Annotated in this window: 46 protein-coding genes, 2 tRNA genes and 1 pseudogene; 29 read left to right on the forward strand and 20 right to left on the reverse strand. The window is 61.3% G+C overall.

Annotated elements, in window-relative coordinates; all coding sequences use genetic code 11:
• Nucleotides 1-200: 200 nt before the first annotated feature.
• Together aroC and ribB are read left to right on the forward strand one after the other, a co-directional pair.
• On the forward strand, nucleotides 201-1,316 hold the full coding sequence (aroC, locus tag JAO75_RS20590; protein ID WP_199051022.1) for a chorismate synthase: 1,116 nt from the start codon (nucleotides 201-203) through the stop codon (nucleotides 1,314-1,316).
• A gap of 93 nt (nucleotides 1,317-1,409) precedes the next feature.
• Nucleotides 1,410-2,699: a 3,4-dihydroxy-2-butanone-4-phosphate synthase gene (gene ribB / locus JAO75_RS20595; RefSeq protein WP_199051023.1), complete on the forward strand. Its 1,290-nt coding sequence runs from the start codon at nucleotides 1,410-1,412 to the stop codon at nucleotides 2,697-2,699.
• Between the two features lie 188 nt (nucleotides 2,700-2,887).
• On the opposite strand, the gene JAO75_RS20600 is transcribed toward ribB, so the two are convergent.
• Complete coding sequence (locus JAO75_RS20600) at nucleotides 2,888-3,829, reverse strand: histone deacetylase family protein (protein WP_199051024.1); 942 nt, start codon at nucleotides 3,827-3,829, stop codon at nucleotides 2,888-2,890.
• A gap of 230 nt (nucleotides 3,830-4,059) precedes the next feature.
• Here JAO75_RS20600 and JAO75_RS20605 point away from each other — a divergent pair, with 230 nt between their 5' ends.
• Nucleotides 4,060-4,611 (forward strand): L,D-transpeptidase, encoded by a 552-nt coding sequence (locus JAO75_RS20605; RefSeq protein WP_425523210.1) that lies wholly within the window; start codon nucleotides 4,060-4,062, stop codon nucleotides 4,609-4,611.
• 64 nt (nucleotides 4,612-4,675) lie between these two features.
• Here the strand turns inward: JAO75_RS20605 and JAO75_RS20610 are convergent, their stop codons facing one another.
• From JAO75_RS20610 to JAO75_RS20620, 3 genes are all read right to left on the reverse strand, one after another.
• Entirely contained in the window at nucleotides 4,676-4,867 is a 192-nt protein-coding gene (locus JAO75_RS20610; protein ID WP_199051026.1) for a hypothetical protein, read from the reverse strand.
• A gap of 222 nt (nucleotides 4,868-5,089) precedes the next feature.
• Nucleotides 5,090-5,935, reverse strand: a complete 846-nt coding sequence (locus JAO75_RS20615; protein ID WP_199051027.1) for a patatin-like phospholipase family protein — start codon at nucleotides 5,933-5,935, stop codon at nucleotides 5,090-5,092.
• A 7-nt stretch (nucleotides 5,936-5,942) separates the two neighbouring features.
• The gene (locus JAO75_RS20620) at nucleotides 5,943-6,431 is read right to left on the reverse strand and encodes a MarR family winged helix-turn-helix transcriptional regulator (protein WP_199051028.1); all 489 of its coding nucleotides are present in this window, start codon (nucleotides 6,429-6,431) and stop codon (nucleotides 5,943-5,945) included.
• A 188-nt stretch (nucleotides 6,432-6,619) separates the two neighbouring features.
• Here JAO75_RS20620 and JAO75_RS20625 point away from each other — a divergent pair, with 188 nt between their 5' ends.
• From JAO75_RS20625 to JAO75_RS20635, 3 genes are read left to right on the forward strand one after another with little or no spacing between them, the layout of a single operon-like run.
• A complete protein-coding gene (locus tag JAO75_RS20625; protein ID WP_199051029.1) occupies nucleotides 6,620-7,843 on the forward strand; it encodes a YjgN family protein in 1,224 nt (407 codons plus the stop codon).
• A gap of 8 nt (nucleotides 7,844-7,851) precedes the next feature.
• A complete protein-coding gene (locus JAO75_RS20630) occupies nucleotides 7,852-8,931 on the forward strand; it encodes a M48 family metallopeptidase (RefSeq protein ID WP_199051030.1) in 1,080 nt (359 codons plus the stop codon).
• Nucleotides 8,931-9,710 carry a DUF1499 domain-containing protein gene (locus tag JAO75_RS20635; protein WP_199051031.1) on the forward strand — a complete coding sequence of 260 codons (780 nt, stop codon included), beginning with the start codon at nucleotides 8,931-8,933 and terminating at the stop codon, nucleotides 9,708-9,710. Before JAO75_RS20630 ends, JAO75_RS20635 begins: the two co-directional genes overlap by 1 nt.
• A gap of 8 nt (nucleotides 9,711-9,718) precedes the next feature.
• On the opposite strand, the gene JAO75_RS20640 is transcribed toward JAO75_RS20635, so the two are convergent.
• Nucleotides 9,719-10,630: an MBL fold metallo-hydrolase gene (locus tag JAO75_RS20640; RefSeq protein WP_199051032.1), complete on the reverse strand. Its 912-nt coding sequence runs from the start codon at nucleotides 10,628-10,630 to the stop codon at nucleotides 9,719-9,721.
• Between the two features lie 212 nt (nucleotides 10,631-10,842).
• Between JAO75_RS20640 and JAO75_RS20645 the strand changes: the two genes are divergently transcribed.
• Complete coding sequence (locus tag JAO75_RS20645) at nucleotides 10,843-11,460, forward strand: biotin transporter BioY (protein WP_199051033.1); 618 nt, start codon at nucleotides 10,843-10,845, stop codon at nucleotides 11,458-11,460.
• A gap of 85 nt (nucleotides 11,461-11,545) precedes the next feature.
• Here JAO75_RS20645 and JAO75_RS20650 read toward each other — a convergent pair whose 3' ends face one another.
• Nucleotides 11,546-11,836: a hypothetical protein gene (locus JAO75_RS20650; RefSeq protein WP_199051034.1), complete on the reverse strand. Its 291-nt coding sequence runs from the start codon at nucleotides 11,834-11,836 to the stop codon at nucleotides 11,546-11,548.
• Nucleotides 11,837-11,984: 148 nt separating this feature from the next.
• On the opposite strand from JAO75_RS20650, the gene JAO75_RS20655 reads away from it, so the two are divergent.
• Nucleotides 11,985-12,680, forward strand: a complete 696-nt coding sequence (locus JAO75_RS20655) for a hypothetical protein (protein WP_199051035.1) — start codon at nucleotides 11,985-11,987, stop codon at nucleotides 12,678-12,680.
• A 38-nt stretch (nucleotides 12,681-12,718) separates the two neighbouring features.
• Here the strand turns inward: JAO75_RS20655 and JAO75_RS20660 are convergent, their stop codons facing one another.
• A complete protein-coding gene (locus tag JAO75_RS20660; RefSeq protein WP_199051036.1) occupies nucleotides 12,719-13,117 on the reverse strand; it encodes a DoxX family protein in 399 nt (132 codons plus the stop codon).
• Between the two features lie 602 nt (nucleotides 13,118-13,719).
• Between JAO75_RS20660 and JAO75_RS20665 the strand changes: the two genes are divergently transcribed.
• Nucleotides 13,720-14,043 (forward strand): hypothetical protein, encoded by a 324-nt coding sequence (locus tag JAO75_RS20665; RefSeq protein WP_199051037.1) that lies wholly within the window; start codon nucleotides 13,720-13,722, stop codon nucleotides 14,041-14,043.
• Nucleotides 14,044-14,155: 112 nt separating this feature from the next.
• Here the strand turns inward: JAO75_RS20665 and JAO75_RS20670 are convergent, their stop codons facing one another.
• The 3 genes from JAO75_RS20670 to JAO75_RS20680 form a co-directional block, all read right to left on the reverse strand.
• The gene (locus JAO75_RS20670) at nucleotides 14,156-14,917 is read right to left on the reverse strand and encodes a M10 family metallopeptidase C-terminal domain-containing protein (RefSeq protein WP_199051038.1); all 762 of its coding nucleotides are present in this window, start codon (nucleotides 14,915-14,917) and stop codon (nucleotides 14,156-14,158) included.
• A 26-nt stretch (nucleotides 14,918-14,943) separates the two neighbouring features.
• Entirely contained in the window at nucleotides 14,944-15,156 is a 213-nt protein-coding gene (locus tag JAO75_RS20675) for a hypothetical protein (protein ID WP_199051039.1), read from the reverse strand.
• A gap of 118 nt (nucleotides 15,157-15,274) precedes the next feature.
• Nucleotides 15,275-15,351: transfer RNA gene (locus JAO75_RS20680), tRNA-Pro, on the reverse strand.
• A gap of 148 nt (nucleotides 15,352-15,499) precedes the next feature.
• Between JAO75_RS20680 and JAO75_RS20685 the strand changes: the two genes are divergently transcribed.
• A tRNA-Gln gene (locus JAO75_RS20685) sits at nucleotides 15,500-15,574 on the forward strand.
• 152 nt (nucleotides 15,575-15,726) lie between these two features.
• A complete protein-coding gene (locus tag JAO75_RS20690; protein ID WP_199051040.1) occupies nucleotides 15,727-18,840 on the forward strand; it encodes a PAS domain-containing protein in 3,114 nt (1,037 codons plus the stop codon).
• Nucleotides 18,841-18,851: 11 nt separating this feature from the next.
• Here JAO75_RS20690 and JAO75_RS20695 read toward each other — a convergent pair whose 3' ends face one another.
• From JAO75_RS20695 to JAO75_RS20725, 7 genes are all read right to left on the reverse strand, one after another.
• Nucleotides 18,852-19,496, reverse strand: a complete 645-nt coding sequence (locus JAO75_RS20695; RefSeq protein WP_199051041.1) for a ThuA domain-containing protein — start codon at nucleotides 19,494-19,496, stop codon at nucleotides 18,852-18,854.
• Between the two features lie 30 nt (nucleotides 19,497-19,526).
• On the reverse strand, nucleotides 19,527-20,702 hold the full coding sequence (locus JAO75_RS20700) for a Gfo/Idh/MocA family protein (RefSeq protein WP_199051042.1): 1,176 nt from the start codon (nucleotides 20,700-20,702) through the stop codon (nucleotides 19,527-19,529).
• A 5-nt stretch (nucleotides 20,703-20,707) separates the two neighbouring features.
• Entirely contained in the window at nucleotides 20,708-21,475 is a 768-nt protein-coding gene (locus tag JAO75_RS20705; protein ID WP_199051043.1) for a sugar phosphate isomerase/epimerase family protein, read from the reverse strand.
• Between the two features lie 69 nt (nucleotides 21,476-21,544).
• Nucleotides 21,545-22,624, reverse strand: coding sequence for an ABC transporter ATP-binding protein (locus JAO75_RS20710; RefSeq protein WP_199051044.1), 1,080 nt, complete (start codon nucleotides 22,622-22,624; stop codon nucleotides 21,545-21,547).
• A gap of 3 nt (nucleotides 22,625-22,627) precedes the next feature.
• Nucleotides 22,628-23,512 carry a carbohydrate ABC transporter permease gene (locus tag JAO75_RS20715; RefSeq protein ID WP_199051045.1) on the reverse strand — a complete coding sequence of 295 codons (885 nt, stop codon included), beginning with the start codon at nucleotides 23,510-23,512 and terminating at the stop codon, nucleotides 22,628-22,630.
• Complete coding sequence (locus JAO75_RS20720) at nucleotides 23,509-24,444, reverse strand: carbohydrate ABC transporter permease (RefSeq protein WP_199051046.1); 936 nt, start codon at nucleotides 24,442-24,444, stop codon at nucleotides 23,509-23,511. The genes JAO75_RS20715 and JAO75_RS20720 overlap by 4 nt, the downstream gene beginning before the upstream one ends.
• Nucleotides 24,445-24,521: 77 nt before the next feature.
• Complete coding sequence (locus JAO75_RS20725) at nucleotides 24,522-25,760, reverse strand: ABC transporter substrate-binding protein (protein WP_199051047.1); 1,239 nt, start codon at nucleotides 25,758-25,760, stop codon at nucleotides 24,522-24,524.
• Between the two features lie 158 nt (nucleotides 25,761-25,918).
• Here JAO75_RS20725 and JAO75_RS20730 point away from each other — a divergent pair, with 158 nt between their 5' ends.
• From JAO75_RS20730 to JAO75_RS20740, 3 genes are all read left to right on the forward strand, one after another.
• On the forward strand, nucleotides 25,919-26,989 hold the full coding sequence (locus JAO75_RS20730) for a LacI family DNA-binding transcriptional regulator (RefSeq protein WP_246742634.1): 1,071 nt from the start codon (nucleotides 25,919-25,921) through the stop codon (nucleotides 26,987-26,989).
• A 44-nt stretch (nucleotides 26,990-27,033) separates the two neighbouring features.
• Nucleotides 27,034-28,047 (forward strand): Gfo/Idh/MocA family protein, encoded by a 1,014-nt coding sequence (locus tag JAO75_RS20735; protein WP_199051049.1) that lies wholly within the window; start codon nucleotides 27,034-27,036, stop codon nucleotides 28,045-28,047.
• Nucleotides 28,048-28,297: 250 nt separating this feature from the next.
• A complete protein-coding gene (locus tag JAO75_RS20740; RefSeq protein WP_199051050.1) occupies nucleotides 28,298-29,755 on the forward strand; it encodes a phosphomannomutase in 1,458 nt (485 codons plus the stop codon).
• A 10-nt stretch (nucleotides 29,756-29,765) separates the two neighbouring features.
• Here the strand turns inward: JAO75_RS20740 and JAO75_RS20745 are convergent, their stop codons facing one another.
• A complete protein-coding gene (locus JAO75_RS20745) occupies nucleotides 29,766-30,659 on the reverse strand; it encodes a glycosyltransferase family 2 protein (RefSeq protein ID WP_199051051.1) in 894 nt (297 codons plus the stop codon).
• Between the two features lie 328 nt (nucleotides 30,660-30,987).
• Between JAO75_RS20745 and JAO75_RS20750 the strand changes: the two genes are divergently transcribed.
• The 13 genes from JAO75_RS20750 to JAO75_RS20810 all read left to right on the forward strand — a co-directional run bounded on the left by JAO75_RS20750 (nucleotide 30,988) and on the right by JAO75_RS20810 (nucleotide 46,467).
• Entirely contained in the window at nucleotides 30,988-32,295 is a 1,308-nt protein-coding gene (locus JAO75_RS20750) for a nucleotide sugar dehydrogenase (RefSeq protein ID WP_199051052.1), read from the forward strand.
• Nucleotides 32,296-32,425: 130 nt separating this feature from the next.
• Nucleotides 32,426-33,229: an ABC transporter permease gene (locus JAO75_RS20755; protein ID WP_199051053.1), complete on the forward strand. Its 804-nt coding sequence runs from the start codon at nucleotides 32,426-32,428 to the stop codon at nucleotides 33,227-33,229.
• 9 nt (nucleotides 33,230-33,238) lie between these two features.
• Nucleotides 33,239-33,997, forward strand: coding sequence for an ABC transporter ATP-binding protein (locus JAO75_RS20760; RefSeq protein WP_199051054.1), 759 nt, complete (start codon nucleotides 33,239-33,241; stop codon nucleotides 33,995-33,997).
• 363 nt (nucleotides 33,998-34,360) lie between these two features.
• Nucleotides 34,361-36,145 (forward strand): glycosyltransferase domain-containing protein, encoded by a 1,785-nt coding sequence (locus JAO75_RS20765; RefSeq protein ID WP_210340347.1) that lies wholly within the window; start codon nucleotides 34,361-34,363, stop codon nucleotides 36,143-36,145.
• 191 nt (nucleotides 36,146-36,336) lie between these two features.
• Entirely contained in the window at nucleotides 36,337-37,398 is a 1,062-nt protein-coding gene (gene rfbB / locus JAO75_RS20770) for a dTDP-glucose 4,6-dehydratase (RefSeq protein ID WP_199051056.1), read from the forward strand.
• Nucleotides 37,399-37,473: 75 nt separating this feature from the next.
• Entirely contained in the window at nucleotides 37,474-38,031 is a 558-nt protein-coding gene (gene rfbC / locus JAO75_RS20775) for a dTDP-4-dehydrorhamnose 3,5-epimerase (RefSeq protein ID WP_199051057.1), read from the forward strand.
• Between the two features lie 60 nt (nucleotides 38,032-38,091).
• The gene (gene rfbA / locus JAO75_RS20780) at nucleotides 38,092-38,964 is read left to right on the forward strand and encodes a glucose-1-phosphate thymidylyltransferase RfbA (protein WP_199051058.1); all 873 of its coding nucleotides are present in this window, start codon (nucleotides 38,092-38,094) and stop codon (nucleotides 38,962-38,964) included.
• Nucleotides 38,965-39,041: 77 nt separating this feature from the next.
• Nucleotides 39,042-40,184 carry a DegT/DnrJ/EryC1/StrS family aminotransferase gene (locus JAO75_RS20785; protein WP_199051059.1) on the forward strand — a complete coding sequence of 381 codons (1,143 nt, stop codon included), beginning with the start codon at nucleotides 39,042-39,044 and terminating at the stop codon, nucleotides 40,182-40,184.
• Nucleotides 40,185-40,204: 20 nt separating this feature from the next.
• A complete protein-coding gene (locus JAO75_RS20790; RefSeq protein WP_199051060.1) occupies nucleotides 40,205-41,233 on the forward strand; it encodes a glycosyltransferase family 2 protein in 1,029 nt (342 codons plus the stop codon).
• A gap of 96 nt (nucleotides 41,234-41,329) precedes the next feature.
• Complete coding sequence (locus tag JAO75_RS25260) at nucleotides 41,330-42,307, forward strand: WxcM-like domain-containing protein (protein WP_199051061.1); 978 nt, start codon at nucleotides 41,330-41,332, stop codon at nucleotides 42,305-42,307.
• Between the two features lie 44 nt (nucleotides 42,308-42,351).
• Nucleotides 42,352-42,717, forward strand: coding sequence for a GtrA family protein (locus JAO75_RS20800; protein ID WP_199051062.1), 366 nt, complete (start codon nucleotides 42,352-42,354; stop codon nucleotides 42,715-42,717).
• 236 nt (nucleotides 42,718-42,953) lie between these two features.
• Nucleotides 42,954-44,894: a glucosyltransferase domain-containing protein gene (locus JAO75_RS20805; RefSeq protein WP_199051063.1), complete on the forward strand. Its 1,941-nt coding sequence runs from the start codon at nucleotides 42,954-42,956 to the stop codon at nucleotides 44,892-44,894.
• A gap of 478 nt (nucleotides 44,895-45,372) precedes the next feature.
• On the forward strand, nucleotides 45,373-46,467 hold the full coding sequence (locus JAO75_RS20810; RefSeq protein WP_199051064.1) for an acyltransferase family protein: 1,095 nt from the start codon (nucleotides 45,373-45,375) through the stop codon (nucleotides 46,465-46,467).
• Between the two features lie 79 nt (nucleotides 46,468-46,546).
• Here the strand turns inward: JAO75_RS20810 and JAO75_RS20815 are convergent, their stop codons facing one another.
• Nucleotides 46,547-47,299 (reverse strand): hypothetical protein, encoded by a 753-nt coding sequence (locus JAO75_RS20815; protein ID WP_199051065.1) that lies wholly within the window; start codon nucleotides 47,297-47,299, stop codon nucleotides 46,547-46,549.
• Nucleotides 47,300-47,698: 399 nt separating this feature from the next.
• Here JAO75_RS20815 and JAO75_RS20820 point away from each other — a divergent pair, with 399 nt between their 5' ends.
• Nucleotides 47,699-48,667, forward strand: a complete 969-nt coding sequence (locus JAO75_RS20820) for a class I SAM-dependent methyltransferase (protein ID WP_199051066.1) — start codon at nucleotides 47,699-47,701, stop codon at nucleotides 48,665-48,667.
• Nucleotides 48,668-48,947: 280 nt separating this feature from the next.
• Here the strand turns inward: JAO75_RS20820 and JAO75_RS20825 are convergent.
• A pseudogene (locus JAO75_RS20825) lies at nucleotides 48,948-49,244 on the reverse strand (integrase core domain-containing protein); the annotation flags it as partial.
• 127 nt (nucleotides 49,245-49,371) lie between these two features.
• On the opposite strand from JAO75_RS20825, the gene JAO75_RS20830 reads away from it, so the two are divergent.
• A partial coding sequence (locus tag JAO75_RS20830; RefSeq protein WP_199051068.1) for an IS110 family transposase occupies nucleotides 49,372-49,787 on the forward strand: 416 nt, incomplete at its 3' end.

Consider the following 49,787-nt stretch of genomic DNA (forward strand, 5'->3'; position numbering starts at 1 on the left):
CGAAGAGGCAGTCTGGCTCTTCCATTCACCATCACACAGCGAGCCGGGCTGCCCGACGCGCCACCCTCGACCAACCCTTCAGGCTCGCAGCGCAAGCTGCGGGCCCACAGGTGCTGGCTCTTTGACATCGATCCACCTCATGGCCGGCGTGACACCCGCGCGCTTTGGTCTTATGACGCCCTGAACCTCGAAGAAGCGCCATGTCCCACAACACCTTCGGTCACCTGTTCCGCGTCACCACCTTCGGCGAAAGCCACGGGCCGGCCCTCGGCTGCGTGGTCGATGGCTGCCCGCCGATGATCCCGCTGGAGGCCGCCGAGATCCAGGCGGAGCTCGACCGGCGCCGGCCGGGGCAGTCGCGGTTCACGACGCAGCGCCAGGAGCCGGATCAGGTGAAGATCCTCTCGGGTGTCTTCACCGACGAGCGCACTGGCCGGCAGGTTACCACCGGCACGCCCATCGCGCTGATAATCGAGAACGTGGACCAGCGCTCCAAGGACTACTCCGAGATCAAGAACGCCTACCGTCCGGGCCACGCGGATTTCACCTACGATGTGAAATACGGCATCCGCGATTATCGCGGCGGCGGCCGCTCCTCGGCCCGCGAGACGGCAGCACGCGTCGCCGCCGGCGCCATCGCCCGCAAGGTGCTGGCCGGGATCACCATCCGCGGCGCCCTGGTGCAGATGGGCCCGCATGCCATCGACCGGGGCAACTGGGACTGGGACGAGATCGCCCGCAACCCGTTCTTCTGCCCCGACGCCAAGGCGGCCCAGTTCTACGAAGGGTATCTCGACGGCCTGCGCAAGGCCGGCTCCTCCATCGGGGCCGTCATCGAGATCGTCGCCGAGGGCGTGCCGCCGGGTCTCGGTGCTCCGATTTACGGCAAGCTCGATTCCGACCTCGCCTCCGCGCTCATGTCGATCAATGCGGTCAAGGGCGTGGAGATCGGCGACGGCTTTGCCGCAGCAGCCCTGCGCGGCGAGGACAATGCGGACGAGATGCGCCCCGGCAACGGCGGCGTGCCGACATTTCTGTCGAACCACGCCGGCGGCGTGCTCGGGGGCATCTCCACGGGCCAGCCGGTGGTCTGCCGCTTTGCCGTGAAGCCCACCTCCTCGATTCTCACGCCCCGCGCCAGCGTCACCCGCTCCGGCGCCGAGGCCGAGGTGATGACCAAGGGCCGCCACGACCCCTGCGTCGGAATCCGGGCCGTGCCCGTGGGTGAGGCCATGGTCGCCTGCGTCCTGGCCGACCACGTCCTGCGTCATCGGGGGCAGGTGGGGCAGAATGCGGCCTGGCCGTTCGAGGTCTGACCACCTCATAGGCCGACCCGCCCTACGGTGTTGCAAGGGCAGACATGCAGATTTTAGTTTTACTAAAATCTGGCCATCGGCTAAGCCATCGGCATGAAACTGGCTGATTGGCTCACCCGCAACGGCGTCTCGCGCGTGGAATTCGCGCGGCGGATCGGCGTCACGCCCGGCGCCATCACCCAGATGTGCAATTCCGAACAGGCTTGGCTCTCGCGGGACACGGCGGATCTGATCGCCCGTGAAACCCGTGGCGCCGTCACCCCCAACGACTTCCTGCCCCCGGCCGCCAAGGAGGCCCTGATGCCCAATTCCGTCACCGACGCCATCGAGGCGTTCGCCCGCGGTGAAATCGTCATCGTCACGGACGACGACGACCGCGAGAACGAGGGCGACCTCATCGTCGCCGCCTCCCTCTGCACGCCGGAGAAGATGGCCTTCATCATCCGCAACACCTGCGGCATCGTCTGCGCGCCGCTCACCGCCTCGGAAGCCCGCCGCCTGCGCCTCGATCCGATGGTCGCCTCGAACGACGCGCCGCTCGGCACCGCCTTCACGGTCACTGTCGACGTGAAGCACGGGCTGACCACCGGCATCTCGGCCGAGCAGCGCTCGAACACGGTGCGGGCGCTGGCCAACAACAACATGGGGGCGGCCGATTTCGTGCGCCCCGGCCACGTGTTCCCGCTGATCGCCAAGGATGGCGGCGTGCTCATGCGCTCGGGCCACACGGAAGCCGCCGTCGACCTGTGCAAGCTCGCGAACCTGCCGCCGGTGGGCGTGATCTGCGAGCTGGCGAACGACGACGGCACGGTGATGAAGGGCCGGCAGATCGATGCCTTCGCCGAAACCCACAACCTGAAGCGCATCTCGGTCGCGGACCTGATTGCCTATCGCCAGGCGCGGGAAAAGCTCGTGGAGCGCATCGCCACGTTCCCGGTGGAGACGCAATGGGGCTCGTTCACGGGCTACGCCTATTCGACGCCCTTCGACAGCGTGCAGCACATCGCTCTCGTGCATGGGCGCATCGGCGACGGCACCAACATCCCCGTGCGCCTGCACAGGGCCAATGCGCTCACCGATGTGTTCGAGGGCGGCAAGGCGGTGAACGCCTCCCTGCAGCGCTTCGTGAAGGAGGGCAGGGGCGTTCTCGTCTACCTGCGAGACGGAACGGCGGGCGTACCGACCACGTCTTTTGCCGAAACCGAGGAGACGGAATCGGAGGCCATACGCTCGAGCCAGTGGCGCGAGATCGGCCTCGGGGCGCAGATCCTCAGGGATCTCGGCGTCATGTCGATCCGCAACCTCGCGACCTCGAGCCGCTCCTACGTGGGCCTCTCCGGCTTCGGCATCGAGCTTCTGGGTCAGGAGCCGATCGAGGGGTGAGGGGCTGCCTCCCAGTGTCATTCCCGGCGAGCGGAGCGAGGGAAGGGGATCCATAGTGCTGAGCCTGCGAGTGGATTCCCTTCCCCTCCGATGGCTGCGCCATCTCCGGCCGGGAATGACACTTGGCGTTTATGGATTCCGGGCTCGGCCTCTGGCCACCCCGGAATGACAGTGACTAAACTTTAAGATCAGGCCCCCGTCTCGCGCCCCATGAGCGCGTCGAGGTGGAAGGCCGTCGATTTCGCCAAGCCTTCGAGGTCGTAGCCGCCCTCCAGAACCGACACGATCCGCTGGCCGCAATGGCGGTCGGCCAGGTCCATCAGCTTCTGCGTCGCCCAGGCGAAATCCGACTCGGTCAGGTTGAGGCTGGCGAGCGGATCGCGCCAATGGGCATCGAAGCCTGCCGAGATGATGATGAGATCGGGGGCGAAGTCGTGAATGCGCGGCGCTATGACGGTGTCCACAGCCTCGCGGAAGGCCTCAGACCCTTCGCCGGCGCTCAGGGGCGCATTGACGATGGTGCCGTGCTCGCCCGTCTCGGACAGGGCGCCCGTGCCGGGATAGAGCGGCGCCTCGTGGGTCGAGCAGTAGAGAACGGTCTCGTCCGACCAGAAGATGTCCTGCGTGCCGTTGCCGTGATGCACGTCCCAGTCGAAGATCGCCACCCGCTCGGCGCCGTGCTTGCGCTGCGCATGACGGGCCGCGATCGCCGCGTTGTTGAAGAAGCAGAAGCCCATGGCCCGGACGTGCTCGGCGTGATGACCCGGCGGGCGCATGGCCACGAAGGCGTTCCTCGCCTTGCCGGTCATCACCTCGTCGACGGCGAGCACCGCGCCGCCGGCGCCACGCAGGGCCGCCTCGTAGGTGCCGGGGGACATCACCGTGTCCTCGTCGATCCGGACGAGCCCCTCACGAGGACTCATGTCGCGCAGGCGGCGGATGTAGTCCTCCGGATGGGCGAGGGCGAGGCTGTCCGTCTCGGCCATCGGCGCCTGCTCGCGGATGAGCGATGTGAACCGCTCCTTCTCAAGGGCGCGCTCGATGGCGCGGATGCGGTCAGGGCGCTCCGGGTGGCCGAAGGGCGTCTGATGATCGAGGCAGGCCGGGTGGGCGATATAAAGCGTGGTCATGAATTTTCTTGGGTGAGGAACCGCCGCCACTGTCGCAGCGTCAGATGGGTCTGTCCATGTTGTTGCAATGCAACACCTTCCGGCGCGGAGCCGTGCCATGGTGCGTTTCGATTCGCCTAAGGACCTCCCGGTCTATAAACCCGCCTGAAACCATCCTTCACCTCAGTTCCGCTGAGTCTTCAGAGCTTCGCACGATGCGTTTTTTGAGTCTGCCCCTTCTTTTGGCAATAATGACGGCGCTGGCCGGCTGCAGTTACAAGGGTGTTCCCGACCCGCAGGTTTCATCGCGGGATGCCGAATGGCTGGCGCAGATTCCGAAGGCCGAGGAAGACCCGCGCTTCGGCCGCTACCTCATCGACGATCCGACCGGCGAGGCGCCGGGCACAATCGTGGTCGATACGAAGGAGCGCCAGCTCTATCTCGTGCAGCCCAACAGGAAGGCGATCCGCTACGGCGTGGCGGTCGGCGACGAAGCCTATGGCTGGACCGGCACGGCCACCATCGCCCGCAAGGCCGAGTGGCCGAACTGGAGCCCGCCGCCCGAGATGAAGGCGCGCTGGCCGCATGTCCAATACACCAAGGGCGGCCCGGAAAACCCGCTCGGGGCTCGCGCGCTCTATCTCTACGAGGGCAACAAGGACACCCTCTACCGCATCCACGGCACCAACGAGCCGGAGAAGATCGGCTTCGCCGTGTCCTCGGGCTGCATCCGGATGCGCAACATCGACGTGATCGACCTCTACAACCGCGTGCCGGTGAACACGAAGGTCATCGTCCGGTAAGGCCACAGGGCAGACGGAACGCCGACATGAAAAGAGCGCCCCTCGGGCGCTCTCTTGCTTTGAGCTACTGGCCCAGTACGGCTTCCTTGCGCAGGAAGGCGGGAAGCTCGGAGACTTTCGGGCGGTTCGGCTGCCGCTTGGCGGCCTGAACGGCGGCCGCGAGAGCCGGCAGGGCGACGTCCTTGAAGGCCGGAATGGACTGGGCGGCCTTCTCTCGGTCTGAACTGGCGTCTCGGCTTGGAGCGTGCTGGGTCATGGATCCTCTCTGGAAATCACGGGCCGTCTCTGCAACCTGCCTTCATGATCTCCAGGGCTGTGACCGCTTTGCGGCAGACCGGTGGTCATGTGTTGGCTTGGCTGCAGATGCAGGTCGCAAGGTGAATCAACGCTTAACGGTGCAGTATTCCTGCTGGCTCGGGCATGAATACTTCCTGTCTTGTCGTTGCGGCACCTGGGCGTGTTCTACAGAGACGCTTCTTCAGAAGCTGTGCGCAGCCACACCTTTTGCAAAGCTCTCGCCGTCGCGTAATCCCATCTCGTAAGCCCTGCGGATCCCGGCCGGGTTGGTGATGTCGAACTGTCCGATAGGGACCGGCTGGGAGGGCTGGATGTAGGTGCGGCCCTTCACCGTGGGATGAGCCCGGTAGAGCCGGGAGAGGATCACGAGAGTCCTGCCGCCCTGGTCCTCCACCGGGAGCAGCGGCTCCGTCGGCACGTTGTCGACGAGGCCGCCGTCGAGGGCCGCCATGCCGCCGATGCGCCCGACCGGCATGAAGGGCGGCACGCTGGCGCTCGCCATCAGGGCTGCGGAGAGCTCCGCCGGGGAGGCCAGATCCTGCACGCGCACGAATTCCGGGCGAAAGCCGAGGGCGCGGCCGCCTCTCGGGTGGACGGGAGAGCGCCATCTCTTCTCGATCTGGTAGGTGGCGATGCCCAGCGGAACGGCGAGCGACAGGGGCAGGCGCTGCGGCTTGCGGGCAAGACCGATGAGGACGCTGGGACCCTGTTTCAGGCGCTCCAGGGCCGGCTCGTCGATGATGCTCTCGATCAGGCTGCGATACATGAGCGAGACGGGCCAAGGCGAGCCCTCGCTGCGCCAGGCGCGCCATTCGAAATTGCGGCGCCCGAGGCTGCAGCCTTCGGCCACCATTTCGTTGACCTTCCGCCCGAGGCCGAGAAGGCTGTAGCAGGCGGACCATGCGCCTGCGCTCACGCCGACCACCATCTCCGGCTTCAATCCGAGCAGCGGCGCGGCCGCCTCCCAGAAGCCCCCCTGCCAGTAGCACCGGTTGCCGCCGCCCGCGAAGGCCACCGCGTCGAACATCGGAATCCTACCGCGGCTTGGCGGGCGAGGCGTCCTCGTCAGCCCGCGCCCGGTCGCGCCATGCCAGCACGATCCGTTCCAACTCGACGAGGTCCTGCGGCGGCAGCGTTCCGAGGGTTCGCATCACATAGGAGCGCTGGGCCGCAATCCCCTGATTGGCGAGGTCGCGCCCCTTGGGCGTAAGATAAAGGGCATTGGAACGCCGGTCGCCCGGGATCGCGCGCCGCTCCACGAGGCCGGCCTCGACCATGCGGTCGAGCAGACCCGAGACATTGCCCTTGGTTACATACAGCCGTTCCGCCAACTCCTGCTGGCTCAGGCCCTCGCGCTCGGTCAGCGTGGACAGCAGGTCGAACTGGGGGATCGACAGGCCGAGCGCCTTCAACTCCGCCGCCACTGCATTCGTTGCTCGCCGGTTCAGACGGATGATCCGGAACCAGATCCTTAAGGGATCGGCAGCTTCGATCTCGGCAGGGGCAGAGGAGGGGGACGTCAAGGTTTCGGACTCCAGGTACAAGACGGATAGTTTACATCGAGACCATTCCCGCCGTCACCTCTGGCGGCATCGACGAACGGGCTCCTCCGGCGTCTTTCCAGTGGAGCAAAGGAGGAGGTTGCCTGAGTCGCATGTTCTAATGTTCCATATCTGTGGTAGAGCATGACGACCATCAACGAGTTCCCATCATGACCGCCTCCCTGTCCGTCGATCTGCCTCCGGCGCAGCCCAGTCCGCAAAACACGTCCATGTCCTTTTCGGGCAGGGGCGGGGACTTCCTCAGGCTTCTGATCACCGGAAGCCTTTTCCAGATTCCGACCTTCGGCTTCTATCGCTTCTGGTTGATCACGAAGCTGCGGCGGCACCTGTGGGCGAACACGCAGATCGACGGGGAAGCTTTCGAGTATACCGGCACGGCGAAGGAGCTGCTGATCGGCTTCCTCGTTGCGTTGGCGGTTCTCGTCCCCCTCTACATCGCCTATGCCATCCTAGGCATCTTCCTAGAAGAGCAGTACGCGTTCGCCAGCGTGCCGCTCGTGGTCATCATGTATGTGCTGGCTCATTTCGGCGCCTACCGCGCCCGCAAGTACCGGGCAAGCCGGACGATCTTCCGGGGCGTTCGCTTCTGGATGAAGGGCTCCGGCTGGGCCTATGCCGTCCGGGCCATCCTGTGGGATTTCGCGACCCTGCTCACGCTCGGCCTTGCGCTCCCATGGGCCATGGCCTCCCTCGAGCGCTACCGGATGCGCCACACCTATTTCGGCAACATCCAGGGGGATTTCGTCGGAACCGGCTGGTCCCTGTTCAAGCGCGGTTGGTGGGTCTGGGCGTTGGGGCTTGTTCTTCTGGCCTTTAGCTTTTTCATATTCGTCGCTTCAAACATTGCCACAGGGAGCGGCAAGCCCGCCTTGCAGGGCCTAGCGGGTCTCGTCGGACTGCTCGTCCTGGCTCTCGTGCCCGCGGCGATGGCAATCTTCACCCGCTGGCACATCGACGGTCTGCGCTTCGGCGATGTCGCTGCAGCCAGCAGTTTCCGAACCGGAACGTATTATGGCCTGATCTTCAAGCTGATCTTTTCCTCTCTCGGCTTCCTGATCGCGTTCGGCCTTGTGGTAGGACTAGTCGTTTTCGGCTTCGCCTCCTCCTTGGCCAATCTTGCCGCGGAGATGAAGGAGTCTTCATTGACGGCGTTCGGCATTGGCGTCCTGTCTGTCCTCGGCTATCTGGTTGCCCTGCTCGGTCTCGGCGTCCTCCAGCGCTACTTCCTCGGACGGGGCCTGTGGGCTGCGATCGTGACCTCCACGACGGTGACCAACCTGCAGGCGGTGGATGCTGCATTGGCCGCCGGGCAGCCGGCCGGCGTTCTCGGCGAAGGATTGGCCGACGCGCTCGATTTCAGCGTCGGCATATGAGGTGAGCGATGGCGGATGCGGTGTTCTATGACGGCGAGAGCGCCCGTCGCAGAACGGTTTCGGTCAGGATCACCCCATCGTCCATCGATCTTCACGAAGGGCCTGAATGGATCGCCTCCTGGCCTGTCCGCGAGGTCAGAAGGCGCGATGCGCCTGACGGCATTCTGCGGCTGACGCGCGAGGGAGCATCCTCCCTCGTCCGTCTCGACATCGCGGATACGGAAACGCAGGCGGCGATCAGGCAGCATTGCAGGCATCTCGGCGACACCGATCATCGGGAGAGAACGGGCCGGATCCTGTTCTGGTCCGCCGCGGCGGCGGTCTCGATCCTGCTCTGCGTCTTCTTCCTGCTCCCGATCCTGGCCGACCGGCTGACGCCGCTCATTCCGCCGTCGTACGAGCGCCGCCTCGGCACGGCGGTCGACAACCAGATCCGCACGATCTTCAGCGGCAAGATCTGCAAGAATCCGCAGGGCCTCGCGGCCCTCGAAGGGCTCGTCGGCCAGTTGCGGGGAGCACAGGGATCGCAGGTCGATGTCGATGTGCTGGTGCTCGAATCGAAGGTGCCGAACGCCATCGCCCTGCCGGGAGGGCGGATCTATCTGTTCAAGGCGCTTCTCAACGAGGCGGAATCCGTCGACGAGATCGCCGGGGTGCTGGCCCACGAGATCGGCCATGTCGCCCACCGGGACGGGCTGCGCAAGCTGATCCAGGCGGGCGGCACGTCCTACCTCCTCGGCCTGCTGCTGGGCGATGTCACCGGAGGCGGCGCCATCGTGGTGGTGAGCCGCTACCTCGTGGACAGTGCCTATTCCCGGGAGGCGGAGGTGGCTGCCGATCATTTTGCGGGGCGCACCATGACGGCACTCGGGCGTCCTGCCCATCCCATGGCCCTGCTGCTCAAGCGGATCGAGGGTGAAGACGATGAGGACGGGAACGATTCCGGCATCCCGGCTTTTCTCTCCACCCATCCCGTCACCGATCAACGGCTGAAAGCTTTGGAAAAACAGGTGCCGCAACGGCAAGGCGCGCCGCTTCTCGATCAGGAGCAGTGGCGCGCGCTCAAAGAGATTTGTAAGACCACCTGATGCGCCGTCTCATCATCGAAGAACCTTACTCGCGTCCGGCGAAGTGGTCGCCCACACTGGCCTGGTTCGCGCTCGCCGTGACCATCCTGGCGGTGCTGCTGATCCGCTTCGGCCGGATCGATTACCAATCCGGCTTCATCGCCCTGGGCGCAGGCATCGCGATTGCGCTGGTAGCGGTTCTGTGCGCCCTGGCCGGGTTCATCCGGATCTGGCAGGAGGGACGACGGGGACTGGGAAGCGCCATCAAGGGATTGATCGTCGCCTTGCTGGTTCTGGCCTATCCCGGATTCATGGCGCTCAAGGCCATGACCCTGCCGGCGATCGCCGACGTGACCACCGACACGGACGACCCGCCGGGCTTCTCCCGCTCCCGGGCTGCGCTCGAGGCTCGTGACGGGCGCGTCCCTCCTGATGTGCCGCCGGAGGCGCGGGAGATGCAGCGGGCGTCCTATGTTCAGATCGCGCCTCTCACCCTCGACATCGGCCCGGACGAGGCCTTTGCCATCGTGCGCAAGGCGGCCGACAATCTCGGTTGGCGCGTGGTCGAAGCCGTGCCGCCGGGTGGGCGTGCCGGCCTTGGGCGCCTGGAGGCGGTCGAGCGGTCGCTGATCCTCAGGGTGCCCTACGACATCACGGTTCGGGTCCGCCCGCGTGTCGACGGGACGCGCATCGATATCCGCTCGGCCTCCCGCGTCGGCCATCACGATCTGGGCGCCAACGCGGACCATATCCGCGACTTCCTCGAAGAGGCTTCCGATCTGGCGATAGCGGTGCGCTGATCGCCCTTTCAGACAGGGCGATATTCGCTGTCGAGGGCAGGAAGGCCGTCGACTGCTGCCTGCCCCTTCGCGACCAGGTCCTCCAGGTGGGCAAAGACGGACAGCCCCGCGGCGCCGACAAGGGCCGGGTTCAGGCCCTGGTAGATGGCGGCGACGATCTGAGGAATCGTCCGGTCGCCGGCTCTCAGCCGGTTGAGGATCGAAGCCTCCCGCTGGCGGCGATGGTGGAGAAGGGCGCGCACGAAGCGCTGCGGCTCCTGCACCGGCCCGCCATGGCCCGGCCAGTAGAGATTCTCCTCGCGGCCCCTGAGCTTGTCGAGGGAGGCCATGAACTCGCTCATGGAGCCGTCGGGTGGGGCAACCACCGTGGTTGACCAGGCCATCACGTGATCGCCGGAGAACAACGCCTTCTCCTCCGGCAGCACGAAGGCGAGGTGGTTGGCCATGTGGCCCGGCGTGGCGAGCGCCTCGAGCGTCCAGCCGGGGCCTTCCACGGCATCGCCTTCACCCATCTCCCGATCGGGCGCGTAATCCTTGTCGGAGCTCGCCTCCAGCGTGTTGACCTCGCCGGAGAACAGGGGGCGGGCGCTGCGATGGGGAGCACAGCCCACGATGGCAGCACCCGTGGCGGCCTTGAGGGCGGCTGCCGCAGGAGAATGGTCCTTGTGGGTGTGGGTGACGAGGATATGGGTGACCGTCTCGCCGCGAACGGCGTCGAGGAGCGCCTCGATATGTCCGGCGATGTCGGGGCCTGGGTCGATGATGGCGACATTCCCGGTGCCGACGATGTAGCTGCAGGTGCCCGTGAAGGTGATGGGGCCGGGATTGCCGGCGACGATCCGGCGGACGAGCGGGCTCACGCGCACGCATTCCTCAGCCCGGGCCGGAGGGCGGGTGTCGAAGGTGAGGTCGTCTGCCATCGGAGGTCCTTGCAGCTGCCGTCAGGCCATCTCCCGTTTCCTAGCGCATCGGGCGGAAAAGGGGACCTGACTTTTCCGCGCCCTGTCTTGAACTAAAGGGTGTCCACAGTCCCGGCGAATGCTCGATACGCGGCTTGAGGCACGGGCCGGACCCTCCTATAAGGCTTCATGAGCCGCCGCGCGCATGGCGGAATGACCTGGAGATTGCCCGTATGACGACCAGCGCCCCTTCGCTGTCTTCTCCCTCGACCCTCGTCGGCCTCCTCTGGCCGTCGCGGGATGATGCCCGCTTCGTTGCGCTTCGCGCCCTCGTCCTGATGGTCGTCGGCACGGCGCTTCTCACCATCTCGGCGAAGGTCCAGGTGCCGCTGCCTTACGTTCCGATGACGCTGCAGACCCTGGTCGTGCTGATGATCGGCGCGTCCTATGGCTGGCGCCTCGGCGGCGCGACCGTTGCTCTTTATCTGGCTGAGGGCGCCATGGGCATGCCGGTTTTCGCCAACACGCCTCCCTTGGCAGCTGGCATCGGATACTTCATGAGCCCCACCGGCGGCTTCCTGTTCGGCTTCGTGGCTGCTGCTCTCGTGATGGGCTTCATGGCCGAGCGCGGCTGGGACCGTTCGCTCCTGCGCGTCATCGTGATGATGACCATCGGCCACGCGGTGATCTTCGCCTTCGGCCTCGCTCAGCTGTCCCTGGTGATGCCGTTCGCGAAGGCCTGGACGGTCGGCGCCGCTCCATTCGTGGCCGCCACCCTCGTCAAGACCGCCCTGGCCGTGGCCCTCATGCAGGCCGCTTGGTCCGTGACCCGTCGTGGCAGCAAGGCTTGATCTGCCTTCAAGCAACAGCCTTCTGAAGCCGCCTCCGGGCGGCTTCTTCTTTTTCGGGATTGAGAAGGGAGTGCGCTGGCGGCGTTCAGCCGGCCGAATGCACCAGCCTGAGCTTCGGCTTAGCCTTGACCGTGCCGTCGAGGAAGGTGACGTCCACCCATTCCTCGTCCCCGCCGCCTTCCTCGATGCGGTAGCCCATCTGCTTGGCGATGGCCTGAACCTGGCTGAGGTTGGTGCGGGCGATCCAGCGCGAGAACTCAGGGCAACCCTGGTCCATCAGCACAGCGATCATGCCGATCTCGACGCCCTGGTCGAAATCCTCGCTGCGGCCGGGAAAGCGCAGCCGCAAGCCATCGTCGAGGTGGATATGTCTCATGACGGGAAGCCCCCAAACGCCCTTTTCGGGCACCTTTTGCTTGAACCTACCAGGGAGTTGAGGCCGGCGGAAGGTGTCATGGCCGCGCAGGGAACCGCACCGGGAGCCGCTCATTAGCCTCCAGGAAGCAAACGACCCGAGGGCCGCCATGACCGAGCGCAAAATCACCGCCTTCTTCGACACCTACGATGAGGCCGCAAGGGCGGTGCAGCGGCTCGAGGCAGCCCGCCTTCCGGATTTCGAGATCAGCCTCGTGTCCAACAACTTCAATGATGCCTATACGCATCATGCATCACGGTCGTTCGAACCGGACGGATCCGCGCATTCCTTTGCCGGCGCCACGGCGGCGGCCGGATCGGTCGCGGGAGCCGGCGCGGGCCTTCTGGCCGGGCTCGGCACGGTCGCCGTTCCGGGCTTCGGGCCGGTGATCGCTGCCGGGTGGATCGTCTCGACCCTGGTCGGTGCCGGTGCCGGCGCCGCGGTGGGCGGTCTTGCGGGCGCATTGGCCGATGCCGGCCTCACGGACGAGGAAGCTCGCAATTATGCGGAAGGGGTGCGCCGCGGCGGAGCGCTCGTGACCGTCAAGGTCGACGAGGCGCAGGCGGACAGAGTGGTGAGCATCCTGGACGACGAAGGCGAGATCGAGCCCAGCGGGGAGCGGACGCGTCGCGACGATGCCCCGGCTCCTCCCATCGGAGCCGCAGCCTCGACGACCACGGGGCTCATGACGGATCTCATGCCGGTTCCGCTCGACGACAGCGGCGAGAACGACAGCGACGGCACGCTCCATGTCGAAGTGGAGGACGAGCGCCTGCGCCGACCCACGGGCACGAAGTCGGAGTAGGTGAGAGGCTTATCGCCTCTCACCCAGTGCTGGAGGCATCAAGCTTTGCGCATGGCGCGATCCAGGCTCCACACACCGCCGCCGGCGGCTGCGAGGAACAGGAACACGAAGCAATAGAGGATCGCGGCGTCGCCCCCGTTCAGCACCGGGTAGGGGCTGCGCGGCGCATGGGCGAGCCAATAGGCGAAGGCCATCAGTCCGGAGAGGATGAAGGCCACCGGGCGCACGAAGAGACCGGGGATCAGCAGCGCTCCGCCGAAGAGTTCGAGCACGCCGGCAATCCAGGGCAGGCTGAAGGCTTCAGGGCCGGGATTGGGAGAGGCAGGAAAGCCGAGCAGCTTCTGCGTGCCATGCGCCATGAAGATGAGCGCTGCGACGATGCGCAGGATGCTGAGAAGGCGCGGCGCCCAAACGGTCTCGAGATGAGCTGTGTTCATCGGTCAGTCTCCGGATTGTGGGGAGGGCGATCGGCGCAGCCGACCGGCCGGGGAGGGAGCCATTCCGATACAAGTTCGGGCACGATGCGCCCAGTCTCCAAAGTCAAGCTTGCAGTAACGACTTGCTTACCACGTTCACAAGACGGTTTGATCCGTCGCGGTCCTGCGGCGTTTCTCCTGTGCCAACACAACAGGAGGCCTTCATGACCATCCTTGATCCCAAGACCGGGCAACTCGTCACCATCGACCTCACGTCCAAGCCGCGGCGGGGTTGAATTTTTCGGAAAGTATTCCCTCTCTCGAAGGGCTTTCAAAACACGGGATGCTGGCTCTCTCCTAAAGGTCGACCGTCCCACCTCCTGAATTCTTGTATTTCCCGTCTCAATACTTTCTCAGAATGCCGCCCGTGCCCTGCCGCACATCGTGGGTGCGACATTGATGGTTGATGGGTATCTGTGCCGGAACCCTTGGTTCGCAAAGGCATTGGCTAAAGGAATGGATTCAACCGAGCGCCGGAGTCGCGGATTTTAGACGCGAAAGCTTAAGCAGCCGCAGCTTCGGCGCTCAGATTTTGAAGTGATTGAAAGAGTTGGGAGCGTGAAATGGCTCTGACGGGACGGTTTAATCTGCGCAAGACTTGGACCGGGCGCATTGTGCTGCAGGTCGAGGAGGAGGTGGCTGGCCTCTGGGGCCGGATGACGGGCAAGACCAAGCTGCACCGCCGCTGGCGGGACGCCAATGTGCTGGATCTCGCAGCACCCGAGTTGCGCAGCCTCGTCGACCTGCGCTTCCGCCCCCGCTACATGCCACAAACCAGTGAGGCCGTGCAGGATTGGCCGAGGGCGCCGCGTCAGCTCGAGGCGATCCCGGCTCAGACCCTGCATTACGAGGCTTATCAGGAAGACGGGCGCTTCTCGACGCATTGAGGCTGCCGTAAGCAAGACCGCCCTCGGGCGGTCTTTTCTTTGCCTGTCGACGCGCCCCTCCTGAACGCCAGGGCGTTCAGGAGGGGCGCCTTCAAGCGCCCTCCGCCCCGCCCTAGAGAATGAAATAGCTCTTTGTAACAACGGCGACGTTGGCGAGGGTCAGCTCAAAATCAGCCACTGCATCCCCGTTCACATCTGCTTCGATATAGGCGTCACCGCCATACTCATCGTAGCGCAACTCGCCTTTGTTGCTTGAGAACTCGGCCATGCCGATAAACGTGAAGGCCTGATTGCCTGAAATTCCCGCCTTGGCGTCGATTTTCGAGAGATCGATCTTGTCGCGTTGAGAACGCGAGAAGTCGGTGATGTAGTCGTTGTTGTAGCCTTTGGATTCCGACACTGTCCTGAAGACGAAGCGATCGGCTCCCTTGCCGCCGGAGAGCCAGTCCCCGCCACCTCCGCCGGTCAACGTATCGTTCCCACCGAACCCGCTCAGATGATCGTCGTAGCGACCCCCTGTGATCTGGTCGCGCCCCGACAAAGCTGACCTCAGGATGCTGAGATCGTCACTGGTCGAGTATGTCGAAGCGGCATCGACCAGCTTTGTCACCGAGAGTTTGACGCCGGTCAGCGAGGAGGTTTTGCGGCCGCCTTCAACGCCCGTATAGCTGGTGACGGTTCCGCCGGTTGGAATGCCATCGGCATCATAGGTGAAGCCATAGCCCTCAAACTTGTCCCAGGAGCGCTTGAGCGGACCATATATCGCCTTGAAGCTTGTCGAAGAACGCGCGTAGCTATCCGCTTCGCCGAGCCAGCTCAGATTGAAGTCATAAAGGTGAAACCCGCTGGTTCCAGACCACGTAAACTTAGCCATCCAAGCCCCCATTACCTAACGTTAGGTTATGGCTTCGACCCATAAGCTGAAATCTTCAGAGGAGCAATGACGCCTCGTCGAGGCATCTTTTCACACGTCATCAGGGTGCTATGGCCGCCGAGACGCTTGGGCGAGCGCTGTTGCATGGCCTCGGGCGGCTCCAGCATGGCCCGCAGGACGGCTCGGACCGCCGCCTGCTCGGCAATCCTCGTCAGCACGTCGAGATAGGTGTCACTCATTCCGTGCCCTCCCAAGGTTGGAGGGGGGGTCGAACCCGTGACCAGAACGGAGGCGGAACGCCAGACCGTGTCTATCGCGGAAACTGGCGGGGAGGGGTCTTGAATTTCTGCTAAGTGTTGGTCGGAGTGGCAGGATTTGAACCTGCGACCCCCACGTCCCGAACGTGGTGCGCTACCAGACTGCGCTACACTCCGACACCGAGAAATTCCCGGGAGGCCGGTCTTATAGCCGTGAGGTGGGGCGGCCGCAAGGGGAGATTTGCGCCTTTCCTGTACGATTGGACCATCTGCAAAACGGTGTTGCCAGCCGCGTTTGGGCCGATTATGTACACGCCACACCTAATGGGGCGTCGCCAAGTGGTAAGGCAGCGGTTTTTGGTACCGCCATTCCCAGGTTCGAATCCTGGCGCCCCAGCCATCCTCATCTCACCAGTGCTAATACTTCTCTGCTTCGAAGCTGTAGAGGCGGGCTCGGCCATCTTCATTGGCCGTCAACCATCTGCAGGCTCGACCCGATAGGCCTCTTGCCTTAAGCCTTGGACTATAAGTGCAACAAATCTAGGGGCGGGCGTGGTTCACAGGCAGGATTGGGCGCCGCAGGTCGGGTTGCATGGGAGCAAGCCCCGGCTGCCGTCCTTGAGGGTGCGCCTGCTCCTGATCGTCTTTGCCCTGCTGCTGCCGACTTTCGCCGCGGCGGCTCTTGCCCTCTACACCGGGTACTACCGGGACCGTGAGGAAATCCGGAAGCATATGCTCGAAACCGGGCGTGCCCTGTCGCTGGTCCTGGATCGGCAGTTCGGGCAGGCGGAGGCGCTTTTGTGGGCCTTGGCCGCTTCGCCCGTCCTCCAGAGCAAGGACCATGCGGCCTTCGATGCCCTCGCGCGCCGGGCGACGCGCCTGCCGGAGGCCTGGGTCGTGGTCGAAGAACCGGGGCGGCAGGTGGTCAACACCCGCTTGACGCCCGGCGCAGCCCTGCCTGAACTGCCGGTGCAGGATCACTGGAAGGGCATCACGCCCGGGCAGGTGAGGGTCAGCAACCTCTTCACGGGAGTGGTTGCGAAGCAGCCGACCGTCGGCGTCGATACCCTGGTCATTCTCGACGATGGCTCGCCACGTTACATCTCGGTCATCGTGCCGGCGACAGTCGTCGGACGAATTCTCTCCGATCAGCGCCTGCCGCCAACCTGGATCGGTGCGATCCTGGACCGGAACGGCACGATCGTGGCTCGCTCCCGAAACCCGGAGCCATTCGTCGGCAGGCCCGCGACACAGGATAATGTGCAGCGTATCCAGTCGGGACTGGAGCAGGGGGTCTTCGAAGGCATATCCCTCGACAGGGAGGCCATGATCCTGGCCCTGTCCCGATCCCCGTCCTCGGGGTGGTCGACAATCGTGGCCCTTCCGAATTCGGAGTTTGATGCCGGGGGGCACGATCTTGCCCTTGCCCTGGCGGCTGCAGGGAGCGTGCTTCTTGCCCTGGGGGCCGCCCTGGCGTTTCACGTCACCCGGCGCATCACCCGCCCGGTCGAGGCCCTGGCAAGGGATGCCCTGGCGCTGCAGGATGGGCGCTTCGAGGCGCCTCTCCGTTCGACCGGCGTAGAATTCAGGGAAACCGCGGTGCTGCGACATGCCCTCGAGAGCACGCGCGAGGTCCTGCGCCAGCAGACCGCCGAGCGCGATGAGGCCTATGGCAGTCTCAGAGAGGTCAAGGAAAGCCTGGCGCTTCGCGTCGAGGAGCGGACGCGGGAGCTCGAAGCGGTCAACGCGAGCCTGCGGGAAAGCCAAGTGGCTCTTGCCGAGCGCGAGGCGCTCTATGCCGGCGTCTTCCGGGTCAGTGCGAATGGCGTCTTTGTCTTCAAGCTGCTGTCCCATGGGAGGATCGTGATCGAGGCATGCAACCCAGTGGTGGAGCAGCTCATCGGCAAGGCGTCTGCCGAGATCGTCGGCCGGGACCTGAGGGACATTCTGCCGTCCGATCAATGGCCCGTCATCGAAGCGCGCGTGCGCGAGTGCCTAACATCCGGGCACCTGACGGTCTACGAGCAGAATTACACGTTCCCTGTGCGCCGGGGCATATGGATGACGACCCTCGCTCCCATTCTCGAAGGGGACGAACCGGCCATGCGGGTGCTCGGCTCCCTGCGGGACATTACGCACGAGAAGGAGACCGAAGCCGAGCTACGACAGAGTCGGGACAGGTACAGCACGCTCTTCGAGCATTCGCCGTTCAATCTCGCGGTCATCGGAGTCTATCCAAACAATCGCTTCGTTTATGAAGATGCCAATTCGGCATTGCTCACGTCTCTGGGATTCGCCCGGGATGAGTTCGTCGGGAAAATGCCCAGGGAGATCTTTGCGCCCGAGACGGCCGAATACGTCTCCGGGCATTACCGCACCTGTGTCGCCACGAAGACGATCGTCGATTTCGAGGTGACCGGAAAGGTGCCGGTTGGGGAAGTCGTCCGCCGGACCGTCCTCGTCCCCCTGCTCGACGAACAGGGGCAGGTCACGAAGATCTTCGTGACGTCCATCGATCTCTCAGAACAGCGGCGCATGGAAGAGCAACTGCGCCAGGTGCAGCGCCTTGAGGCTGTCGGGCAGCTCACCGGAGGCATCGCCCATGACTTCAACAACCTGCTGACGGTGGTGATGGGCAACCTCGACATGTTGAGGCGCGCGAAGCCCGATCGCGCTCCGCGACTGATCGACAACGCCACCAATGCGGTCGAGCATGGGCGCAGGCTGACCTCGCAACTGCTTGCCTTCTCACGGCGCCAGCCGCTGAAGCCCGAGGTTGTCGACCTGAAGGACCTGATCGGCGGCATGGGAGACATGCTGGCGCAGTCCCTGCGGGGGGACATCACGCTCGAGATGGATTTCGCGGAGGGCCTGTGGGCCGTCGAGGTCGACCCCGCGCAGCTGCAGGCGGTTCTCATCAATCTGGCAGCCAATGCGCGCGACGCGATGCCAAAGGGCGGCAAGCTCACATTGTGCGTCCGGAACACCGTCTCTCACAACGACGGGCCGGTCGAGTTCGTGTCCGTTGAGGTGAGCGACACGGGAACAGGCATCGCGCCGGACGTCCTGCAGAAGGTCTTCGAGCCGTTCTTCACGACGAAGCCCATCGGGCGGGGGACAGGTCTGGGGCTGGCCCAAGTCTACGGCTTCGTTCAGCAATCCGGCGGAGCGGTCGACATCAAGAGCGAGGTCGGCCGTGGAACGACCGTCACCCTCCTGCTCAAGCGAACGGACAAGGAGCCCCTTCCGGCAAGCCCCCTTCAGGCCTCACGCATCCTGCTGGTTGAGGACAACTCACAGGTCGCCGAATTCGCCATCGCCTTGCTGCGCGAGCAGGGACATCAGGTGGAGCATTGCGCGACCGCTCAGGAAGCGTTCCAGTTCCTGGAGCGGGATGCGCGGTTCGACGCCATCTTCTCCGATCTCGTCATGCCGGGAGGAATGGACGGCTTGGATCTGGCCCGGATCGCCCGGCAGCGCTGGCCTGGTATTCCGATCCTGCTGGCGACGGGCTACAGCGACTCGGTCGAGCGCGCGGCGCAGGAGGGCTTTCCGATCCTGAGCAAGCCTTATCATCCTGCGGAGCTCGAGCGGGAACTGCGTCTGCTGATCTCCCATTCGGGCGGCGGATCGAACGTGCTGCCATTGCGGCCCCGTCAGGCCTGAGGGCAGGCCGTTCAGTCCCGAGCCGCCCAGACCATGCCGCGCCTCAGGATCGTGCGCATCTCCGGCACCTCGAATTCCTTCGCTACATGGCCGAGGGAGCTGTAGAACACGCGTCCCTGGCCGTGACGGCGCTTCCAGACAACCGGCATCACCACGCCGTCGATCCAAGACGCATGCTCGCCGGAGAAGGTGGTGGTCGCGAGAACCTCGTTCGACGGGTCCACATGCATGTAGTACTGCTCGGACCGGTAGTCGAAGTCGCCGATGCCCTCCATGATCGGGTCGTCGGGCCGGGTGATGTTGACCCGGTAATCGATGATGTTGCCCGGATGAGCCACCCACTGGCCGCCGCACATGAACTGGTACTCGACCGCCTCCCGGAACGCATCGCCCATGCCGCCGTGGAAACCGGCGAGGCCGGTGCCTTCGCGGACAGCCTGCGAGAGATTGGCGACTTCATCCTTCTCGATCTTCGACATGGTGAAGATCGGCACGATGAGGCTCATCGTGGAAAGTTGAGGGCTGGCGAAGGCGCGGGTCGAGGTCTCCAGGTGCACCCTGAAGCCCTCTTCCTGCAGCATACCGGCGACGATCCCGGCGCATTGCTCCGGCTCATGCCCATGCCACCCGCCCCACACGATGAGTGCTTCCCGCATCGTTCTATCTTCCCGTAATCGCCGGATGTCTCAGGCGGCGGTTGCCGTCTGAGGAAGGCCTTTCCAGAGGATCGAGGCGTCCGCGTCCTCCAGAGGCGCCGGACGTTCGAGGGTAGTGGTGATCGCCCTGGGCTGACCGGTTGCGGCGCCTTCGAGAATGCTGTGCATGACCTCGAGAACGTGCAGGCCCAGGCGCCCGCTGGAGCGATGCGGCGTGCCGTTCAGGACCGCGCTGGCAAGATCGGCGAGACCGAGTGCCCGGTAATTGGCTTTGTTCGGCACATCGGGCGCCCAGTTGGGCGAGCGCCAGTTGGGAACGCCTAGCGGCATCTCGCCCGAATCGACTGCGCGCCAGTCCCCACCGCGCTCAGTGACCTCCACATGACCGCCGAAGAAGTTCGGATCCGGCACGCGCAGCGACCCCTCTGAGCCGTAGATCTCGATGGCCGGATGACTGTGCTTCCATACATCCCAGCTCATGCAGAAGGTGACCTGCGCGCCCGAGGCGAATTCGAGCAGGGCCGTCACATGAGTCGGTGTTTCGACCGTGATGCTGTGGCCCTTGCGGGGCGATTCCGCCGTCACGATGCGTTCAGGGTAACCGATGCTCGACATGGCGAAGACGCGCTGCACCGGGCCGATCAGGTTGATGAGCGTGCTGAGATAATAAGGCGCCATGTCGAGGATAGGGCCGCCGCCGGGCTTGAAGAAGAATTCCGGGTCCGGATGCCAGTGCTCCATGCCGTGCGACATGAGGAAGGCCGCTCCTGACAGGATGCGCCCGATGCCGCCGTCGTCGACGAGCTTGCGGGCGAGCCGCCCGCCGGCGCCGAGGAACGTGTCGGGAGCGCAGCCGAGATGAAGGCCACGGGCCTCCGCCTCGTCCACGAGCCTGCGGCCCTGCTCGAAGTCGACCGCGAGAGGCTTCTCGGAGAACACGTGCTTGCCCGCACTGAGAGCTGCGAGCGAGACACCGAAATGGGCGGCCGGCACGGTGAGGTTGACCACGAGATCGATGTCGTCGCGGGCCAGGAGCTGATCGACCGTCAGGGCCTCAATGCCGTGGCGGCTCGCCTGGGCCTGGGCGACCTCCGGCCTCATGTCCGCGCAGGCACGCAGGGTGAGGCCGCGATAGGCCGGAATGTTCTGCAGATAGATGCCCGAGATGTTGCCGCATCCGATGATGCCGACATTCAGCGAATTCATGATCGTTAACCTTCGATGGAGCGCAGGAAGTCGAAGCTGGCGCGGGCGGTCTTCGCCGGGTCGGATGGCTTGTCGTGCTCGACCACCATCCATTCGGCTCCAGCCTCGCGGCACACGCGCCAGAGGTCGCGCCAGTTCAGAACGCCGGAGCCCACATCGGCCCAGCCATCCTGGTCCTCGTTCTGGCCAGCGGGCGCGATGTCCTTCACATGGGCGGCGGTGACCTTGTTGCGGTAGCGTTCGATCCATTCCTTGGGATCCGCATCACCGCGCACGAGCCAGGCTACGTCGACCTGCCAGGCAAGGGGGCTCGAACCGGCGGCGTCGAATATCAGTTCGAGCGCGGTCTTCGCGCCGTCTTTCGGCTTCAGCTCCCAATGGTGGTTGTGGTAGCCGAGGCGAATGCCTTGTGCCTGAAAGCGCTCCGCAATCTGCCCGAGCTTCTTGCCGAGCGCACGCCAGCCGTCAGCGGCCATGTCACGCTCCTCAGGGGGAACGGCCGGCATGTAGAGGTGCGTGAGGCCCAGGGTGCGGCAGGCCTCGACGATTGCCTCCGGCTTCTCGCGCAGGGCCGCCATGCTGACATGGCTGGAGGATGCTTTCAGGCCGCGCGCATCAAGCTTCGCGCGAACCTCGGCGGCCTTGTCGAGATGCGAACCGACAGTCTCCACGTAGCGATAGCCGGCATCGGCGACCGTATCCAGGATCAGGTCCAGATCCTCCAGGGTTCGCAAGGTGTAGAGTTGGATGGATAGCCTATCCGTGACGCTCATAGGGTCCTCAGGGTTCAGGAAAGCGGGCGCGACAGGCCGTGTGCGAGGCCTGTCGCAAGCTCGGTATCGTCAAAGGCGCTCGCCGGAATCCGCGGCGAACAGCGAGACTTGGGTGGGGTCGACATGGAGTGTCACGCTTTCGCCCGGCGTCGCCCGGCGGGATCCGGAGGTGCGGACCTGAACGGAGCCTGCGCCGTCGCTGCACCAGATCACCGTATCGGCACCCATGGGCTCGACGATGTCGACCGTGAACCCGGGCCAGATCCCGGTGCTTGAAATCTCAAGGTGTTCCGGGCGCACACCGAGCACCACGTCCTGACCGGCGGATGGGGCCGTCATGAACGGGTAGCCGGAGAGCGGCACGCGGCGATCGCCGGCCAGGAAGCTCAGGCCTTCCCCGGTGTTCTCGAGGCGGCCTTTGACGAAATTCATCTGCGGCGAGCCCACGAATCCGGCCACGAACAGGTTGGCCGGGCGGTGATAGATCTCGTCGGGCGTGCCGATCTGCTGGATTTTCTGCTCCTTCATCACCACGATACGGTCGGCCAGCGTCATGGCCTCGATCTGGTCGTGCGTGACGTAGACCATCGTAGTCTTGCCGAGCCGCGCATGCAGCCGCTTGATCTCAACGCGCAGCTCGTTGCGCAGCTTTGCATCGAGGTTGGAGAGAGGTTCGTCGAAGAGGAACACGGCGGCATCGCGCACCAGAGCCCGGCCGATGGCCACGCGCTGGCGCTGACCGCCGGAGAGCTGGTCCGGCCGCCGGTCGAGGAGGGGCGTGATCTGCAGGAGCTCGGCCGCCTTGGCGACGCGCTTCTCGATCTCAGGTCGAGGCGTCTTCGCCATCTTCAGGCCGAACGACATGTTCTCGCGGACGTTCATGCGCGGGTAGAGGGCATAGGACTGGAACACCATGGCGATGCCGCGGTCCTTCGGCTCCTCCCAGGTGACGTTCTTGCCGTTGATCCAGATCTGCCCCTCCGCCACGTCGAGCAGTCCCGCGATGGCGTTGAGCAGGGTGGACTTGCCGCAGCCGGAAGGGCCGAGCAGCACGATGAACTCGCCCTCCTGGATGTCGAGAGACAAGCCGTCGAAGACCTGGACGGCCTCGAAGGCGACGGTCACATCACGAACGGAAACGGTGGACATGGCTTACCCCTTCACAGCGCCGGCGGCGATGCCGCGGACGAACCAGCGTCCGGACACGAAGTAGACGACGAGCGGAACGAGCGCCGCCAGCATGGTGGCTGCCATGTCGACGTTGTAGGCGCGCTCGCCCTGCGTTGAATTGACGATGTTGTTGAGCTGCACGGTCATGGGCAGGTTCTCGCGGCCCGCGAAGGTCAGGCCGAAGATGAAGTCGTTCCAGATGCCCGTGACCTGCAGGATGGTCGCGACCACTAGGATCGGCGTTGACATGGGCAGGATCACCCGGAAGAAAATCGACCAGAACCCGCCGCCGTCAATGCGCGCCGCCTTGAACAGCTCGATGGGCAGTCCCGCATAGTAGTTGCGGAACAGGAGTGTCATGGTCGGCAGGCCGAAGATCACGTGGACCAGCACGATGCAGGTGAGCGAGTTGTAGATGCCCGTCAGCGAGAAGATGCGCACCAGCGGATAGAGAAAGACCTGGTACGGGATGAAGGCGCCGAGCAGCAGCACGCCGAACATGACGTTAGCGCCTTTGACCCGCCAGAACGACAGCGCATAGCCGTTAATGGCGCCGGCGATGATCGAGAGGATCACGGACGGGATCAGGATGCGCACCGAGTTCCAGAACCCGACACTGATGCCGTTGCATTCGAGCCCTGTGCAGGCGGAGGACCAAGCCTTGGACCAGGCCTCGAAGGTCATGGCGGCAGGCAGGGCCAGAATGTTGCCGAGCCGGATCTCCTCCATGGGCTTGAGCGATGTCACGACCATGATCCAGAGCGGCAGCATGAAGAACAGGGCTGCGGTCACCAGAAAGGCATAGACACCGAGGCGGCCGACGGTGAGATGGCGGGGACGGCGGCCTTGCGGCACGGCGGCGCTCATGCGTGCCTCCCTTGCGGACGGACGTAGCGGACGTAGACCCAAGGGGCCAAGACCGCGATGACGGTGATCAGCATGATGGTCGCGGCAGCCGTGCCGAGAGCGATGTTGTTGCGCTCGAAGAGGTGGTCCATGACGAACTTGGCCGGCACCTCGGTGGCGATGCCGGGACCGCCCAGGGTCATGGCGACGACGAGATCGTAGAGCTTCACGACCCCGGTCGTGAGAAGCACGACGGCGGTGACGACCATGGGCCGGAGGAGGGGCAGAACCACGGAGGTGTAGACGCGCCAAGTGGGGATGCCGTCGACCCTTGCGGCTTTCCAGAGATCCTTGTCGACGCCGCGCAGGCCCGCCAGCATGATCGCCATGGTCAGGCCGGCGCCATGCCAGAGGCCAGCGATCACGATGGTGTAGATCGCCATCCTCTGGTTCACGAGCCAGTCGAACGTGAAACTTTCAAACCCCATGTCGCGGACGAGCTTCTGCAGGCCGAGGCCCGGATTGAGGAACCACTGCCAGGCGACACCCGTGACAACGAACGACATGGAATAGGGATAGAGAAAGACCGTGCGGAAAAGGCCTTCGCCGCGCACGTTCTGGTCGATGAAGACGGCGAGCAGAAAGCCGATGATGAGGCAGCCCGAGATGAACAGGGTGCCGAAAATGACGATGTTCGAGGCTGACGTCAGAAAGCGGTCATTGGCGAAGAGGCGGCTGTATTGCGCGAAGCCGACCCAGTCGAGCTTGGGCAGAAGGGTCGAACTCGTGAACGAGAGCCGCACGGTCCACAGCATGCAGCCGATATAGACGACAAGAACGATGAGCGCAGTCGGCAGGAGGGCGATGGCCGCAGGCAAGCGCATTCTAGCACGGCGTCGGGTTTTCGTGCTGCCTGAAGGCATGCTGGGGGCGCGGATCGAAATGGTGTCCATTCGGAAGATCCCGTCGAGAAGATTCAAGCATCGGCGGTGAACGGCTCGCCCCAGCCCCAGGGGCGAGCCGAAGGGTTTTAGCCTGCGTCGCGCATGGCGCTGGTGATCTTCTCGATGAAGGTATCCGCCGTCATGTTCGGGTTATTCCAGTACTGGGTCACGGCATCCTGCATCGCGCCCGAGAAGTTCGGTGGGCTCAGGATCTCCATGCTTTCCACCTGGTTCGCCGGATCTTTCAGGATAGCGTGGGACTTCTGGGCGCAGACATCCATGGAGGACACGTCCACATCCATGCGCACCGGAATCGAACCCTTCTTCTTGTTGAACTCGAGCTGGCTGGCTGGATCGAGGAGAACCTCGACGAGCTTGTCCTGGGTGGCGAGCGTCGCCTTGTCCTTCGTCGCAGGGAAGACGAAGACGTCGCCGCCGATTACGAGCTTGGGCTCCTGTCCAACCACGGTGCAGCCATATTCCTTGCCGGCTGTCTGACCCGCGGCGATGAACTCGCCCTTGGCCCAGTCGCCGTTGAAGTGCATGGCCGCCTTGTCGGTGATGACGAGCGCCGTCGCGTCGTTCCAGTTGCGGCCGGGGCTGCCCGGGTCGACGAGCCCGCGCATCTTGCCGAAGAGTTCCACGGTTTCCTTGAACTTGGGGCTCTTCAGAACGTCTGGCTTGCGGGTGCCGTAGAGCTGGCGGAACATGTCGGCTCCACCGTGGCCGACAACCACGGCCCGGAACAGGTTGTGCTCCCAATTGGGCTGGCCGCCCAGGGCGATCGGGATGATTCCCTTGGCTTTGAGCTTCTCGCCGGCCTCGACCAGCTCGGGGAAAGTCTTCGGGGGCTGAAGCCCTGCATCGGCGAAGATCTTGGTGTTGTAGAACATCCAGTTCTGGCCATGGATGTTGACCGGAACAGCGTAGAACTTGCCGTCGCGCACAGTCGCATCGACAATGGGCTTGGGCATGATCTCGCGCCACTTGCCGGCTTTCGCCTGGGCGTCGACATCGCGCACCAGATCATTGCTGACCAGCTCGTCGAACTGCTTGCCGGTGTTGAACTGCATCATGGTCGGGGGATTGCCGCCCACCATGCGGTTGATGCCGGCCGTGCGGGCATTGGCGCCGCCGGCGATGGCGTTATCGACCCAGGTGCCGCCCGCCTTGTTGAACTGGTCGGCGAACACCTTCACGGAGGCGGATTCGCCGGCGGATGTCCACCAGTGCAGGACCTCGGCCTTCTGCTGGGCAAGGGCTCCGGAACTCCAGATCAGGGCAACAGAAAGGGTATACGCGGAGACGCGTGTCTTCATGCTCATGGCTTCCTCCCAGAAGCGTTTTATCGATTTTTGTAATCGATTACATCTTGTGATATAGGTTGTATGCGCTTTTTAGATTAGTCAAGACGCAAGTTGTGGCAAGTTATTATCCCTGATAGGGGGTGACGTATCTTGCGTAAGGCGCGGAGGTAACCTGCATGAGCCGAAAAAGGTGGCGAGCCGTCAAGGAGATACGCATTGCCGACGTCGCTCGACTTGCGGGGGTGTCTACGGCCACCGTCAGCCGCGTGCTGTCCGATCCGGACAAGGTTCGGCAAAAAACTCACGATCTCGTGATGGAGGCGGTGCGGCGCAGCGGCTACATCCCCAACAGCACGGCACAAAAGCTGCGCACGCGCCGCACCATGAACGTGCTGGTGATCGCCCCCAGGCTGACCAATCCCGTCTTCGCCGAGATCCTCCGCGGGGTCGACGACGAGCTGACCCAGTCGGGATACGGAATCATCATCGGCAATCTGGACAACCGCAGGGAGCGGGAGGCCCGCTATGTCGACTTGGCTCTGTCGCGCCAGGTGGACGGCATTCTCCTGCTGACCGGCTACATCCCGGAGAACGGCGCCCGCAGCATGCGGGACTCAGGCCTGCCCATCGTGGCCATGTGCGCCGCCATTCATGAGGACGGCATCCCCAATATCGTCGTTCAGGATCGTGAGGCTGCCCGGCAGGCTGTGGAGTACCTGGCTCGCCTCGGGCACCGCAAGTTCGGCTACATTTCGGGCACGCTCGGCTCCATCATCGAGGTCGAGCGCTTCGCGGGGTTTCAGGAGGGGATTGCCGCGGCCGGTTTCAGCCAGGACGATGTCGTGCGCTGGGAGGGGCCCTTCGTCTTTTCGACCGGGGTGTCGGCCGCGGAGGCCTTCCTGCAGATGAAGGATCGCCCCACGGGAATTTTCGCGGCCTGCGACGAGAGCGCGATCGGCTTCATCAAGCGTGTTCGCGCCGAACGCATCCGTGTCCCGCAGGACGTCTCGGTGATCGGCTTCGACGGCATCGAATATGCGGATTACACGGAGCCCACCCTCACCACGTTTCGGCAGCCGCTGCATGAATTGGGATGCGTCGGGGCGGATGTTCTCCTGAAGCTGATCCACAATGCGATGAAGCCTGAGGACTGGAGCATCCGGCTGCCTGTGACGCTGCTGGAGCGCGAGACGACCGGGCCCGTTCTGCACAAGGACTACAAATCCCTGCGTCGCTCGGCGGTCTGAAACCCGCATCCCGTTCGATAGCCACAACACCTGAGGAGAACACCATGCAGCCGGTTCGTTGGGGCATTCTGAGCACGGCCAAGATCGGTCGGACGAAGGTCGTGCCCGGCATGATGAAGAGTCCGCTCTGCGATGTTGTCGCTGTCGGCTCGAGAAGCGAGGTTGGCGCGCGTGAGATGGCTGCGGAACTCGGGATCGGAAAAGCATACGGCTCCTACGAGGCGTTGCTGGCCGATCCGGACATCGAGGCGATCTACAATCCGTTGCCCAACCATCTGCATGTGCCGATGACCCTGGCGGCAGCGGCCGCCGGCAAGCACGTTTTGTGCGAGAAGCCGATTGCCATCACGAGGGAGGAGGCGGAGCGGCTAACGCAGGTCTCATCGCAGGTGATGATCGCCGAGGCCTTCATGGTCCGCCACCATCCGCAATGGCAGCGTGCCCGTGAGATCATTCGAGAGGGAGATATTGGAGAGCTACGCTCCATCCAGGTCATCTTCTCGTATTTCAACGTCGATCCCGGCAATATCCGCAACAGGGCCGATATCGGCGGGGGAGGGCTCCTCGACATCGGCTGCTATGCGGTTGTGGCCGGGCGCTACTTCTTCGACGCCGAGCCGATTCGCACGATCGCTCTCGTCGATCGCGATCCGACCTACGGGGTGGATCGCACCACAAGCGCTCTTCTCGACTTCGGCAAGGGCCGGCAATTGACCTTCACCGTCTCGACCCAGGCCGTGCCGTTCCAGCGGATCCAGATGCTCGGAACCAGGGGGCGGGTTGAAATCGAGATCCCCTTCAACGCCCCTCCGGACAGGCCGACCCAGATTTTCCTCGATGACGGAACCGCCCATGGCGGGCTCTCGGCGAAGTCTATCGAGTTCCCGGTCGTCGACCAGTATGAGCAGCAGGGTGCTGCTTTCAGCCGTGCGATCCGGGGGGACACGCCGCTCGACTACGGATTGAACGATGCGCTCGCAAACATGCGGATTCTGGACGCCATCCGGCAATCGGCTGACACCGCCGCATGGGTGTCGATCTCTGAGCGATCAGACTAGGTGGCGGTTATTCCGAATTCCGCATACGGGATGCTGGGCCTGATTGGCTCTTGTGGGGCAGGTTCGCTTAGTCGACAATGCCTTCGTAGTAGTCCAAATTGACCTTCTCTCCATGAGGGTGACCGGCGCGCACCGAGTGGATGCGTTGACTTTGGTCCAGGCAAGTCGAAACTCGTTTCACTCTCATCGTCCTGCAAAAGCTCGCCTGTGAAATGGTCGGGTTATGGAAAAGAACGCAAAGGTATCTGGCATGGATTCCATTCCGACAGCGGTCTCATCTTCCCTCAAGTTCGGGACGAGCGGCCTGCGGGGCCTCGTCGTGGAACTGAATGGCGTGCCCGCCTATGCCTACACCCGAGCCTTCGCCGAAATGCTGAAGGCGGACGGTTCCGCAGCGGCGTCCGAGGGCCGTGTTCTGGTCGGGCGGGACTTGCGGGAAAGCAGCCCCAGCATTGCCCGGCTTTGCTGTGCCGCCCTGAAGGATGCCGGCCTCACGCCGCTCGATTGCGGGGCCCTTCCGACACCCGCGCTTGCCTATCATGGCATGCGTTTCGGCATCCCGGCCATCATGGTGACCGGCAGTCACATTCCTGAGGACCGCAACGGGCTGAAGTTCTACCGGGCTGAAGGCGAGATCGACAAAAGGGACGAGGCCGCCATTCTGGACTGGCACGCCCGGCTGGGCGTTGCGTCTCTTCCAGAGAGCGCCCGCACGTTCCAGGCCGAGGCCCCTGAGGTCGACCTGATCGCCGCCTACCAGGATCGCTATCGGGACTTCTTCGGAGCAGGGGCCCTGTCGGGCCTGACGGTGGGCGTGTATCAGCACTCCTCGGTGGCGCGGGACGTAATCGTCCGGATGATCGAGAGCCTGGGGGCGCGGGCTGTGCCGCTCGGGCGGGCCACGAGCTTCATCCCGGTCGACACCGAAGCTCTGCGCGAGGAGGACGAGGTTCTGGCCCGGCAATGGGCCGGCGAGCAGAAACTCGACGCCATCGTGTCGACCGACGGGGATGCTGACCGGCCCCTGATCTCCGATGCTGCCGGCTCCTTCCTGCGGGGCGACCTGGTCGGCGCCATCACGGCCCGGTATCTGGGAGCGGATGCGATCGTCACGCCTGTGACCTCCAACTCCGCCCTGGAGGCCTGCGGCGCCTTTGCGCAGGTGATTCGCACCAGGGTCGGCTCGCCCTATGTCATCGCCGGCATGGCGGAGGCCATACGCGCCGGGGCGAAGGCCGTCGTCGGGTTCGAGGCCAATGGCGGCGTTCTGCTCGGCTCCGACATCGTGCGGGAGGGCCGGAGCCTTGCCGCCCTTCCGACCCGGGATGCGATGCTGCCGATCCTGTGCGCCCTCGGTGAGGCCAAGGCCCAGGGCAGGTCCCTCGCGGAGGTCGGAGCCGGCTTTGCCTTCAAGGCAGCGGCCAGCAACCGCCTCAAGAACGTGCCGGGCGAAAGGAGCGGCGCCTTCCTGACGCGGTTGCAGCAGGATGAGGCTTTCCGCGAGGACCTCATGGAGCCTCTGGGAGGCGTGGCGGCGCTCGACGGGCAGGACGGCGTCCGCCTGACGGCCAGGAACGGCGAGGTCGTGCATTTCCGTGCCTCAGGGAATGCTCCGGAACTGCGGGTTTATGTCGAGGCGCCAACGCCCGAACGGGCTGAAGGCCTCCTGGAATGGGGGTTGGCTCAAGCCGAACAGCAGGTGGGCTGAAGCCTCGGGCTTATGGATCCAGAGGGCCGAAGCGGCCCGTCAGGCTATCGCGAATGCCGCGGGTCATCAGACGCAGCCGCTGGGCCTTTTTATCGGCAAGGGTCGTGTAGGTTCCAAGAAAGGCCAAGCAACGACTGATGAAGTAAAGCCGCCAGGCCAGAGGCGTATAGGGCTGGCGTGCGAGCCAGAGGGCATTCCTGACCCAGTAATAGTTCCGTATCGGAACATGAACGGCCACCTGGCGCGCGCCGAGCTTGACCGTTCCGCTCCCCAACCGGTGCTCCACCGTCGCGGTGGGTGACAGGAAGCTCCGGTATCCGGCCGCGCGGGCCCGGAAGCACCACTCGACATCGACTAGATCGATGAAAAGGTCTTCCCGGAACCCGCCCACCTTCTCCAGGACCGTCAGCGGGATCAGGGAGCCGGAAGCAATGATGAAGTCGCTGGCCACGGGCCGCTTTTCCCCCTTTAGGGAGATCCGGGACAGGCGAGGGCCGCTGGCCCGGTAGGCTCTGGTCTGCACCCCGCTGTTCAGCTCATAATAAGCCGGTCCGATGGCCGCCACGCCGCCTTGTTCGGCTTCAAGGGACTTCAGGTTCGCTCTCAGATCCGAGACCATCCCAAGTGCGAGAATTGTATCCTGGTCTAGGAGCAGGATGTGAGTGAAGCCGCCATCCCGGGCCACGGCAAGGCCCCGATTCTGTGCCGCGGCTATTCCCAAATTCGATGAACTATCAATAAGTTGCGCATCCGCTGCGGAAGCCAGCCGCCGCACGTCCTCCGCATTGGCCGACCCATTGTCGACCACGACAAGGCCCTGAACTTGCGAGGCAACGGCTTCCAGAACCCGGGCAAGCAAGTCGATGTCCGGATTGTACGTTACCGCAACGGCTAAGACATGCATCCATGGTCTCCGGGATCTCGCCGTCCTAGTAAAGAGATCCCCGAGGCGCGGCAAGCGAGGGCCAAGGCCTGCTGACCGCCTTTGCCGGCAACCCCGGGGTTTTCAACGATGGGTTTGCCGGGATCTGGGCCGGATTGAGGGTAAGGGTTGCTGGGTAAAGTCCAAAGAGGTATAGCGGCGCCGAAGTGCTCCGGTCAGGCTTGCAGGCCGTAAGCATCTTCCCTTACGGCAGGCGCGGCACTATGGCGCTTTCCGAAGGTATGCGGTCTGGACCAATGCGCCTATAGAAGGACCGCGCCACCTTACGCGCTTGAAGCCGAGATTTCCGATGCACAAAGACACGCTGCTGAAAAAACTGAACGATAAGACCGCCGTGATCGGTATCGTCGGGCTGGGCTATGTCGGTCTGCCGCTGTCCCTCCGTTATTCCGAGGTCGGCTACAGGGTTGTGGGCTTCGACATCGACCAGGAAAAGGTCGATGCTCTCATGCGGGGTGAGACCTACATCGAGCATATCGGTTCCGAGGGCATTGCGAAAGCGATTCAAAGCGGCTTTGAACCGACTGCCGATCTTTCGCGCGCCCGCGACGTGGACGCCTTGATCCTGTGTGTTCCGACCCCTTTGAACAAGTATCGCGAGCCCGATCTCAGCTTCGTTCTGAACACGGTGGATGCCCTCGTGCCGCACATGCGAGGCGGTCAGGTCATGTCCCTGGAGAGCACCACCTATCCCGGCACGACCGAGGAGGAGTTGCGTCCGCGGCTCGAGAAGGCCGGGTTCAAGATCGGGGAGGACGCGTTCCTCGTCTTCTCGCCGGAGCGCGAGGATCCCGGCAACGCAAAGTTCACCACCCACACGATCCCGAAGGTCTGCGGCGGCAGCACGCCTTCGTGCCTTGAGGTCGGCCTTGCTCTTTATGGGCAGGTCATCAACACCGTCGTGCCTGTCAGTTCCACCCAGGCTGCGGAGCTGACAAAGCTTCTCGAGAACATCCACCGTGCCGTCAATATCGGCTTGGTCAATGAAATGAAGATCATCGCGGACCGGATGGGCATCGACATCCACGAGGTCATCCGTGCGGCGGCCACCAAGCCATTCGGCTTTGTGCCTTACTATCCGGGCCCGGGGCTCGGCGGCCACTGCATCCCGATCGATCCGTTTTACCTGACTTGGAAGGCGCGTGAATATGGTCTCCATACCCGCTTCATCGAGCTTGCGGGCGAGATCAACAGCACGATGCCGGAATGGGTCATCGAGAAGGTGACCGAGGCTCTGAACGAGCGAGAGAAGCCGGTTCGGGGCAGCAAAATCCTCGTTCTCGGCATCGCCTATAAGAAGAACGTCGACGACATGCGGGAATCGCCCTCGGTCGAGCTGATGACTCTGCTTCAAGCGAAGGGTGCACAGATCGACTACAGCGACCCGCATGTGCCGAGCTTCCCGAAGATGCGCCGCTATTCCTTCGATCTTGAAAGCGTGGAACTTACGCCAGAGACGCTGGCCAGCTACGATCTAGTGCTTTTGGCGACGGATCACGACAGGTTCGACTACGACACCATCGAAAAGCACGCGAAGCTCATCGTCGACACCCGTGGGCGATATCTCGGAAAGCGCAGCAATGTGGTGAAGGCGTAATTGGAGTTATTTGAGGCTATCCGAGGCCCGGTCAGTCTCTTGCAACCCATCGGTATGCACTTCGTCATCAAAGCCGCTCTATGTTTCGGATTGACGGCTCGAAAATTTGAAACGGAATCAAGGAAGCAAAGTGAGAGCCGACGGTTCGAACATTTTGGAAGTACTACGGGAGGTTCGCGACGGTTGGCGCTGGCGTGAACTGTGGATGACCCTCGGATGGCGGGATGTGCAGTCGCGCCACCGTCGTTCACGAATTGGGCCGTTCTGGAACACGCTTAGTTTGGCTTTCGTCGCCACATGTATTGGTAGTCTCTATGGCGGGATCATGGGGCGTCCCATGTCCGAATATGTCCCTCATCTTGTTACCGGCTACATGATATGGGCATTCCTTCAGGCGCTGGTGATTGAAGGCAAGGACTCCTTCGTCAGTAACGCCGCCGCCATCCGGGAGATCGCCGTTCCAAAGACAGTGTATGTCTACAAAGCTCTCTGGAAGAACCTCATCATACTTGCGTTCAACTCACTCGTTTATGTTGCGGCGCTTGCGATCTTCCAGGTGTGGCCATTCCCAGGCATTGTTCTCCTTCTGCCGGCTTTAGCACTTGTGTTGCTCAACGGGATATGGGTTGCCCTTCTGCTTGGGTTGATCAATGTGCGCTACCGAGACTTGGGGCAGTTGGTCCCAAATGCCATGCGGTTAGCCTTCTTCGTGACGCCGATCCTGTGGTTTCCCGAGGATGCCACCGGAATCCGCACGATCTTCGTGGACTTCAATCCCTTCTACTACTTTATCGAGGTGCTGCGTGCGCCGTTGCTGGGGCAGGCGCCGCATTCTTTGATCTGGTTCGTGACCATCGCGATCACGCTGCTCGGTTGGGGCATAGCTGTGCCAATCTATGCTCATTGGCGCCGGCGGATCGCGTTCTGGGTTTGAGGTCGAACGATGGCGCTGATCAAGCTTGAAAACATAACACTGGAATTCCCAGTCCAAGCCTTGAAGTCGGATCGGCGTCGATCATCCGATGAGAGGCCTATCGGTGGTCAACTGTCATCGGGGCAGTCCGGTCACATGATCGTGCGGGCTTTGGATCAGTTGTCGCTCACGCTGGGACCCGGGGATCGCCTTGCATTGTTGGGTCACAATGGTGCAGGCAAAACCACGTTATTGCGAGTCATGGCCAAACTCTACGCGCCGACCCATGGGCGCGTGACCATCCAAGGACGTGTTGCGCCACTGCTGAACCTCGGCTTCGGCATGGACATGGACTCAACCGGCTATGACAATATCTTTATCCGCGGTCTCTTTCTCGGGATGAGCAAGGCCGAGTTGAAAAAGAAGGCGGATGTGATCGCCGAGTTCAGCGAGCTCGGCGACTTCCTTGATCTGCCCATGCGCACCTACTCTTCGGGCATGCGCGCACGGTTGGCGTTTGCCATCTCTACCCATGTTGAGACAGATATCCTGTTGCTGGATGAAGTCGTGGCGACGGGTGATGCCCGCTTCTTTAAGAAGGCGAACGAAAAGCTGGAGAGCTTTGCGCGGGACTCCAAGCTTCTGGTCCTAGCCTCTCACTCAAATAAAGTACTGCGGGAGCTGTGCAATAAGGCCCTTCTCTTGGAGCATGGCCGTGCCAAGGCATTCGGACCCATCGAGGAGGTCATTGAGACATACGCAGCCTCCACGGGGACCGACGGCAAATAGCGAGCGTGCATGTCATTCCAGCAGGAGTGGTTGAAGGAGCGACATGGACATGAGGCAGACATCTACACCCTGGTCACTCGGTTCCGTAGTTCCCTCATGGCGTGCGGGCCCTGAGCGGGGAGACTGTGACCTATGACCCAGGATGCTCGACCCTCGCGTCCCAACGATGCAGATCTCGATGCTGAGCGGGACACAGCCTCTCTCCAGGAGCAGCTTCAGTGCCAAAGGGAGGAGGTTGCTAAACTGCGGGCGACCATTCGGGGGCTGGAGACGGAGATCAGGGGGCTTCGGGGCTCCCTGTCCTGGACGGTAACGCGCCCTTTACGCGCCTTGGCGCGGGCGCTCCCGGGCGTGGCTGGGGGAGTGCAGCGCACCCTCGACCGAACGAAGGATGGACTCGCGACAATGCTGCCGAAGCCGATTGCGCAAGCCTTGTTTGACAACCGGTGGGATGTTCCTAGCGAGCTTGAGGAGCAGATCTCTGCCTACCGCCTCTCTGCTTCCACAGGACGCAAGATCGTCTTCTATACGGCAATATTCGGCGAGTACGACAATCTGCTTCTCCCAGAGCGCATCAATCCGTCCGTTGATTACGTGTGTTTTACGGATCGGCCACGAAACGAATACGGTGTTTGGCAGATGCGCTCGGCTCCGTACTACCATCCTGATCCGACCAGAATTGCGCGGTGGGTCAAAACGCACCCCCACGAACTGTTTCCGGGTCACGAGGTGGCTGTTTGGCTGGATGCCAACATCATCCTAAAGGGCGACATTCATGGCTATATCGAGATGGTTGAGAGCCAAGGTGCCGATCTTGGCCTGATCTCGCATCCGCATCGCGCCTGCTTTTATGACGAGGCTGAGGCTTGCAAGCGACTGAAGAAGGATTCTTCGAAGCTCATTGACAAGCAGGTCGAGGACTATAAGAGGGCTGGCCTGCCTCTGAAACAACCGTTGTTCGAAACCGGCTTCATGATCGTTCCACTGCGGAGCCGGGGCACAGCCAACGCTCTGCACCTCTGGTGGCAGCAGATCGAACGTTTCAGCCGTCGTGATCAGCTTGGTCTTGCATGGGTGAGCTATCGCTGTCCTGGCCTGCATATCGCCTCGCTACTACCACAGGGCGCCTCTGTGAGGGATCATGAGGATTTCCTCTATTTCCGGCACAGCTACGCGCGGGCCTTGGTGATCCCGGAGGCTCTCTTGAGGCTCGGTCGTCGTGCCGGTCCCTCTACAAACTCAAGCTTTGCCGAGGTCAGAAATCGGCACTTAGAGCCCTTAGCTGATGTTGCTATCGATATCGTAGTTTGCGTCCACAATGCCCTAGAGGATGTACGCCTCTGCTTGGAGGCCGCATGGGCGAACTTAGGGCCAAGTCATAAGATCATTGTCGTTAATGATCGTTCTGACGAGGAGACAACCTCTTACCTCCGCCACTTCGCGTCAAATCGAAATCGGGTCACCTTGCTCGAGAACGAGCAGAACCTGGGCTATACGCGTTCAGCGAACCGGGGCCTTGCTGCTGGAACTGCAGCTTTTCGCATTCTTTTGAACAGCGACACGATTGTGAGCGCGGACTGGGCCCTGAAGCTTCTCGATGCGGCAAACCGGAGCGAGCGGATCGGCATCGTCGGGCCCCTCTCGAATGCGGCAGGAGCGCAATCGATTCCCGATATCAAAAGCACCGGCAAGAACACGGCGATCAATGCTCTGCCGAAGGGAGTCACACCTGCAGACCTTGACCGAGCCTGCGAAACATGGAGCGATGTTGATCTCGTGCCCCGTGTGCCACTCGTCCACGGCTTCTGCTTCGGCATCAAGAAGGAGGTGATCGACAGCATCGGCTACTTCGACGAGGAGAACTTCAAGTTCTTCTATGGGGAGGAGAACGACTATTGTTTCAGGGCGGTTGAGGCTGGATTTGAGCTCGCCGTGGCCACGAATACCTTCGTTTATCACCGTAAATCGAGAAGTATCGATGAGGAGAAACGCGTAGTTCACATGGCCGAGGCCTGGAAGCGCTTGCGGGAGCTCTATGGTGCGGACAGAATCTTGGGGGCGTACCGGCAGGTTGAGGAGCATCCGGTCTTAAAGCGAATCCGCAAGGAAGCGATGCACTATTTCCAAAGTGCGGGTCAAGGGAGTTGAGCCTGGAACTCTACCCAGGGTTGAATAACCGGCTTGGTCGGGGCTATTGACCCTCAGATCGACGTAAATCCGGAAGTCGTGGACGATACTACTGTTTTACGCTAGTAGCCTGCCCGGGATATAGGAAGCGGGATGCCCAAGATAAGCGCTAGGGCATGCTCAGCGGTTTGGGATGAAGAAGAGCAGGGGTCATGGCAAAGAGATTTTTGGTCACCGGAGGCGCCGGATTCATTGGATCGGCTGTTGTCCGCAAGCTGATTTCCAGCACGCCGCATCAGGTTCTCGTTGTCGACAAGCTCACCTACGCGGGAAATCTTGATTCTCTCAAATCCGTTGCAGGCAATGACCGCTACCACTTCGTGCGGGCCGATATCGCCGATGCTCGGCAGATGCAGGCGACGATCGACGAGTATCAGCCCGACGTGATCATGCATCTTGCGGCCGAAAGCCATGTTGATCGCTCGATCGACGGCCCTGGGGAGTTCGTGCAGACCAATGTCGTCGGCACCTTCACGCTGCTCCAGGCCGCGTTGGCCTACTGGAACACGCTGGATTCTGTTCGCCGCGATGGCTTCCGCTTTCTTCACATCTCGACCGATGAAGTCTTCGGCTCCCTGGGTGAGGAAGGTTTCTTCCACGAGGAATACCCATATCAGCCCAATTCGCCCTATTCAGCCTCAAAGGCAGCATCGGACCATTTCGTGCGCGCCTGGCACCATACCTATGGCCTGCCGACCCTGATCACCAACTGCTCCAACAACTATGGGCCGTATCATTTCCCCGAGAAGCTCATCCCTCTCATGATCCTGAATGCTCTGGAGGGCAAGCCGCTGCCGGTCTATGGCAAGGGCGAGAACGTGCGCGACTGGCTCTATGTGGAAGACCATGCGGATGCGCTGATCCTCGTGGCTGAACAGGGCAGGGTGGGCGAGAACTATAATATCGGTGGCTGGAACGAACGCACGAACATCGATGTCGTTCGCTCCATCTGTCAGCTCGTCGACGAGATGGCGCCAAGCCAGGCGATCGGACCGCGGGAGAAGCTGATCACCTATGTGACCGATCGGCCCGGCCACGACCTGCGCTATGCCATCGACGCCAGCAAGATTGAGCGCGAACTGGGATGGCGTCCGGCTGAAACCTTCGAGACCGGACTCCGGAAGACTGTTTCTTGGTATCTCGACAATCGGGCGTGGTGGGAGCGTGTCCGCTCGGGCGTGTATCGGGGCGAGCGGCTCGGGGTTGCCGTCTAAACCCAGGCTGCAGGCCCGGAGGGGAAGCCCGCTCGGTGAGCCGTCATAACGACAGCAAAGATGAGGAGTAAAAGGGTGCTGAGAGTGGAGCCAACGGCGTTGCCCGATGTCAAGCTCATCAATCCGCAGCGCATCGGCGACCGGCGAGGCTTCTTTTCCGAGACCTACAACCGTCAGCGCTTTGCCGAAGCGGGGATCAGCGTGGAGTTCGTGCAGGACAACCATTCGCTCTCGGCAGTTGCCGGGACAGTCAGAGGTCTCCACTTCCAGAGCGAGCCGTTTGCGCAGGCCAAGCTCATTCGGGTCGTTCGCGGCCGGATCCTTGATGTCGTGGTCGACATCCGCAAATCATCGCCGACCTTCGGCAGGCATGTCGCCGTCGAGTTGTCTGCCGAGAACGGTTCCCAACTGTTTGTTCCGGTCGGTTTCGCTCACGGCTTCTGCACGCTCGAGCCTGACACGGAGATTGTTTACAAGGTTTCGGCCTATTACTCTGCCGCACATGACCACGGGCTGCGCTGGAACGACACCGCTCTTGGCATCGATTGGCCTGTTGCACCGGCCGATGCGGTTCTGTCAGACAAGGACCGGCGCCAACCTCGGCTCGCCGAACTGCCGGCGTACTTTTCATAAGATGACGATTGGACATGGGGCTTCTTGTGAACAGGTCCCGGTATCCAAGGAGATGATACGATGAAGGGCATCATTCTGGCGGGCGGCAGCGGAACGCGGTTGCACCCAATGACGTATGTGACGTCGAAGCAACTGCTTCCCATCTACGACAAGCCGATGATCTATTATCCGCTGACCACGCTGATGCTGGCTGGCATCCGCGATATTCTCATCATCTCGACGCCTGATGATCTGCCGCGCTTCCGCCAACTGCTCGGGACCGGCGAGCAGTGGGGCATCCGCCTATCCTACGCCGAGCAGCCAAAGCCGGAAGGGCTCGCGCAGGCCTACATCATTGGAGCCGAATTCGTTGCAGGCGGTCCGTCCGTCCTGATCCTGGGCGACAACGTCTATTACGGCCATGGCCTGACAGAGTTGCTGCGCTCCGCGGCGAGCCGCACATCCGGCGCATCGGTCTTTGCGTATCACGTGACCGATCCCGAGCGTTACGGTGTTGTCGAGTTCGACCGTAACGGCCGGGCCGTTTCGATTGAGGAGAAGCCGAAGGTTCCGCGTTCCAACTGGGCGGTGACAGGCCTCTACTTCTACGATCGTCAGGTCGTCGATATCGCGGCAAACCTCAAGCCATCCGCCCGCGGCGAGCTTGAGATTACCGATGTGAACCGCGTCTATCTGGAGATGGGCCAACTCCAGGTCGAGCTGATGGGGCGCGGTTATGCCTGGCTTGATACCGGCACGCCGGACAGCCTCGTCGAGGCAGCCGAGTTCGTGCGCGCCCTGGAGAAGCGCCAGGGCTTCCGGATCGCCTGTCCCGAGGAGATCGCCTTCACGGCAGGCTGGATCGAACGCCAGCAGCTGGTCGCGCTCGGGACAACGCTCGCCAAGAGCACCTATGGGCAGTATCTGCTCCGTATCGCAGAGGGGGCAGTCTAATACAGGATTGCTGAACCGAAGCGCTAATTTTATTACATATATCTCTAGACTCCCTCTTTCGAGTAGCCAAGCGAACGATGACCACTATCCCTCTCAACGACCTGCAGCGGATGTATGCCGCATACGCTGATCGGCTCGATCAAGCAGCCTTGGACGTGCTTCGTTCCGGCTGGTGGCTGAATGGCCCACGGAACAAGGAATTCTGCGAGGCCTTTGCGGGTTATCTCGGTGTGTCGCATTTCGTTGGTCTGGCCAACGGCACCGATGCGCTTGAGATCGTATTGCGTGTGCTGCTCGAAAGAGGCCGCCGGGCAGGAGATCGAGTCTCCGTTGCGCCGGAGGTCGTCACGGTCGCGAATGCAGGGGGATATACGAGCACGGCCTGTTATCTGACCGGTTGCATGCCAGTTTACGCGGATATCGAGCAGGAAAGCCAGTTGCTGTCCATTCCCTCGGCTGTTGCTGCCCTGTCAGACAGGACGGCTGCCGTCGTGGCGACCCATCTCTATGGCGGCCTCATCGACGTTCCAGCCTTGCGCCAGGCCATGAACGATGCCGGCTACACTCATGTTCCGATCCTGGAAGATTGCGCACAGGCGCATGGCCTGAAAGGATGTGGGGCGCAGGCTGGAGCTTTCGGCGATATTTCGACCTTCAGCTTCTATCCGACCAAGAATCTCGGAGCGCTTGGCGACGGCGGTGGCGTGGCGACGAACGATGCGGAACTTGCCGCGTCCGTCCGCCGGCTCCAGCAATATGGATGGGGTGACAAGTACAGGATCGTCGCAGCTGGCGGCCGCAACTCGCGCCTCGACGAACTGCAGGCGGCTTTCCTGTCCGTCTTTCTTCCCGACCTCGATGCTGCCAATGCGCGCCGCCTCGCGATTCTCAATGCTTACGGGAAGGCTGCTCCTGCGGGCCTACATGTCGTCCGAAGCCCAAACGGTGCCGTTGCCCATCTGGCGGTCGTCCTGACAGACCACCGCGAGCCATTGAGAGATCACCTGAAGGCGCATGGGGTTGCCACGGATATCCACTATCCCGTCCTTGATTGCGATCAGCCCGGATGGGCTGACCGTCCCAAGCGGATCGGACCATCCGGGCTTGAGGTGTCGCGCCTCAGCGTCAACAAGATTCTCACCTTGCCCTGCTTCCCGACCATGACCGAAGAGGAGGTGGCGCGGGTCTGTCATGCCTTGTCCACCTTCGCGTTGCGGTAACGCGCTAGATCGGATACGCGATGATCACGTCTTCAGACGAACGCCATCAGGTTTCGGCCGAGCTGAACGCTCTTCCTGCTAAAACGGGTCGGCTGTCGCTTGTCATTCCCGTATACCGCAATGAAGACAACATCCCATCCCTAGTGGCGGCTCTCAACGACATTGACTCTGCTCTCGGCCATCGCCTCGAGGTCGTCTTCGTCATCGATGGTTCGCCCGACCGGTCGGGCGAACGATTGGTGGAGGCCAGCCGGGATATTCGCTTCGCCTCCCAAGTGGTCTTTCACAGCCGGAATTTCGGCGCCTTCACGGCGATACGGACAGGTCTCGAGAGAGCCACCGGCGACCACTTTGCCGTCATGGCAGCTGACCTGCAGGAGCCGCCAGAGCTTATCATACGTTTCTTTGAAGAGCTGGAGGCCGATCGAGCCGACGTGGTGTTCGGCAAGCGGACGGGACGGAACGATTCAGTCCTGCGTGATGCGCTCTCAAATGCTTTCTGGTGGCTGTACCGCAAGCTTGTTATCCGGGATGTTCCGAAAGGCGGCGTTGACATCTTCGCATGCAATCGCCAAGCCCGGGACGTGCTCCTGACGATCCACGAGCCCAACAGCTCCCTTATCGCGCAGTTGTTCTGGATCGGATTTCGACGAGAGTTCGTTCCCTATGGAAGGCGGCAGCGCGAGGTGGGAGAAAGCGCTTGGAAGTTCTCGCGCCGCGTCCGCTATATGATGGACAGTATCTTCTCGTTCTCGGACTTGCCAATCCTTTTAGTGTTGTGGATTGGCATTTTTGGATGCTTGGGAAGTCTACTCTTTGGTGTAGTAATTGCTTTCGCGCGTATCCTTGGATTTATTCATGAGCCTGGATATACGACCCTGGTTTTGCTTATTACGTTCTTCGGATCTTTGACGCTGGCTGTGCAGGGGATTATCGGCTCCTATCTCTGGAGAACTTTCGAGAACACTAAGCAGCGACCGCTCAGTATCGTTAGTCGCGTCGTGAATTGCGAGTCTCAAACAAATCAGCTAGGTACCGGTAAACCTTAAAGATCAAATAGTTGATGTCCGGAATAAACCGGCCACAGGCTTGGGTGTTAGACACAGTTATACCTATGGGAACACGGCAAAGAGGCCAGCATTATCATGACGGAACAAAAACCGGGCGCTTTGCCGTTCGTGCATGAAAAGGGGCTCTGCGAGAGCAAGCAGGTCGGCGCAGGAACCAGGATCTGGGCTTTCGCTCACGTTCTGCCGGGTGCCCGAATTGGGGCGAATTGTAATGTCTGCGACCAAGTCTTCGTCGAGAACGATGTGGTTGTCGGCGATGATGTGACGATCAAGTGCGGCGTGCAACTCTGGGATGGTCTGCGCGTAGGTAACCGGGTCTTCATCGGCCCCAATGCGACGTTCACGAACGACATGAGACCCCGCTCGAAGATCTATCCCGAGGCCTTCCTGCAGACCGTCCTCGAGGATGACGTTTCTATCGGGGCCAATGCGACGATTCTGCCAGGCATCCGCATCGGCCGCGGTGCTATGGTGGGCGCTGGCGCCGTCGTGACGCGGGATGTGCCGCCTTATGCGACGGTTGTCGGTAACCCTGCGGTGATCATCGGCTATCAGGAGACGCGGAGCAGCCAGGCTACACCTATCGAGCGTACGCGCGTGGGCGGAGCGGAAGCTCTTGGAGCCAAGATCGGCTCCCGCCTCGAACTGGGCGTCTCCAATTGCTTCATCGAGCGGTTGCCCAACTTCTCAGACATGCGTGGAAGCCTCACCCCTCTCGAGAACGGAAAGGGGTTGCCCTTCGTGCCGGTCCGGAATTTCTTGGTGTACGACGTCGCGAGCAGTCGGGTTCGTGGCGAGCATGCGCACCGCGAATGCGAGCAGTTTCTAGTGGCTGCACAGGGTGGTGTTTCCGTCGTAGTGGACGACGGTAGGAGCCGTGCCGAAATCCGCTTGTCCGATCCCTCAGTTGGTCTCTACCTTCCGCCAATGGTTTGGGGAATCCAATATAAGTTCGACCGCGAGAGCGTTCTGTTAGTCATGGCATCGCGGCCATACGAGGCAGACGATTACATCCGCGATTATGAAGAGTTTCACCGGTTGGTAGGACAGTGACGGGGAACCCATCGCACGTACGAGAACATAGGCGCGCAAAGCTCGTGAACGATGCGGGGCGCTTCCTCGGAGCAGGCCTTGTTAATACGGCTTTCACTGTCGTCATCTACCAGGTACTGTTGTTCTGGCTGTCCGCAACTTCTGCTTATGCGGGTGCTTGGCTCGTTGGTCTGGTGTTTGTCGCTCTTGTTTACCCTTCCCATGTCTTCAAGGGCGGAAGAACAGGGAGTGGAGCGCGTGTCGCAACGGCAATTGTTTACCTTCTGGGTTTCGCCATCGGCCTTGCAACGGTCAAAATCCTGGATACGACGTTCAGTGCTGAGCACGTTGCCATCTTCGGAGCACTATCGATCACCACGATCTTCAATTTCGTGCTGATGAGGGTCGTTTTACGGGGCTGGGAACGCTAGGGTCTTCGAACTAACCGAAACATGCCGAGCCTCTCCGGAGTTCAGAATCCGGTTGCTGAGGGTAGGAGAGATGAAGCTCAAGCCTGGTGTCCTGCACGGCTGGCCTGTTTCTTGGATACGCTGCGATGAATAAATCTAGTCCTGCCTTGTCGACCAATGTCTCTGATGCCGTGACGAGCGACAGGGGAAGAACCATCTGGGACTCAATTCGATCGACCATAGATCGATATGTTCCAATGGCTTCCAAGCTTATGCTTATCTTTCTCGCACTGTATCTTTCGGAGCTCGGAATATTTCCGCTCTCGATTGATGAAGAGTTTGCCGCCTACCGGACGGATCCCGCCGTGTGGGTGGCCCAAGGACGCTGGGCCGTCTACCTGATTGAATTGTTTCTCTTCCCACAACCAACAATACCATATCTTCCGGTTGTTCTCTTCGGGATCTGTGCTGTCATCGCGTACCTGTTCATGCTGCGATCACACAGGTTTGAGAGGAGCAATCTGTGGGCATATATTCTATTTCCTCTCTTCGCCGCCTTTCCGATATGGTTCTTTATAATCGAGTTTTATACCAACCTCCCCGGCATCGGCGTCGGGTTGCTCGCCTCATGCTGGGCTGTTTATTGTTATGTAGAACTGGTTTCCGTATCTGAGCGCAAACTATTTTCAGTTTTTCGCCAAACCTACAACTTGGGCATGTCGGTTGGTGCGACTGCATTAGCGCTGGCTTGTTACCAGTCTTTTTTGTTCTTTATCGTCTCCGCTGGGCTTGGCGCAATTCTGACAAAACTCCCGACGATCCCACGGGTTTGGGAAACGTTCTGGAAGAGCCTCGCTGTCATGGCACTAGTGATCATTGGGGGCGGGGTTCTTTACTATGTGATTTGGATGGCACTTCTTTACCTGCTTGCGATCCCGATCTCGTATATCCAAGGGTTGGTTGATGTTGGTTCGTTCTTTGAAAATCCAACCCGCATTTTGAATTCAAGCCTTTCTGAATTCTGGAAGATCTATTCGGGGAGCCCGGATGTATATGGCCACCGAAATGTAGTCGGCATTCTCATATTCGGGGGACTCTCTGCCATCTTGGTGCAGTGCTCACGGAGAGGTCTGGCTGCTCTGAGCATAGGGATCGTTCTCGTTTTTGCTATTCTGGCTGCTCCGTTTGCATTGCATCCACTGTCGCGGGGGTTCGCAGCTTACCGGTCGATGGTGGCGGTGCCCTATATCGTCTGGCTTTGCGGAGCGCTCGTGCTCACCTGGCAGATCCAGCTCCTGAGAGCCGTTGGGGTCGTAGTCTCAGTTCTCGTCATTTTCGGAAGTCTGTACAGCCTCTCGCTGTTCCAGGCTGCCAATCACTTGGTAAGGGATCACGATCGTCTGCTTGCCCAGCAAGTGCACACCAGCATTGCAGCAGCACACGGCAAGTTTGATGTAGGCCGACCCTACCTTGTAGACTTCTATGGAGAGAAGAAGTTTCAGACTCCCTATCCGCGAATTCTGTCGTCGACGGTCGGACAGTCATTCTTTGAATGGGATCGGGGCAACCCCTACAGAATCATCTCCTTCATGAACCTGATTGGCTACGGCAATCTCAAGCCTATAGGAACCGACAAGCGCGCTGACTACTTAGCCGAGTTCAACACTATGGCCGTATGGCCAAACGAAGGCTCTGTTAAGGTCGTAGGGGATGTAACGCTTGTGCGGCTTAGCCAGGAGCCTGGGCTTGTCCACCAGAACCTGAACGTACCCTTCCGGTTTGAAGGAGATGATGTTCTTTATCGGTTGAGTGATCAGCAAGTGGGCTCAACTCCTACCTTACAGAAGGGCATGAAGTTCTCCTCGGACGGCTCTCTTGCGGTCGCATCGCAACGTGATCCTCAAGTGATTGTTCCGCTGAATGACGCTGGCGCCCGAACCTGCAGGGTGCTGCAAGTCGCGATTACACAGCAGATCAAGATCGGAGCCGCAGTGCAGGTATTCTATCAGCCGGTCGGAACGGCGATCTTTTCGGAAAAGAACTCGTTCAGCATCTACCAGCCTCCGGGAAACAAAGAGACAACCTTCTTTCTGCAGTCGGATAGCGGGTTTAATCCTGTGTTGAGAGTTGATCCTGTACACAACAGGCAGACAGTTAGGTTGAAAGATATTGCTGTCGGCTGCGCTAGAAGGTTGTGATATCGAGAGTGGCCGCCCATTCGTACTGCCTCGTAGCCGAGCTTTTCAGTGCTCGGTGTGGCCGAAGTAGTGGAGTTATCATCACAGTTCAGGAGGGAAGGGCCACGATCGAAAGCCCAGCTTCATGTCGCTTGGACTTCGTTCTTGCCCTGCCAATTGCATTTTATAAGGCTTCTGTCACTCAGGATCCTGAGGGCACAACACTTGTATTGGCTCGGATCAGGCAGGCGATCAGCTTCGAATTCTTATTTTTAAGTGCAGGAATAGGATCGGACAATGAGGTCTTGGAACTCTGGCCTGGCCTCGTAGCATCCGCTGAGCATGTTGGTCGTCCAACGTGGGCAGCTGTGATCTTGGCGTCTATGCCATCAAGCCAAGATTGGATGCCCATGCGGCGCCTTATCTCAGAAGGGCTGATTGCCTCTCTGGCCCGACATAGGTTAAGTCACGAGACTACTATTTTCAGGGGGGCGACACAGTGAAAACACTGGGCCGTGTGTTCGAGGACCGTACAAACAATTTCAACTTGATTCGTCTGGTGGCGGCGTTCCTTGTGCTGGCCGGGCACAGCTACCCACTGACAGGCAAGCCAAGCACGCTCACCGCGGTCTTCGGATACGACCCGGGTCAACTCGGCGTGGCAATCTTCTTCATCATCAGCGGGTTTCTAATCACACGCTCGGCCGAGAACCGGAGCCTGATCGAGTACACGTTAGCCCGCCTCCTGCGGATCGTGCCTGCCTTGGCCGTTGTTGCCTTCGCAACTGCTTTCATCGTCGGGCCCATCTTCACGACGGTGCCTCTGAAGCAATATTTCGCCTCGGCAGAGACGTACTCGTATCTGACGAACGCGATCCCTTACCGGACACAGTTCACGCTACCTGGGCTTTTCTATGGCCTGCCGATTAGCGGCGGAGTCAATGGTTCTCTGTGGACCCTCCCGCTTGAGGCGGCCTGCTATGTCATCTTGCCAGTGCTACTGCTGGCTGGATTGATGCAGCGCTACTGGGTCCTTGGAGTCACGGCAGCCGCTGCCATCGCGCTGCTAGCTGGAATCAAAGTCTTTGGCCTAAGCTTTGGTAATGCCGGGCCGGTGTTGTTTGGAGTGACACAGCTCTACCAGCTGGCCTACTACGGTATGTACTTCCTGATCGGCGCTGCACTTTGGGTGCATCGGAATGACATACCATTCTCCTGGGTCGGCGCGGTTATCTGCTTGGTGCTGATGGTAGCAGCTCGTCATACCTCGTACGCCACGCTAGCGCTGTATTTGGGGATGCCTTATCTGATCATGTACTTAGCCTTCGCGAGGCCCATTGCACCGGTGCTGACGAAGAAGATAGGGGACCTGTCGTATGGAACTTACTTGATGGCATTCCCGCTGCAACAGAGCTTTGTCAGCCTATCGGGTAAAACAGTCGGTGCGGAGATGCTCACTCTCGTGGTGACGTTGGTCGTCCTGCCATTAGCATGGCTCTCTTGGCGCTATATTGAGAAACCAGCCTTAAACTGGAAGAATGGGTTTAGGCGTCCGGCTGCAACTGGCAGACCAGAGGCCGCAACAGCGCTTTAAACATGAAGACGTGACTGTTCATCAAAAGCCGCCTCTGGGCGGCTTTTTCGCGTCCATCGCTCTTATATGCAAGTGTCTTTTAAGGACGAAGCGACAGCCGTAGGCTCCCAAAGAACCTCTGAGCACGTTGCCTAATCGGCTCGCTTTGGGTTTTCTCAATGAGGGCATAGACACTACCTCGGTCCTCAAGGCGGTCGTTTCCCTCAAGCTCATTGAAGTGCATATCAATGATCTTATAGCCAGTCTGCCGTAGGAGCCTCTCAAAGCCCTGACGACTGTAGCGGGAGCCCCATGTTAGGCCGGGAGCAGGGCTCTCGAAGTAATCTGGCTCTGATCGGGCGAGCGAAACTACGTTCTGCACGATGAGATATCGATTGGCCATCTGGTAGGACTTCGTGAGGATCTCCGCCGGATTGCTGACGTGGTAGAGGCCTCCGACGTTAGCAACAATATCGACGGGCTCTAGCTGGTCAATGTTTTGAACGTCTAGGTCGATAAGACGCACGTTCTTGAAGCCGAGGCGCTCGATGATCTGCGGGGCCTCGTTTGATTGATTGTGCCGGTTATCGTCAATGCCGATGCTGCTGGTGGCACCGAAGAAGCTGGCAGCCATGGCGTAATAGGCATCGGCACAGAACAATTCCGCAAAGGAAACAGGCGTATCTAGATGGGTGCGGCACTTCCCAATAGCCCAATGAACATAGCCCAAGATAATTGGCTCTTTGCACCTCTGGTTGGGCTCATAAATCCCGGGTAACTGCTCATTGTCGACGCCGAAGAGCCTATAGGAGTGATACAGAGGGCCTAGGTCAGCCAAAACCTGCGATTTCATAAACTCATTCCATGCAGTAGGTCACTTCAACAGTGGTACTTCTTTATCTGTTACCTCGTGCAAGGTGGCAAGGCGTAGCCTCGTAGGCTATTTATATCTCTGACATGGGCACTTCATGTCTACCGAGGCATACGGGTGAGCACTGGGCATAAACAGTGTCGCATAAAGTATCGAGCGGACCATGGCGAAGACGGAGCCTACCCATTGGACCTGCGCCAATCGATCATACGGCAACTCTAGGTGATGAACATTGTCGGGAGAGGTCAACTTATGTAATGATCGTCCTCAACAGGATGGGTAAGGTGAGCAATTAGCAATATGCAGAGGGCACAGGACGATCTAACAGCCGGAGACAAGCATTATCGTGCGTTCGTTGGTCCGCCGAGCGGTTATGACATCATGGCTGCGACCCAATTCAATTTGTTAACCGCACTCGGACTGCGGGACAATCATTACCTTCTTGATATCGGCTGTGGATCGCTGAGGGCAGGGCGGCTTTTTATTCCGTATCTTCGTAGCGGCCACTACTGTGGCCTTGAACCTGAGGAATGGCTTGTCCAGCAAGGCATTGACTCTGAACTCGGCCGCGACATCCTGCGGATCAAACAACCGTTGTTCGCCCATAACTGGAAGTATGACTTCAGCTCGTTTGGACGCAAATTTGACTACATGCTCGCACAGTCCATCTTTACGCATGCTTCTGCGAGCCAGATCACCCAGTGCCTGCAAGGAGTAAAGGAGCACCTTTCCCCACTAGGCATCTTCGCTGTAAATTTTATCCTTGGATCCGAGGATTACAAAGGTAATGAATGGGTTTACCCAGGCTGTGTAAATTACACCGAAGCGGGTATGCGGTCTCTTGTTGAGAATGCTGGCCTTGAGATGCGGCTTGTCAATTGGCCAGCACTCCCTACCACATGGATGTTAGTGACCCATCGAGGCGAGGGGCGTGTGCTTCGGGAGCCGACAGGGGCTACAGCAGCTTTGGATGTACGGAACTTGGTCGTAAGCGGCTTCGAGGAGAGTCCCGAAGCTTGGGGCTACGTCGATAGCCAATGGATTGAAGGAGAATGGTTATATGTCGTCGGCTGGTGCCGTAACCCAGCGACGAATATGCCGCATAAGGACGTTCTGGTTGCAAACGAGGATCGAAGGCTTCTTGGATCTGCTGTGACGTGGATCTCTCGCCCTGACGTCGCTGAGGCTTTCAAGGAACCGTTACTGGAGCGATGCGGGTTTAGAGCGCGAATTCCGGCATCCAGTCTCAATGCGGGTAAAAACGAACTGGTCACTTATGCCTTTGACCCTGATACTGGCATCGCGCTTCGGTTGCCAAATAGTCCGACCGTTAAAGACCTTATCATCTAACTAGCTGCCCGTTTCGAGCCAGCGTTCCAGTGTGAAAGGCGGCCCGTCTCATGCCAAACATGACTCAGATACGCAGGATGACTGAGACATGTGGGAGGGCGTTTTCGCGTGTCTGGGTAGGGCCTGACCATTGACCTGCCACTGAAGTTCCATCCGGTGGCGTTTAGAGCCTCGGCGGGTGTTGAACCGATCCCGAAGTTTGGACCACCTGCGGTTAGAGTTTTCCGGCTTCATGGACCTGCCCCGAACGCTGGACCATGGCCGAGCGGAACTTCCGGCCTCATGACCCCATCGGCTGGCTGGGAGCTCCGATGGATTTCATGAACTCGACCGGGGTCTTATGCCCGATCGAGCTGTGCGGTTTTTCACAATCGTACTCGTGTCTGAACGCCTCACATTTTAGCCTGGCATCGGCCAGAGACAAGAACCAGTTCTGATCGATGCATTCGGCCCGGACTTTGCCGTTGAATGCTTCCACGAAGCTGTTGTCGGTGGGCTTGCCGGGGCGCGAGAAGTCCAGAACAACCCCGTGCTGGTAGGCCCACAGATCGAGAGCGCACGAGACGAATTCAGGGCCGTAGTACATGGGGAAGCAGCGCGGCGGGGCTGGTCCGGGTTGCGCAGCCGCGCTGCCCGGGGTGGTCATGGCCAGCCAGCAGGTCTCACAGTGATGTCGCTGAACACACGCTGGAGGCCAGCCGACCATGACCGATCTCAATTCTACACCTGCTCCTGCCACTCTGGTAGCAATCGACATCGCCAAGCACCGCCACGAGGTGCTCATCGAGGCTCCCGGTCAGGCCCGACGCCGGCGGCTCACCATCCTGAGCACCAAGGCGGATTACGATCGCCTCGTCGAGGCTTTGGGTGCCTATGGTGGCCCGGTGCTCATCGGCTTCGAGGCCACAGGCGATTATCACCGCGGGCTGGCCTACCGCCTGCTCACAGCTGGTTTTGACTTGCGGCTGGTCTCATCCGTGGCGCTCGCCCGCACCCGCGAGGCGCTGCACAACGGCTGGGACAAGAATGATCCCAAGGACGCGCAGGTGATCCTGCATATGCTCCGGATTGGGGCAACCCAGCGCTATGTCGATCCTCTGGCGGCCGGGATCAACGACCT

It is taken from the genome of Microvirga splendida, assembly GCF_016427565.1.
GTDB classification, from domain to species: Bacteria; Pseudomonadota; Alphaproteobacteria; order Rhizobiales; family Beijerinckiaceae; genus Microvirga; species Microvirga splendida.

What these genes read in the sequence shown, in the direction of transcription:
- aroC (WP_199051022.1), top strand. Translation starts at nt 201, where the DNA reads ATGTCCCACAACACCTTCGGTCACCTGTTCCGCGTCACCACCTTCGGC.
- ribB (WP_199051023.1), top strand. Translation starts at nt 1,410, where the DNA reads ATGAAACTGGCTGATTGGCTCACCCGCAACGGCGTCTCGCGCGTGGAA.
- JAO75_RS20600 (WP_199051024.1), bottom strand. Translation starts at nt 3,829, where the DNA reads ATGACCACGCTTTATATCGCCCACCCGGCCTGCCTCGATCATCAGACG.
- JAO75_RS20605 (WP_425523210.1), top strand. Translation starts at nt 4,060, where the DNA reads ATGACGGCGCTGGCCGGCTGCAGTTACAAGGGTGTTCCCGACCCGCAG.
- JAO75_RS20610 (WP_199051026.1), bottom strand. Translation starts at nt 4,867, where the DNA reads ATGACCCAGCACGCTCCAAGCCGAGACGCCAGTTCAGACCGAGAGAAG.
- JAO75_RS20615 (WP_199051027.1), bottom strand. Translation starts at nt 5,935, where the DNA reads ATGTTCGACGCGGTGGCCTTCGCGGGCGGCGGCAACCGGTGCTACTGG.
- JAO75_RS20625 (WP_199051029.1), top strand. Translation starts at nt 6,620, where the DNA reads ATGACCGCCTCCCTGTCCGTCGATCTGCCTCCGGCGCAGCCCAGTCCG.
- JAO75_RS20630 (WP_199051030.1), top strand. Translation starts at nt 7,852, where the DNA reads ATGGCGGATGCGGTGTTCTATGACGGCGAGAGCGCCCGTCGCAGAACG.
- JAO75_RS20635 (WP_199051031.1), top strand. Translation starts at nt 8,931, where the DNA reads ATGCGCCGTCTCATCATCGAAGAACCTTACTCGCGTCCGGCGAAGTGG.
- JAO75_RS20640 (WP_199051032.1), bottom strand. Translation starts at nt 10,630, where the DNA reads ATGGCAGACGACCTCACCTTCGACACCCGCCCTCCGGCCCGGGCTGAG.
- JAO75_RS20645 (WP_199051033.1), top strand. Translation starts at nt 10,843, where the DNA reads ATGACGACCAGCGCCCCTTCGCTGTCTTCTCCCTCGACCCTCGTCGGC.
- JAO75_RS20650 (WP_199051034.1), bottom strand. Translation starts at nt 11,836, where the DNA reads ATGAGACATATCCACCTCGACGATGGCTTGCGGCTGCGCTTTCCCGGC.
- JAO75_RS20655 (WP_199051035.1), top strand. Translation starts at nt 11,985, where the DNA reads ATGACCGAGCGCAAAATCACCGCCTTCTTCGACACCTACGATGAGGCC.
- JAO75_RS20660 (WP_199051036.1), bottom strand. Translation starts at nt 13,117, where the DNA reads ATGAACACAGCTCATCTCGAGACCGTTTGGGCGCCGCGCCTTCTCAGC.
- JAO75_RS20665 (WP_199051037.1), top strand. Translation starts at nt 13,720, where the DNA reads ATGGCTCTGACGGGACGGTTTAATCTGCGCAAGACTTGGACCGGGCGC.
- JAO75_RS20670 (WP_199051038.1), bottom strand. Translation starts at nt 14,917, where the DNA reads ATGGCTAAGTTTACGTGGTCTGGAACCAGCGGGTTTCACCTTTATGAC.
- JAO75_RS20675 (WP_199051039.1), bottom strand. Translation starts at nt 15,156, where the DNA reads ATGAGTGACACCTATCTCGACGTGCTGACGAGGATTGCCGAGCAGGCG.
- JAO75_RS20695 (WP_199051041.1), bottom strand. Translation starts at nt 19,496, where the DNA reads ATGCGGGAAGCACTCATCGTGTGGGGCGGGTGGCATGGGCATGAGCCG.
- JAO75_RS20700 (WP_199051042.1), bottom strand. Translation starts at nt 20,702, where the DNA reads ATGAATTCGCTGAATGTCGGCATCATCGGATGCGGCAACATCTCGGGC.
- JAO75_RS20705 (WP_199051043.1), bottom strand. Translation starts at nt 21,475, where the DNA reads ATGAGCGTCACGGATAGGCTATCCATCCAACTCTACACCTTGCGAACC.
- JAO75_RS20710 (WP_199051044.1), bottom strand. Translation starts at nt 22,624, where the DNA reads ATGTCCACCGTTTCCGTTCGTGATGTGACCGTCGCCTTCGAGGCCGTC.
- JAO75_RS20715 (WP_199051045.1), bottom strand. Translation starts at nt 23,512, where the DNA reads ATGAGCGCCGCCGTGCCGCAAGGCCGCCGTCCCCGCCATCTCACCGTC.
- JAO75_RS20720 (WP_199051046.1), bottom strand. Translation starts at nt 24,444, where the DNA reads ATGGACACCATTTCGATCCGCGCCCCCAGCATGCCTTCAGGCAGCACG.
- JAO75_RS20725 (WP_199051047.1), bottom strand. Translation starts at nt 25,760, where the DNA reads ATGAGCATGAAGACACGCGTCTCCGCGTATACCCTTTCTGTTGCCCTG.
- JAO75_RS20730 (WP_246742634.1), top strand. Translation starts at nt 25,919, where the DNA reads ATGAGCCGAAAAAGGTGGCGAGCCGTCAAGGAGATACGCATTGCCGAC.
- JAO75_RS20735 (WP_199051049.1), top strand. Translation starts at nt 27,034, where the DNA reads ATGCAGCCGGTTCGTTGGGGCATTCTGAGCACGGCCAAGATCGGTCGG.
- JAO75_RS20740 (WP_199051050.1), top strand. Translation starts at nt 28,298, where the DNA reads ATGGATTCCATTCCGACAGCGGTCTCATCTTCCCTCAAGTTCGGGACG.
- JAO75_RS20745 (WP_199051051.1), bottom strand. Translation starts at nt 30,659, where the DNA reads ATGCATGTCTTAGCCGTTGCGGTAACGTACAATCCGGACATCGACTTG.
- JAO75_RS20750 (WP_199051052.1), top strand. Translation starts at nt 30,988, where the DNA reads ATGCACAAAGACACGCTGCTGAAAAAACTGAACGATAAGACCGCCGTG.
- JAO75_RS20760 (WP_199051054.1), top strand. Translation starts at nt 33,239, where the DNA reads ATGGCGCTGATCAAGCTTGAAAACATAACACTGGAATTCCCAGTCCAA.
- rfbB (WP_199051056.1), top strand. Translation starts at nt 36,337, where the DNA reads ATGGCAAAGAGATTTTTGGTCACCGGAGGCGCCGGATTCATTGGATCG.
- rfbA (WP_199051058.1), top strand. Translation starts at nt 38,092, where the DNA reads ATGAAGGGCATCATTCTGGCGGGCGGCAGCGGAACGCGGTTGCACCCA.
- JAO75_RS20785 (WP_199051059.1), top strand. Translation starts at nt 39,042, where the DNA reads ATGACCACTATCCCTCTCAACGACCTGCAGCGGATGTATGCCGCATAC.
- JAO75_RS20790 (WP_199051060.1), top strand. Translation starts at nt 40,205, where the DNA reads ATGATCACGTCTTCAGACGAACGCCATCAGGTTTCGGCCGAGCTGAAC.
- JAO75_RS25260 (WP_199051061.1), top strand. Translation starts at nt 41,330, where the DNA reads ATGACGGAACAAAAACCGGGCGCTTTGCCGTTCGTGCATGAAAAGGGG.
- JAO75_RS20805 (WP_199051063.1), top strand. Translation starts at nt 42,954, where the DNA reads ATGGCTTCCAAGCTTATGCTTATCTTTCTCGCACTGTATCTTTCGGAG.
- JAO75_RS20815 (WP_199051065.1), bottom strand. Translation starts at nt 47,299, where the DNA reads ATGAAATCGCAGGTTTTGGCTGACCTAGGCCCTCTGTATCACTCCTAT.
- JAO75_RS20820 (WP_199051066.1), top strand. Translation starts at nt 47,699, where the DNA reads ATGGCTGCGACCCAATTCAATTTGTTAACCGCACTCGGACTGCGGGAC.